This is a genomic window from Roseateles aquae (assembly GCF_032337115.1).
GTDB classification, from domain to species: Bacteria; Pseudomonadota; Gammaproteobacteria; order Burkholderiales; family Burkholderiaceae_C; genus Roseateles_C; species Roseateles_C aquae.
The window spans coordinates 1-56118 of the sequence record NZ_JAVXZY010000009.1 but is presented as its reverse complement, the minus strand read 5'-3'; the positions used below and the strand labels follow the sequence as shown (position 1 = coordinate 56118).

General features: G+C 66.2%; 50 protein-coding genes and 1 tRNA gene (1 of these 51 only partly in view). 23 read left to right on the top strand and 28 right to left on the bottom strand.

Annotated features, from left to right (window positions below; translation table 11 throughout):
- The 6 genes from RQP53_RS19240 to RQP53_RS19215 all read right to left on the bottom strand — a co-directional run.
- Window positions 1–151, bottom strand: partial view of a tryptophan halogenase family protein gene (locus tag RQP53_RS19240; protein ID WP_315652311.1) — the start only. It extends 1370 nt beyond the left edge of the window; the window shows 151 of its 1521 coding nt (coding positions 1–151); it begins with the start codon at window positions 149–151; its stop codon lies beyond the left edge, outside the window.
- Complete coding sequence (locus RQP53_RS19235; protein ID WP_315652310.1) at window positions 148–1737, bottom strand: ATP-binding protein; 1590 nt, start codon at window positions 1735–1737, stop codon at window positions 148–150. The genes RQP53_RS19240 and RQP53_RS19235 overlap by 4 nt, the downstream gene beginning before the upstream one ends.
- Window positions 1727–2443 (bottom strand): response regulator, encoded by a 717-nt coding sequence (locus RQP53_RS19230; protein WP_315652309.1) that lies wholly within the window; start codon window positions 2441–2443, stop codon window positions 1727–1729. The genes RQP53_RS19235 and RQP53_RS19230 overlap by 11 nt, the downstream gene beginning before the upstream one ends.
- A complete protein-coding gene (locus RQP53_RS19225) occupies window positions 2440–3765 on the bottom strand; it encodes an ABC transporter substrate-binding protein (RefSeq protein ID WP_315652308.1) in 1326 nt (441 codons plus the stop codon). Before RQP53_RS19225 ends, RQP53_RS19230 begins: the two co-directional genes overlap by 4 nt.
- 649 nt (window positions 3766–4414) lie before the next feature.
- Entirely contained in the window at window positions 4415–4780 is a 366-nt protein-coding gene (locus RQP53_RS19220; protein WP_315652307.1) for a VanZ family protein, read from the bottom strand.
- Window positions 4781–4787: 7 nt separating this feature from the next.
- A complete protein-coding gene (locus tag RQP53_RS19215; RefSeq protein WP_315652453.1) occupies window positions 4788–6002 on the bottom strand; it encodes a S1C family serine protease in 1215 nt (404 codons plus the stop codon).
- A gap of 38 nt (window positions 6003–6040) precedes the next feature.
- Between RQP53_RS19215 and RQP53_RS19210 the strand changes: the two genes are divergently transcribed.
- Complete coding sequence (locus tag RQP53_RS19210) at window positions 6041–6793, top strand: Nif3-like dinuclear metal center hexameric protein (protein ID WP_315652306.1); 753 nt, start codon at window positions 6041–6043, stop codon at window positions 6791–6793.
- Window positions 6794–6809: 16 nt separating this feature from the next.
- Window positions 6810–7832 carry a 4-hydroxythreonine-4-phosphate dehydrogenase PdxA gene (gene pdxA / locus RQP53_RS19205; protein ID WP_315652305.1) on the top strand — a complete coding sequence of 341 codons (1023 nt, stop codon included), beginning with the start codon at window positions 6810–6812 and terminating at the stop codon, window positions 7830–7832.
- A gap of 13 nt (window positions 7833–7845) precedes the next feature.
- On the opposite strand, the gene RQP53_RS19200 is transcribed toward pdxA, so the two are convergent.
- The gene (locus RQP53_RS19200) at window positions 7846–10296 is read right to left on the bottom strand and encodes a DUF1631 family protein (protein WP_315652304.1); all 2451 of its coding nucleotides are present in this window, start codon (window positions 10294–10296) and stop codon (window positions 7846–7848) included.
- A gap of 134 nt (window positions 10297–10430) precedes the next feature.
- Window positions 10431–10871, bottom strand: coding sequence for a large conductance mechanosensitive channel protein MscL (gene mscL / locus RQP53_RS19195; protein ID WP_315652303.1), 441 nt, complete (start codon window positions 10869–10871; stop codon window positions 10431–10433).
- 235 nt (window positions 10872–11106) lie between these two features.
- On the opposite strand from mscL, the gene petA reads away from it, so the two are divergent.
- The 6 genes from petA to RQP53_RS19165 all read left to right on the top strand — a co-directional run bounded on the left by petA (window position 11107) and on the right by RQP53_RS19165 (window position 15432).
- A complete protein-coding gene (gene petA, locus RQP53_RS19190) occupies window positions 11107–11703 on the top strand; it encodes a ubiquinol-cytochrome c reductase iron-sulfur subunit (RefSeq protein ID WP_315652302.1) in 597 nt (198 codons plus the stop codon).
- 31 nt (window positions 11704–11734) lie between these two features.
- Complete coding sequence (locus RQP53_RS19185) at window positions 11735–13144, top strand: cytochrome b (protein ID WP_315652301.1); 1410 nt, start codon at window positions 11735–11737, stop codon at window positions 13142–13144.
- A gap of 25 nt (window positions 13145–13169) precedes the next feature.
- Complete coding sequence (locus RQP53_RS19180) at window positions 13170–13940, top strand: cytochrome c1 (RefSeq protein ID WP_315652300.1); 771 nt, start codon at window positions 13170–13172, stop codon at window positions 13938–13940.
- Between the two features lie 154 nt (window positions 13941–14094).
- A complete protein-coding gene (locus RQP53_RS19175) occupies window positions 14095–14712 on the top strand; it encodes a glutathione S-transferase N-terminal domain-containing protein (RefSeq protein WP_315652299.1) in 618 nt (205 codons plus the stop codon).
- A 13-nt stretch (window positions 14713–14725) separates the two neighbouring features.
- Window positions 14726–15265, top strand: a complete 540-nt coding sequence (locus RQP53_RS19170; protein ID WP_315652298.1) for a ClpXP protease specificity-enhancing factor — start codon at window positions 14726–14728, stop codon at window positions 15263–15265.
- A gap of 91 nt (window positions 15266–15356) precedes the next feature.
- A tRNA-Thr gene (locus RQP53_RS19165) sits at window positions 15357–15432 on the top strand.
- 97 nt (window positions 15433–15529) lie between these two features.
- On the opposite strand, the gene RQP53_RS19160 is transcribed toward RQP53_RS19165, so the two are convergent.
- Window positions 15530–15853: a hypothetical protein gene (locus RQP53_RS19160; RefSeq protein WP_315652297.1), complete on the bottom strand. Its 324-nt coding sequence runs from the start codon at window positions 15851–15853 to the stop codon at window positions 15530–15532.
- Window positions 15854–16203: 350 nt separating this feature from the next.
- Here RQP53_RS19160 and secA point away from each other — a divergent pair, with 350 nt between their 5' ends.
- The 4 genes from secA (at window position 16204) to argJ (ending at window position 21944) form a co-directional block, all read left to right on the top strand.
- Window positions 16204–18939: a preprotein translocase subunit SecA gene (gene secA / locus RQP53_RS19155; RefSeq protein ID WP_315652296.1), complete on the top strand. Its 2736-nt coding sequence runs from the start codon at window positions 16204–16206 to the stop codon at window positions 18937–18939.
- Window positions 18940–19190: 251 nt separating this feature from the next.
- Window positions 19191–19682, top strand: a complete 492-nt coding sequence (locus tag RQP53_RS19150; protein ID WP_315652295.1) for an FxDxF family PEP-CTERM protein — start codon at window positions 19191–19193, stop codon at window positions 19680–19682.
- Window positions 19683–19840: 158 nt separating this feature from the next.
- Complete coding sequence (locus RQP53_RS19145; protein ID WP_315652294.1) at window positions 19841–20512, top strand: PEP-CTERM sorting domain-containing protein; 672 nt, start codon at window positions 19841–19843, stop codon at window positions 20510–20512.
- 190 nt (window positions 20513–20702) lie between these two features.
- Window positions 20703–21944, top strand: coding sequence for a bifunctional glutamate N-acetyltransferase/amino-acid acetyltransferase ArgJ (gene argJ, locus RQP53_RS19140; RefSeq protein ID WP_315652293.1), 1242 nt, complete (start codon window positions 20703–20705; stop codon window positions 21942–21944).
- Between the two features lie 48 nt (window positions 21945–21992).
- Here the strand turns inward: argJ and RQP53_RS19135 are convergent, their stop codons facing one another.
- On the bottom strand, window positions 21993–23639 hold the full coding sequence (locus RQP53_RS19135) for a hypothetical protein (RefSeq protein WP_315652292.1): 1647 nt from the start codon (window positions 23637–23639) through the stop codon (window positions 21993–21995).
- 297 nt (window positions 23640–23936) lie between these two features.
- Between RQP53_RS19135 and RQP53_RS19130 the strand changes: the two genes are divergently transcribed.
- Window positions 23937–25175, top strand: coding sequence for a class I SAM-dependent methyltransferase (locus RQP53_RS19130; RefSeq protein WP_315652291.1), 1239 nt, complete (start codon window positions 23937–23939; stop codon window positions 25173–25175).
- 22 nt (window positions 25176–25197) lie between these two features.
- On the opposite strand, the gene RQP53_RS19125 is transcribed toward RQP53_RS19130, so the two are convergent.
- The 10 genes from RQP53_RS19125 to RQP53_RS19080 form a co-directional block, all read right to left on the bottom strand.
- Complete coding sequence (locus RQP53_RS19125) at window positions 25198–26898, bottom strand: MFS transporter (RefSeq protein ID WP_315652290.1); 1701 nt, start codon at window positions 26896–26898, stop codon at window positions 25198–25200.
- Window positions 26899–27585: 687 nt separating this feature from the next.
- Window positions 27586–28128 (bottom strand): YcnI family copper-binding membrane protein, encoded by a 543-nt coding sequence (locus tag RQP53_RS19120; protein ID WP_315652289.1) that lies wholly within the window; start codon window positions 28126–28128, stop codon window positions 27586–27588.
- A gap of 23 nt (window positions 28129–28151) precedes the next feature.
- Complete coding sequence (locus RQP53_RS19115) at window positions 28152–30527, bottom strand: TonB-dependent receptor (protein WP_315652288.1); 2376 nt, start codon at window positions 30525–30527, stop codon at window positions 28152–28154.
- 126 nt (window positions 30528–30653) lie between these two features.
- Window positions 30654–31052 carry a DUF2946 family protein gene (locus RQP53_RS19110; protein WP_315652287.1) on the bottom strand — a complete coding sequence of 133 codons (399 nt, stop codon included), beginning with the start codon at window positions 31050–31052 and terminating at the stop codon, window positions 30654–30656.
- Between the two features lie 34 nt (window positions 31053–31086).
- Complete coding sequence (locus RQP53_RS19105; protein WP_315652286.1) at window positions 31087–31539, bottom strand: copper chaperone PCu(A)C; 453 nt, start codon at window positions 31537–31539, stop codon at window positions 31087–31089.
- Between the two features lie 81 nt (window positions 31540–31620).
- Window positions 31621–32436, bottom strand: a complete 816-nt coding sequence (locus RQP53_RS19100; RefSeq protein WP_315652285.1) for a substrate-binding periplasmic protein — start codon at window positions 32434–32436, stop codon at window positions 31621–31623.
- 110 nt (window positions 32437–32546) lie between these two features.
- The gene (locus tag RQP53_RS19095) at window positions 32547–33791 is read right to left on the bottom strand and encodes a M20 family metallopeptidase (RefSeq protein WP_315652284.1); all 1245 of its coding nucleotides are present in this window, start codon (window positions 33789–33791) and stop codon (window positions 32547–32549) included.
- Window positions 33788–35581, bottom strand: coding sequence for a 2-oxo-4-hydroxy-4-carboxy-5-ureidoimidazoline decarboxylase (gene uraD, locus RQP53_RS19090; protein WP_315652283.1), 1794 nt, complete (start codon window positions 35579–35581; stop codon window positions 33788–33790). The genes RQP53_RS19095 and uraD overlap by 4 nt, the downstream gene beginning before the upstream one ends.
- Complete coding sequence (gene puuE, locus RQP53_RS19085; RefSeq protein ID WP_315652282.1) at window positions 35572–36519, bottom strand: allantoinase PuuE; 948 nt, start codon at window positions 36517–36519, stop codon at window positions 35572–35574. Before puuE ends, uraD begins: the two co-directional genes overlap by 10 nt.
- Window positions 36516–37193, bottom strand: coding sequence for a GntR family transcriptional regulator (locus RQP53_RS19080; RefSeq protein ID WP_315652281.1), 678 nt, complete (start codon window positions 37191–37193; stop codon window positions 36516–36518). Before RQP53_RS19080 ends, puuE begins: the two co-directional genes overlap by 4 nt.
- A gap of 50 nt (window positions 37194–37243) precedes the next feature.
- Here RQP53_RS19080 and uraH point away from each other — a divergent pair, with 50 nt between their 5' ends.
- The 4 genes from uraH to RQP53_RS19060 all read left to right on the top strand — a co-directional run bounded on the left by uraH (window position 37244) and on the right by RQP53_RS19060 (window position 41368).
- Window positions 37244–37597: a hydroxyisourate hydrolase gene (gene uraH, locus RQP53_RS19075; protein ID WP_315652280.1), complete on the top strand. Its 354-nt coding sequence runs from the start codon at window positions 37244–37246 to the stop codon at window positions 37595–37597.
- Window positions 37597–38436 (top strand): xanthine dehydrogenase accessory protein XdhC, encoded by an 840-nt coding sequence (gene xdhC, locus RQP53_RS19070; RefSeq protein WP_315652279.1) that lies wholly within the window; start codon window positions 37597–37599, stop codon window positions 38434–38436. Before uraH ends, xdhC begins: the two co-directional genes overlap by 1 nt.
- Before the next feature lie 126 nt (window positions 38437–38562).
- Entirely contained in the window at window positions 38563–39975 is a 1413-nt protein-coding gene (locus RQP53_RS19065) for a sensor domain-containing diguanylate cyclase (RefSeq protein ID WP_315652278.1), read from the top strand.
- A 184-nt stretch (window positions 39976–40159) separates the two neighbouring features.
- Window positions 40160–41368 (top strand): urate hydroxylase PuuD, encoded by a 1209-nt coding sequence (locus RQP53_RS19060; RefSeq protein ID WP_315652277.1) that lies wholly within the window; start codon window positions 40160–40162, stop codon window positions 41366–41368.
- 10 nt (window positions 41369–41378) lie between these two features.
- On the opposite strand, the gene RQP53_RS19055 is transcribed toward RQP53_RS19060, so the two are convergent.
- Genes RQP53_RS19055 through RQP53_RS19045 form a run of 3 tightly spaced genes read right to left on the bottom strand, consistent with a single transcriptional unit; the run spans window position 41379 to window position 43714 of the window.
- Window positions 41379–41945, bottom strand: coding sequence for an SCO family protein (locus RQP53_RS19055; RefSeq protein WP_315652276.1), 567 nt, complete (start codon window positions 41943–41945; stop codon window positions 41379–41381).
- Window positions 41946–41952: 7 nt separating this feature from the next.
- The gene (locus RQP53_RS19050; protein ID WP_315652275.1) at window positions 41953–42360 is read right to left on the bottom strand and encodes a hypothetical protein; all 408 of its coding nucleotides are present in this window, start codon (window positions 42358–42360) and stop codon (window positions 41953–41955) included.
- Between the two features lie 10 nt (window positions 42361–42370).
- Entirely contained in the window at window positions 42371–43714 is a 1344-nt protein-coding gene (locus tag RQP53_RS19045) for a hypothetical protein (protein WP_315652274.1), read from the bottom strand.
- 322 nt (window positions 43715–44036) lie between these two features.
- Here RQP53_RS19045 and RQP53_RS19040 point away from each other — a divergent pair, with 322 nt between their 5' ends.
- Complete coding sequence (locus tag RQP53_RS19040; RefSeq protein WP_315652273.1) at window positions 44037–46043, top strand: methyl-accepting chemotaxis protein; 2007 nt, start codon at window positions 44037–44039, stop codon at window positions 46041–46043.
- A gap of 27 nt (window positions 46044–46070) precedes the next feature.
- Here RQP53_RS19040 and RQP53_RS19035 read toward each other — a convergent pair whose 3' ends face one another.
- Together RQP53_RS19035 and RQP53_RS19030 are read right to left on the bottom strand one after the other, a co-directional pair.
- Window positions 46071–46937 carry a dienelactone hydrolase family protein gene (locus RQP53_RS19035; protein WP_315652272.1) on the bottom strand — a complete coding sequence of 289 codons (867 nt, stop codon included), beginning with the start codon at window positions 46935–46937 and terminating at the stop codon, window positions 46071–46073.
- Window positions 46934–47395, bottom strand: coding sequence for a carboxymuconolactone decarboxylase family protein (locus RQP53_RS19030; RefSeq protein WP_315652271.1), 462 nt, complete (start codon window positions 47393–47395; stop codon window positions 46934–46936). The genes RQP53_RS19035 and RQP53_RS19030 overlap by 4 nt, the downstream gene beginning before the upstream one ends.
- Window positions 47396–47679: 284 nt before the next feature.
- Here RQP53_RS19030 and RQP53_RS19025 point away from each other — a divergent pair, with 284 nt between their 5' ends.
- From RQP53_RS19025 to RQP53_RS19010, 4 genes are all read left to right on the top strand, one after another.
- Window positions 47680–48258, top strand: coding sequence for a GbsR/MarR family transcriptional regulator (locus RQP53_RS19025; RefSeq protein WP_315652270.1), 579 nt, complete (start codon window positions 47680–47682; stop codon window positions 48256–48258).
- Window positions 48259–48261: 3 nt separating this feature from the next.
- Window positions 48262–49641: a cytochrome ubiquinol oxidase subunit I gene (locus RQP53_RS19020; protein WP_315652269.1), complete on the top strand. Its 1380-nt coding sequence runs from the start codon at window positions 48262–48264 to the stop codon at window positions 49639–49641.
- Entirely contained in the window at window positions 49638–50633 is a 996-nt protein-coding gene (locus RQP53_RS19015; protein ID WP_315652268.1) for a cytochrome d ubiquinol oxidase subunit II, read from the top strand. Before RQP53_RS19020 ends, RQP53_RS19015 begins: the two co-directional genes overlap by 4 nt.
- A gap of 142 nt (window positions 50634–50775) precedes the next feature.
- A complete protein-coding gene (locus RQP53_RS19010) occupies window positions 50776–51075 on the top strand; it encodes a hypothetical protein (RefSeq protein WP_315652267.1) in 300 nt (99 codons plus the stop codon).
- A 7-nt stretch (window positions 51076–51082) separates the two neighbouring features.
- Here RQP53_RS19010 and RQP53_RS19005 read toward each other — a convergent pair whose 3' ends face one another.
- Entirely contained in the window at window positions 51083–51607 is a 525-nt protein-coding gene (locus RQP53_RS19005; protein WP_315652266.1) for a GNAT family N-acetyltransferase, read from the bottom strand.
- A 301-nt stretch (window positions 51608–51908) separates the two neighbouring features.
- On the opposite strand from RQP53_RS19005, the gene RQP53_RS19000 reads away from it, so the two are divergent.
- Window positions 51909–52397, top strand: a complete 489-nt coding sequence (locus tag RQP53_RS19000; RefSeq protein ID WP_315652265.1) for an SET domain-containing protein — start codon at window positions 51909–51911, stop codon at window positions 52395–52397.
- A 40-nt stretch (window positions 52398–52437) separates the two neighbouring features.
- Here RQP53_RS19000 and RQP53_RS18995 read toward each other — a convergent pair whose 3' ends face one another.
- The gene (locus RQP53_RS18995) at window positions 52438–53133 is read right to left on the bottom strand and encodes a UPF0149 family protein (RefSeq protein WP_315652264.1); all 696 of its coding nucleotides are present in this window, start codon (window positions 53131–53133) and stop codon (window positions 52438–52440) included.
- A gap of 84 nt (window positions 53134–53217) precedes the next feature.
- Entirely contained in the window at window positions 53218–55845 is a 2628-nt protein-coding gene (gene alaS, locus RQP53_RS18990) for an alanine--tRNA ligase (protein WP_315652263.1), read from the bottom strand.
- Window positions 55846–56118: the final 273 nt, after the last annotated feature.

The following is a 56118-nucleotide window of genomic DNA, read 5'->3' as shown; positions in this document are numbered from 1 at the left end:
CCTCGCCGACCCCAATGATGCCGATCTCGCTGGACTCCAGCAGCGTGATGCGGCAGCCCTGCGGCCCCCAATGGCGGGCGAACAGGCAGGCGGCCATCCAGCCGGCCGTGCCGCCACCGACGATGGCGATATGGGCGGGCCTGGGCGTCATGCGGGCTTCCCCTGTTCGGTGGTGCTGGCGGCGGCGAGGTTCGCAGCGGCGATTGGCGCGGCCTGGGATTCGCCGGGCCGATGCGCCGGCAGCGCCAGCCGCACCTCGAAGCCGCCCTGCGGATGGTTGCGCAGGCGCAGCTGGCCGCCGTGGTCGGCCACGATGTCGCGCACGATGGACAGGCCCAGGCCGAGCCCGTCCTGGCGCAGCTTGGAGCCATGGTCCAGTCGCGTGTAGGGCTGGCCCAGGCGCGCCAGTTCCGACTCCGGCACGCCGGGCCCATGGTCGCGCACCGTCAGCAAGACCTGACCCGCTTCCGCGCTGCCGGCCGCGCCTTCGCTCATGCGCAGCTCGGCCTTGTGCTGGCCGCTGCCGGCGCCGTAGAAGATGGCGTTGTCCAGCAGATTGCCCAACGCGCGCTTGAGCGCCAGCGGCTTGCCGAACACCGTCAGCGGCAGGTCCTCCAGCTCGATCTGCTGGCCGGCCATGCGGGCGTCGCGGACCATTTTCTGCAGCACCAGGTCGATGCGCACCGGCACGCGGTTCTCGTGGATATCGGTGTCCTTGACGATCTGCAGCGCGGTCTTGACCATCATGTCCAGCTCGTCGAGATCCTCGTGGAACTCGTCCTGCACCGCCTCTTCATCGAGCAGCTCGCTGCGCAGGCGCAAGCGGGTGATCGGTGTGCGCAGATCGTGCGAGATCGAGGCGAACAAGCGCTCGCGATCGCTGAGGTAGCGGCGTATGCGCTCCTGCATCTCGTTGAAGGCCTTGATGGCGCTGCGCACCTCGGAAGTGCCGGTCACGCGCAAGGGCTGCGGCGTGGTGCGGTGGCCGACCAACGCAGCGGCCCGGCTGAGGCCGCGCAACGGCGCGGTCAGGGCCCGCGCGGCGGCCACGGTCAGCACCAGCACCAGGCACAGGGTCAGCAGCTGCGGGGTCAGGCGTTGCCAGGTGATGAAGTCCAGCTGTTCCAGAAAATAGGGGTCGGGCATGCTGCCGGTCATGTAGTGCCACTGGCCCGGCTCGGTCTGCACCTGCACGACCAGGAATGGCGCCGGCCGTTCGCTGGCCAGCAGCGAGGGGTCGACCCAGCTCTCCGGCAGGTCGGCCAGCAGGGCGCCCTCGGGCGAGGTGTGCAGGCCCACCGGCGAGGCCAGCACCACGCGGGTTTCGGCGCCGGGCGGCAGCTGCGCGGCCAGCTCTTTCTGCACGATGGCCTCGACGACGCGGGCCAGCGGCTGCTCGGGTAGGGGCTGGATCTCGACCGGCGCCTTGTTGATGAAGACCAGAAAGCGCGTGCCGCCCATATTGCGCAGCAGCTCGATGACGAAATGCTGGTTGGTCGGCGGCAGCTCGCGCAGCGCGCGCAGCGTGCCGAGCACGCCGGTGGCAACGTGGTGCGCCGCCGTCTCCGCCTGGCGTCGGGTGCGCAGTTCGGCCTGGTGGTACCAGAGCAGATTGACCAGCAGCTGGACAATCAGCAAGCCGGCCAGCATGGCCAGCGTGAAGCGGCCCTGCAGGCTGTCGAACCAGAAGGCCAGCGTGTGGCGCGGCCAGCTCGACGTTTCCGACTCAAAGGGCATGGGCGCTGCTGACCGTGGTGGCGAACACATAGCCGGAGCCGCGCACCGTCTTGATCAGCGCTGGCTGCTTGCCGTCGTCGTTGAGGCGCTGGCGCAGGCGGCTGACCTGCACGTCGAGCGAGCGATCCAGCGGGCCGAGATCGCGGCCGCGCGTCACCTCGGCCAGGCGGCTGCGATCCAGCACCTCGCCGGGGTGCTCGACCAGCAGCTTGAGCAGCTGGAAGTCCATGCCCGAGAGCGGCGAGCTCGCGCCTTCGGGATCGATCAGGCAGCGCTCCAGCACGTCCAGCGTGTAGCCGTTGAAGCGGAAGTAGCGCGGCGTCTGGCTGCGGTCCTGGCCGGATCGGCGATGGATGGCCTTGATGCGGGCCAGCAGCTCGCGGGGATTGAAGGGCTTGCCGATGTAGTCGTCGGCACCCAGCTCCAGGCCGACGATGCGATCGGTTTCCTCGGCACTGGCGGTCAGCATGATGACCGGCACCTCGGAGCGCCGCCGCACCGCCTGGCACAGCGCGAAGCCTTCGGTGTCGGGCAGCATGACGTCGAGGATGCACAGGCTGATCTCATCGCGGAAGCGCTCGAACTCGGCCATGAAACTGGCGCCGTCATGGGCCAGGCGAACCTCGTACTGGTTCTTTTCCAGATAGGTCTTGAGCAGGGTGCGGATCTTCTGGTCGTCGTCGACGATGAGGATGGTGCGGTTCATGGGGTGGCTTTCAGACTGCGCGGGCCGAGCGCGCGCAACAGCGCCTGCAGCCGCTTTTGCGCGGCGGCCGGCGTTTGATTGGGGTCGAGGGCGAAACGGTGCACCGTTTCGATGAAGGCGTTCTTGCCGACCTCATCGAAGGCCATCCGGTGTACCAGGCTGGGCACGCGCGGCGTGGCGGGATTGGCAAACAAGCGGTAGGAGCGCTGTGCGCAGATGTCCAGCTCGTCGACCGGCACGTCGCGGCGCACCGGCACCGAGCCCTTGATGCGGTTGTAGCTGATCTGCAGCGTGGCGCTGCCCAGCAGCTCGGCCATCTTTTCCTGCGCCGCTTGCCGGCTGTTGTCGCCGGCCAGCATGGCTAGGGTATCGATGCTGAACAGATGGGCCTGCGCGGTGCCGGGCACGGCCTTGCAGTCGAAATCGTTGCCGCCTTCCAGGCCCAGCATGCCAAGCTCGCCGCGCACCCAGTCGCCGCTGATCAGCATGGCGCTGCGGCCGGCGGCGAAATCGGCGACCAGATCGGTCCAGCGCCGCTCGCCCGGATTGGCCGGCGCGTTGCTGCCGCCGCCGCTGCTGGCACTGGCCGCCCAGTTGCGCCACTCGCGCAGGCGGCGGAAGGCGCGCTCCAGCGCCGGGTCCTCGAAGGCCTGCAGATCGCGCTGCACCACCATGCGTTGGTACAGTGCCGGCCCGGCCTCGCCCAGCAGCAGCGCCTCGAACACGGTGGCGACCTGCCAGGGCTCATCGCTGAAGCCCACCGGCGTGATGCCGGCGGCGCGCAGGGCGGTGGCGGCGCGGGCCACGCCGGCCCAGTCGCTCGGCACCTCGAGCTTGAGCTGGCGGAACACCGCCAGATTGATGTAGAGGTTGTTGATGCGATGGATGCCCAGCGGCGCGGCAACGACGTGATCGCGTACATTGAGCTGGCTCATCACCTGCGGGAACAGCGTGCGCTGCCAGTCGCGTTTCTGTGCCACGCCGTCCAGGCGCAGCAAGAGGCCCAGCTCGGCCCATTCGCGCAAGGCCTGGCCATTGAGCTGGGCCACCTGCGGCGCCTGGCCGCGCAGGGTGCGTTCATTGAGCACCTTGATCGCGCCGCCGCCGCCGCCGCCGGCCACCGCGCCATCAACCCAGCGCAGCCCCTGCTCGGCCATCCGTGCCGCGACCAGATCGGCCGCCGCGCGCTCGCCGCTGCTGGTCCACCAGTGCAGCACATTCAGCTCCTGATTGGCCGGCGCAGCCACCACCGCCGAGGCCGGGGCGGCCGAGGCTGGCGCCGCCTGCTGCAGCAGGGCCAGAGAGGTGACGAGGGCAAGCATGCGCCGCATCTTGCCTTGCGCGGGCGCGGGCTGAGCCTTCTTAGTGTTGGACTTGGGTGAGCTTGTGTAAGACACGGCGGGCAGCGAGAAATCGCGTGTAACCATTGTCAAAGCCTGCTGGTTGCTTGGCGATTGGGGCTTGCGATGGCTTTGTCCGCTGATCGCCCGGGAAGCCCGCAGGCATCGGGGCTGTGGCCAACGTTAAATAAGGTAACACGATGCCTGTGCGCGACAGTCAGGCCTGCCAGCGGCATCGCTTTGTGCTTAGCCGCCTTGCTGCACGGCCGGCGCCGGCTCGGTGCTCTTGCGAGCCTGCTGATGTCGCATGGCGGGGTGGGGCGTGGCGCCGCGCTTTGCGTTACAAGGCGGCGTCAACTATGGTCGCGGCTGTTCGAAAAGCTGACTGAAAAGCAGGCTGATGACAGGGGTGATAACGCGAAAGAGAGATGGCGCTGGCGGCGCTCTCGATCGATGTTGTCGGCTTGACTGACCCAGATCAGAAACAAAGAGGGCGCGGGGCCGGCAGGCCTGACAGCGCTCCGCGGGCAGGGCTGGCCACCTGCCGATTCGCTCCTTGATCCCGCACGCCCATCGCAACCAATGCAATGACCGCCGATGCGGCTGCGGGCCTCGTTTGCGGCAGGGCCGCTCAATGCCTGATCTGGCCCCGGCGCGCCAGATAGCGCTCGCCCAGACCTGCCAGCGCCAGGCCGAGGGCGATGCCGCAGCCATCGGCAAAGAGATCGAGCCATTCGCCCGAGCGTCCCGGTATCTGCAACTGCAGCAACTCGACCAGGCCCCCATAGGCCAGCAGGCCCGCAGCGGTCTGCCAGCGCCGCGCCGGCCAACTGCATCGCGCCAGCAGATAGAGCACGGTGAAAGCGCTGCCGTGATTGGCCTTGTCCCAGCCCAAATCAATCTGTTGGGGCGGTTGCGGCGTCAGCGCCATACAGCTGACGAAACCCAGGGCGATAAGGAACAGCAGGCGCCAGTGGCGTGTCGATGGGCTGAACACTCGATCCTCAATCCGGATTGCTAACCGGGCGTGGCCGGCGGCCGACCTCCAACTCGATGTCCAAGCGCTGCTTGCCGCGCTGCACCGTCACCGCCGCGCGGGTCTGCGGCTTCAGTGCGGCGACGGCGGCCAGCAGCTGAACCGGGTTGTTGACCGCATGGCCGGCCACCGCGAGCATCACATCGCCAGCCTTGATGCCGCTGCTGGCGGCCGGGCCCTTCTGCACCACGCCGCTGATCAGCACGCCGCTGCGGTCGGCCAGCTTGAAGGCCTCGACGACCTCGGGGGTGATCTCGCGCGTCTGCACGCCGATCCAGCCGCGCGAGACTTGACCCTCGGCGACGATGGCCTCCAGCACCTGGCGCGCGGTGCTCACGGGAATGGCAAAGCCAATGCCCATGCTGCCGCCGCTGCGCGAGTAGATGGCCGTGTTGATGCCCAGCAGCTTGCCCTCGGCATCGACCAGCGCGCCGCCGGAGTTGCCCGGGTTGATGGCCGCGTCGGTCTGGATGAAATTCTCGAAGGTATTGATGCCCAGCTGGTTGCGGCCCAGCGCGCTGACGATGCCCGAGGTCACCGTCTGGCCGACGTTGAAGGGGTTGCCGATGGCCAGCACCGCATCGCCGACCTGCAGGCTTTCGGCTTCGCCGAGGCTGATCACCGGCAGCTCGGGCAGTTGAATGCGCAGCACGGCCAGATCGGTGTCGGGATCGGTGCCGATCAGCTCGGCGCGGGCCTCGCGGCCGTCGCTCAGCTGCACCTGGATGTCCGAGGCGCCTTCGACAACATGGTTGTTGGTCAGCAGATAGCCTTCAGCCGAGACGATCACGCCGGAGCCCAGGCCGACCTGGGGCCGGTTGTCACCGCGCGGGCGCTTGCCACCGTGGAAGCGATACCAGAGGTCTTCGTCTTCCTCATCGCCTTCGGCGCGAGCGCGCGGCTTGCGTGCGGCCTTGTTGGCACTGACGCTGACCACGGCCGGCGCGGCCCGATGGGCGGCCAGGCTGAAGCCGGGGCGCGCGCCTGGCGCGCTACGTTCCGCAGGGGAGGGCGGGGCCAGCAGGCCGGGGCTGGTCTGCAGCGTGGCGGTTGGGCGTGGGGGGGCGGTCGTGGCCGTGTTGGCGCCGACGGGCAGCCATTGCGGCTTCAATGTTTGCACCACAAACAGGCCGGCCAGTGCCACCGTCGTCGCCTGGGCGAAAATCAGCCAGACCTTCCTCAGATCAATTCCCAACACGACTCCCGCACATTTCTACATCTATGGCACAGCGTTCCGACATCACCCGCACCCTGACGCAATGGCTGGAGCCCGGGCGCTTCAAGGATTATGGGCCCAACGGTTTGCAGGTCGAGGGCCGCGCGGAGATCGGCCGCGTCGTCTGCGGGGTGACGGCCAGCCTGGCGCTGATCGAGGCCGCCATCGCCGCCAAGGCGGACATGATCCTGGTCCACCACGGCCTGTTCTGGCGCGGCCAGGACGGCTGTGTGACCGGCTGGATGAAGGCGCGCTTGGAGCGCCTGCTGGCGCACCAGATCAATCTCTATGCCTACCACCTGCCGCTGGACGCCCATGCCGAGCTGGGCAATAACGCGCAATGGGGGCGGCGCCTCGGTTGGCAGGCCGATGGACGTTTTGGCGATCAGGACCTTGGCTTCATCGGCGCACTGCCCGAGGGGCAGCAGCAGTTGGACAGCCTCAGCGCTGCGCTGGCCGGCCTGATGCAGCGCGCGCCGACGGTGCTGCCCGGCGATGGCCGGCCGCTGCGCCGCGTGGCCTGGTGCAGCGGTGGCGCCCAGGGCTATTTCGAGGCGGCGATTGCCGCTGGCGCCGATGTGTTCGTGACCGGCGAGATCTCCGAGCCGCAGGCGCATTACGCCGCCGAGACCGGCGTGGCCTTCATTGCCGCCGGCCACCACGCCAGCGAGCGCTATGGCGTGCAGGCGCTGGGCGAACGCCTGGCCGGCGAGCTGGGCCTGAACCAGCAGTTCATCGATATCGTCAACCCCGCTTGAGCAAGGCAGCCCAGCTATGAACGCTCCGCTCTTGCTGACCATGGGTGACGCCTGTGGCATCGGCCCCGAAATCAGCGTCCGCGCCTGGTTGGCAGAGGCCTCGGCGCAGGCACCGTTGTGCCTGGTTGGCGATGTGGCGGTGCTGCGCCGGGCGCTGCGCCAGTGCGCCATCGCCCTGCCGCTGGCGCGGCTGCAGTCGCTGGACGAATGGGCGTGCGTGCCGCCGGACTGCCTGCCGGTCTGGCAGCCAGCGGGTCTGCCCGCTGATCTGATCGAGGTGCCGCAGGGCCGGATCTCGGCGCTGGCCGGTGCCGCTGCGGTGCGCTGCATCGAGGCGGCCGTGGCAGCGGTGCAGGCGGGCCAGGCGGATGGCCTGGTGACCGCGCCGATTCACAAGGAGGCGCTGCATGCCGCCGGCGTCAGCCATCCGGGCCACACCGAACTGTTGCAGGCGCTGGCTGCGCAGGAGGGGTCGCTGCCGCCGGTGCGCATGATGCTGGCCAATGAGGAGTTGCGCACCGTGCTGGTGACCATTCACGTGTCGCTGCGCGAGGCGATCAGCCTGATCGGCCGCGAGCGGGTGCTGGAGACCATCACCATCACCGCGGCGGCGCTGCAGCGCTGTGGCATCGCCGCGCCGCGTATCGCCGTGGCCGGGCTCAATCCGCATGCCGGCGAGGGCGGCCTGTTTGGCGATGAGGAGCTGCTGCACATCGCGCCGGCCATCGCCGCGGCGCAGGCCCTAGGCCTGAACGTTAGCGGCCCCTATGCGCCGGACACCGTCTTCATGCGCGCTCGCAACGCGCCCGGGCATCCCGGCGAGTTTGACGCGGTGGTGGCCATGACCCATGACCATGCCCTGATCCCGGTGAAATACCTGGGCGTGGAGCAGGGCGTCAATGTCACGCTGGGCCTGCCCTTTGTGCGCACCAGCCCCGATCACGGCACGGCCTTTGACATTGCCGGCCAGGGGCGCGCCGATGTATCGAGCATGCGGGCGGCGATACGGATGGCATGGCAACTCAGCGGCGCGCGCTAAAGCGGCCGCGGGCTCAGTGTCGGGAGTTCAGCGCGGCCAGCTGCTTGCGGGCACGGGCGGTCGCGCGCTCGAGCAAGTAGGCGTTCTCGAAGGCGCGCAGCCGGCCGGCTTCGCAGAGCTTCTTCAGCATCCGCGCCGTCATCGTCACCGTTTGCTGGTGCTTCTGGCCCTGGGTGAAGATGAAGAAGCTGCGGCCGGCGCTGATATGGGCCAGGCGCACCTTCTGCCAGTCGTCACCGGTGTGCATCTGGTAGGCAAAGCCGAGTTGCAGATGCTCGATCAGCAGGGTGCCGCTGCTGGGTTCGGGCGCTTCTGATGCCGGCGGCAGGCCATCGATGCTGATGTCCACCGCCTCCAGCGGTGCGTCGGCCGAGAGATCGATGTCCAGCTCGCCGTTCCAGTCAACCGCGCTCTCGCTGACCAGGCCCAGGCTCTTGGCCTCGGCCGGGGTCAGGCCTTGCAGCGGCTCGACCACATCGGTCAGCTCGGGCAGGCTGGCCGGGTCCAGCATCGCGCTGGGCGGGGGCAGGTCTTGCTCGGACGGCGCCTCGCAGCCAAACACGCCGTCCAGCGACTTCGCCAGCAGGTTGTAGTCCAGCGGCGAGAGGCCCTGGCCCTTCAGCGAATCGGCATGGGCCGGCATCAGCTGGCTGAAGAACTGCTGCCGCGCGGATTCGGGCCAGGCAATCAGGTTCAGGCCTTCATTGAGGCTGCGCATCAGCTCGGGCAGGGCCGACAAAAAGGCCTGGCGCTGGGCGCCGGGTGCCTTGGGCTGAACGCTGAGCACCAGGTTGCGGGCACTCTGGCGGAACTTGGCTTCGCGCTGGCCGTCGGCATCTGGCAGGCGCGAGGCCAGCACGATGGCCTGGCTCCAGACCTGGGCGAGGAAATCGCGCAAAAAGCCGGGCATGGCGACATCGGCCAGTGCCTGACCCAGCTGCTGCGCGTAGCGCTGCTGCAGGCGCAGATCAATTTCCTTGCGCTCGACCAGGGCGGCGGCATCGCCATGGGCCTTCAGCGTTTGCGCCGTCTGGGCCTGGATGAAGGCTTCCAGCGCATCGAGCTTCTGTTCATAGGCCTCGATGCGGTCGAAATCGCCGTTGGCGAGGTCCTGCACCAGTTCGCGCACATGGCTCAGAAACTCGCGGCCGGGGTCTTCGCTGAAATCCTCATAGGCGCAGGCCAGCGAGGCCAGCCGGTTGATGAAGCGGCGCACCGGATGGCGCCGCGTCGAGAAGAAGCTCGGGTCGCCCAGCGCGGCGCGCAGCACCGGCAGCTGCAGCCGGGCCAGCAGGCGGGCCATCTGCGGCGGCACCTTGGGGTCGGCCAGGATCTGGTCGAACAGCCCGGCGACCACGTCGATGACCATATGGTCCAGCGTGCCGGTGGCGGCCTGGCGCAGTTCATCGCGGTGGGCGTGGATCAGATTGGGCGGCAGCATGCCCGGCGTCCAGCCGGCATCGCCAAGCGTCTCATCCCAGCCTGAATTGCCTGCGCCGCTCAGTGCACCGAAGCTGCTCGGTGCCGCGCCTGTATAGCCGGCGATTGGCGCTGGCGGCAGATGGGCCAGGCGGCGCAGCAGGTCCATCATCTTTGGGTCGACCACGCCCATGGCGGGCGCGCCATAGGCCATGGCGCCACCGGCGGCCCAGGCTGAAGTGGCGTAGGCGCCTGCCGGCGGATAGCCGTAGCCACCGAGCTCGCCGGGCCGGCTGTGGCCATCAAAGGCCTGTGGGCGCGAATGCATGTCGATGCCAGCGCCGCCGCCACCACCGATACCGGTCATGTTGGCAGCTCCGCCGACGCCACCACCGGCCGCAGCGGTCGCACGAACGCGCAGGTCCTGTGGCTTGAGGCCACGGCTGCGCAGCAGCTGGGCGATGTCGGCATAGGCCGCACGCATCTCGGTGGCCAGTGCGCGGGTCAGCTCGTCAATCAAGAGTTGGCGTAGCTGGCTGTCTTCGGTCAGGCCGTGAACGGCATCGAGCAGGGCTTGTGCGATCAGTTCCGGACGCAGCGGGTTGCGCGGCTCGGCGTCACCGGCAGTGACCAGGCTGGCGACAAAGGACTCGACCTCGCGCAGCTCCCACTCGCTTTGGTGGCCGATGGCCAGACCGATGCGGTCGGCGACCACCATGGCGTCGACCTGATCGTCGTCCATCAGCGAGAGCTCGCCCCAGTCCTTCTTGCCCCCGGCGGCGGCGACCGGCTTGGCCTGCGCCTGCAGTTCCCCGGCCATCTGGCTGCGCAGGCTTTTTTGCAGCGTCTGTGCGAACTGCGCCTGTTGCTGCCGGAATAGGAACTGGGCGGCCAGCAATTCGTCGCGGCGCTTGGCCTGGCCGGCCGACAGCGCGGCCAGACCCAGGCCTTCGGTCGTGCGCTCGCTGGCCTGCTCAGCCGCGGTGCGAACGCGCTGCAGGGCGGCTTCCAGATGGGGGTTGAGTCGGTTCTCGGGGGCGTTCATGAATGGGACGGTACGCTGTGGGACGCTTGCCACAGATCGCGGCCGTCAGTATGGCCTGATTTCAAATGGGCTCGCAGCGTCATGCTACGCAGCCTTGGCGGCCGCGTGCGCATTAGCTGACAGTTTGTTTCTCTTCAGCGTTTCAGGGCGTCGCGAATCTCACGCAAGAGCTGGATGTCTTCCGGTGTCGTCGGCGCTTCGACTGGGGCAGGTGCCGGCTCGGCGTCGCGCTTCAGGCGATTGATCTGCTTGACCATGATGAAGATGATGAAGGCCAGGATGACGAAGTTCAGCAGCACCGTCAGGAAGCTGCCGTAAGCGAACAGCGGTACGCCGGCCTTGCTCAGCGCTTCATAGGTCATCGGGCCTTTGTAATCGGCCGGCGGGCTGCTGAGCATGACGAAGTAGTTCGAGAAATCCAGGCCGCCGATCACCTTGCCGACGATGGGCATGATCAGGTCCTTGACGACGGAGTCGACGATCTTGCCAAAGGCGCCGCCGATGATCACGCCGACGGCCAGGTCGACCACATTGCCCTTGACGGCAAATTCCCTGAACTCACTGAAAAAACCCATTGTTTGCTCCGTTGGCTTGGCTCTAGATGCGCAGAATCCGTCTGCAGGCGGCTGGCCGGTATTGTCACCATTTGCGCGGCGTCCAAATCGGGCTAAACACGGGGGCAACAGGCCAGACCGCGTGCCAAGGACGCAGCGTTTTGGCATCGCCTGGGCAAATCAGCGCCGGAACAGGGCATGACCTCCGTTAGAATCCGCGGTTGCCCCCGATCAGAAGTCTCGTTTGAGGACCCTCATGAGTGACCAGCAAGTGGACCAAGGCAAGCGCACCTGGCTTATCGCCACTGGTGTCGCCGGCGCCGTTGGCGGCGCAGCGACCGCCGTGCCCTTCGTCAGTACTTTCTCGCCGTCCGAGCGCGCCAAGGCCGCCGGCGCAGCCGTGGAAGTCGATATCAGCGCGGTGAAGCCGGGCGAAAAATTGACCGTCGAATGGCGCGGCAAGCCGGTGTGGATCGTGCGTCGCACACCCGAGCAGCTTGAAGCGCTGAAGAAGAACGACCCGCAGCTGGCCGATCCCGCGTCGGCTCGCACCGCGTATCCGACCCCGGAGTACGCCAAGAACCCGGCCCGTTCGATCAAGCCGGAGTATCTGGTCGTCGTGGGCATCTGCTCGCACCTGGGCTGCTCGCCCAGCGACAAGTTCGTCGCCGGCCCGCAGCCTTCGCTGCCGGACGACTGGAGCGGCGGCTTCCTGTGCCCCTGCCATGGTTCGACCTTCGACCTGGCCGGCCGGGTGTTCAAGAACAAGCCGGCGCCCGACAACCTCGAGGTGCCGCCGCATATGTACCTGTCCGACACCAAGCTGCTGATTGGTGAAGACAAGAAGGCTTAAGGCCGCACAAGGCTAAAGGACAGAGGTCAATATGGCTGAATTCAAAGAAGCTCCTGCTGGCGCCTCCCTGGGCACCCAGCTGATGACGTGGGTGGACAACCGCTTCCCGGCGTCCAAGATGTACAAGGAGCATATGTCGGAGTACTACGCTCCGAAGAACTTCAACTGGTGGTACATCTTCGGCTCGCTGGCCCTGCTGGTGCTGGTGATCCAGATCGTCACCGGCATCTTCCTGGTGATGCACTACAAGCCGGATGCCGCCGTGGCCTTCGCCTCGGTTGAGTACATCATGCGTGATGTGCCCTGGGGCTGGCTGATCCGCTACATGCACTCGACCGGCGCTTCAGCGTTCTTCGTCGTCGTGTATCTGCACATGTTCCGCGGTCTGCTCTACGGCTCGTATCGAAAGCCGCGCGAACTGGTCTGGATCTTCGGTTGCGCGATCTTCCTGTGCCTGATGGCCGAAGCCTTCATGGGCTATCTGCTGCCATGGGGCCAGATGTCGTACTGGGGCGCCCAGGTGATCGTGAATCTGTTTGCCGCCGTGCCTTTCGTCGGCCCGGACCTGGCGCTGCTGATCCGTGGCGACTATGTCGTCGGCGACGCCACGCTGAACCGCTTCTTCAGCTTCCACGTCATTGCCGTGCCGCTGGTGCTGCTGGGCCTGGTGGTGGCGCACATCATCGCGCTGCACGAAGTCGGTTCGAACAACCCGGACGGTGTGGAAATCAAGGGTCCGAAGGCGCCCAAGGATGCCAATGGCCATCCGCTGGACGGCATTCCCTTCCATCCCTACTACTCGGTGCACGACATCTTCGGCGTCGGCATGTTCCTGATGGTGTTCACCGCCATCATCTTCTTCGCGCCGGAACTGGGTGGCTACTTCCTCGAGTACAACAACTTCATCCCGGCTGACCCGCTGAAGACGCCTGCGCACATCGCGCCGGTCTGGTACTTCACGCCGTTCTACTCGATGCTGCGCGCGACCACCGACGTGATGGTCAACGTGCTGTCGGTGATCGTCGGCCTGGGTGCGGTGCTGGCTGCGCTGAAGGGCAACTTCGCCGGCAAGGGCAAGATCGCGCTGCTGGTGATTGCTGCCGTGGCCATCTTCCTGCTCAAGACCTTCGACGCGAAGTTCTGGGGTGTGGTCGTGATGGGCGGTGCCGTGATCATCCTGTTCTTCCTGCCCTGGCTGGATCACAGCCCGGTCAAGTCGATTCGCTATCGCCCGGACTGGCACAAGTACCTCTACGGTGTCTTCGTCGTCTTCTTCCTGGTGCTGGGCTATCTGGGTATCCAGCCGCCCACCGATGCGGGCACGCTGGTGTCGCAGGTCGGTACGCTGTTCTACTTTGGCTTCTTCCTGCTGATGCCCTGGTGGAGCAAGCTGGGCACGCCCAAGGCTGTGCCTGACCGCGTGACCTTTCACCCTCACTGAGCCCACAGCACCGGAGTCGACCGATATGAAAAAACTCATCGCTACGCTGCTGCTCGGCTTGGGCCTGGCCTCGAACGCCATGGCCAATGCGGGCGGCATCGAATGGGACAAGTTCCCGAAGGAAAAGATGACGGACGTGGCGTCGCTGCAAAACGGCGCCAAGCTCTTCGTCAACTACTGCCTGAACTGCCATGCGGCAGCGTTCATGCGCTACAACCGGCTGCGCGACCTGGGCCTGACCGAACTGCAGATCAAGAACAATCTGATGTTCGCGTCGGAAAAGGTCGGCGACACGATGAAGGTGTCGCTGGAAGCCAAGCAAGCCAAGGATTTCTTTGGCGCCACGCCGCCGGACCTGACCGTGATCGCGCGCTCGCGTGCCGACGGTGCCAAGGGCTCGGGTGCAGACTATCTGTACACCTATATGCGGACCTTCTACCGCGACGAGACCAAGGCCACCGGCTGGAACAACCTGGCTTTCCCCAGCGTGGCCATGCCGCATGTGCTGTGGGAATTGCAGGGCCAGCGCGCCGCGACCTTCGCTGAAGTCGAGGATCCGCATGAGCACGGCAAGACCACCCATGTGTTCAAGGGCTTTGAGCAGCTGACCCCCGGCACGCTGAGCGCCCGCGAGTACGACAGCGCCGTCGGCGATCTGGTCGCCTATCTGCAGTGGATGGGCGAGCCGGCCCAGGCGCAACGCTTCCGCCTCGGCGTGATGGTGCTGCTGTTCCTGTCCGTGTTCACCGTCTTCGCCTGGCGTTTGAATGCCGCGTTCTGGAAGGACGTGAAGTAAACCTTGGGCCCGGTGAATCTCCGGGCCGAACACGCAGTGGGCGCCTCTGATGGCCCCCACTGCGTTTGCCTTTTGTGCGAGCTTTTGTGCGGTTGCCTCAGCGGCGGCCGCACGATGATTCGATCTTTGACCTGAACCTCAGGAGTCCGCCGCCATGATGGTGCTTTATTCTGGAACCACTTGCCCTTACTCGCACCGTTGCCGCTTCGTGCTGTTCGAGAAAGGCATGGACTTCGAAATTCGTGATGTCGATCTGTTCGCCAAGCCGGAAGACATCGCGCTGATGAATCCCTACAACGAGGTGCCCATCCTCGTCGAGCGCGATCTCATCCTGTACGAATCGCACATCATCAACGAGTACATCGACGAGCGCTTCCCGCATCCGCAGCTGATGCCCGGCGACCCGGTCGCTCGTGCCCGCGTGCGCCTGTTCCTGTTCAACTTCGAGAAGGAACTGTTCGCGCATGTGAACTTGCTGGAAGGTCGTGGTCAGGCCGTCAAGCCGACCGACAAGCAGCTGGAAAAGGCCCGCGCGCAAATCCGCGATCGCCTGACGCAGTTGGCGCCGATCTTCCTGAAGAACAAGTACATGCTGGGCGACGATTTCTCGATGCTGGACGTGGCCATTGCGCCGCTGCTCTGGCGTCTGGACTACTACGGCATCGACATGTCCAAGAACGCGCTGCCGCTGCTGAAGTACGCCGAGCGCATCTTCTCGCGCCCGGCCTATATCGAGGCGCTGACGCCATCCGAAAAGGTCATGCGCAAGTAACGGCGTCGACACCATGGATCAAGCTTCTGGTGGCGGCGATGCCGCCGGCACGCCCAGCACCTCGACGCGCCCCTATCTGATCAGGGCGCTGCACGAATGGTGTACCGACAACGGCTTCACGCCCTATATCGCGGTGCAGGTCGACCGCATGGTGCAGGTGCCGATGGAGTACGTCAGCAACAACGAGATCGTGCTCAACGTTGGCTTTGACGCGACCAGCGGACTGGAACTCGGCAACGACTTCATCCAGTTCAAGGCGCGTTTCGGCGGCGTGGCGCGCGAGATCGTCGTGCCGATCGACCATGTGGTGGCGATCTACGCGCGTGAGAACGGGCAGGGCATGGCCTTTCCAGCGCCCAATGCCGAGGCCGCTCCCGCAGCGCCGGCGCCTGCGCCGCGCGCTGCCACGCCGCTGCGCAGCCTGCGTCTGGCTGACACGGGTGGCGCCGAGGCCGAGGCTGACGAGAGCAAGACTGCATCTGAGGCCGAGCCGGACGGTGGTGGCGATGAGCCCAGTGGCGGTGGCCGACCGACGCTGAAGCGCATCAAGTAGGCTGCTCAAGAAAATTGCGCAATATCGCAGTGCTTGGCCAAAACGGCTGAAATCTGCGCATACAATGCGCGCTCTTCGCAGTAACGGCGAAGCCGGCTTAGCTCAGTTGGTAGAGCAACCGCCTTGTAAGCGGTAGGTCATCAGTTCGAATCCGATAGCCGGCACCAAAACATAAAAACGAGTCAGCGCAAGCTGGCTCGTTTTTTTTCGCCCCTGCGAACCGATCACTGGCCGCGTGCAGCGGTGAGTTGGCGGTGTTCTCGCTCAGCCCTGCTGGACCTTGATCCGTACACGGTGAGGGCTCAGCCCCCGTTCCATCATCAAGGCCTCCAGCCGAGGCTGCAGATGGCGCAGCTTGGCGGCGACAGCAGCATTGGCGGCCAGCAGGCTCCAGCCGTCTTCATCGATGGGGCCAGGCTTGACAAAGCGCACCAGTGCGCCTGGCAGCAGCGGCGCCACCAGCGCCATCCGGGCATTGGAGGCTGCCAGCAAGGCACCCAGCCGTGCCAGGCCCTCATGCCCGGCCAGGGCCTGTGCGATCGGCTGAGGATCGGGCACGTTGAGGCTGGAACGTTGAAAGCGGCGCATGGTCTCAGTGTAGTCCCCGAGCCCGGCCAGGCGAGCCCGCCATGCACGGGTGCTAAACTCCGCGGGTTTTTCTCGGGACTGTCCAGGGCCTCGCCAGGGACCGTCGGCTGCCGGCGCGAGCCGGTCGACCGGGCCGTCAATGATGGCGCAAGGGATGTGCATGGACCGCGGGCCCGAGGGGCTTGCATCCCGGCGCACCAGCCCCATGTGGAGAGGCCCGCAGAACCGCTCCAAACAAGACCAGACACTTGAGCACCGGGTGCTCAAGCCTGGGGTACTACGCGACGATCGTGCCCGTTGACCGGCCGCCGCGCAGACACCCCGCCACCACGCAAAGAATCAGACGCTGCATGTTGCCCAAGCTTCTCACCCAGATTTTCGGTAGCCGCAATGACCGGCTGCTCAAGCAATACCGCCGCGTCGTTGCGCAGATCAATGCGCTGGAGCCGCAGTTCGAGGCGCTGGACGACGCCGCGCTGAAGGCCAAGACCGAGGAATTCAAGCAGCGGGTTCAGTCCGGCACCTCGTTGGACGACCTGCTGCCCGAGGCCTTCGCCGTCTGTCGCGAGGCCGGCAAGCGGGCGCTGAAGATGCGCCACTTTGATGTGCAGCTGATCGGCGGCATGGTGCTCAACGCCGGCAAGGTGGCCGAAATGCGCACCGGCGAAGGCAAGACGCTGATGGCCACGCTGCCGGTCTACCTGAACGCGCTGAGCGGCAAGGGCGTGCACGTGGTGACGGTCAACGACTACCTGGCACGCCGCGACGCCGAGTGGATGGCCAAGCTGTACAACTTCCTTGGCCTGACTGTTGGTATCAACCTGCCGCAGATGACACGCGAGGAAAAGCAGGCCGCCTACAACGCCGATATCACCTACGGCACGAACAACGAGTACGGCTTCGACTATCTGCGCGACAACATGGTCCACGACACGCGCGATCGCGTGCAGCGCGCCCTGTCCTATGCCATCGTCGACGAGGTCGACTCCATCCTGATCGATGAGGCCCGTACACCGCTGATCATCTCCGGCCAGGCCGAAGACCAGACCGATGTCTATCTGGCCATCAATGCCGTTGCGCCGAAGCTGAAGAAGCAGATTGGCGAGCTCGACATCCGCACCGGCGAAGGCGTGATCGAGCCGGGCGACTTCACCGTCGATGAGAAGTCGCACCAGATCTACCTGACCGAAGACGGTCACGAGAACGCCGAGCGTCTGCTGGCTGAAGCCGGCCTGCTGCCGGAAGGCGCCAGCCTCTATGACGCCGCCAACATCACGCTGATGCACCATGTGTACGCCGCGCTGCGTGCCCACCACGTCTACCACCGCGACCAGCACTATGTGGTGCAGAACGGCGAAGTCGTCATCGTTGATGAATTCACCGGCCGCCTGATGACCGGCCGGCGCTGGAGCGATGGCCTGCACCAGGCCGTCGAGGCCAAGGAAGGCGTCAAGATCCAGAGCGAGAACCAGACGCTGGCTTCGATCACCTTCCAGAACTATTTCCGCATGTACGGCAAGCTGTCGGGCATGACCGGCACGGCCGATACCGAGGCCTACGAGTTCCAGGAAATCTACGGTCTGGAAACCGTCGTGATTCCGCCGAACCGGCCGACCGTGCGCAAGGACGAGCTCGACCTGGTCTACAAGACTTCGAAGGAAAAGTTCACCGCCGTCATCGAAGACATCCGCGACTGCCACAAGCGCGGCCAGCCGGTGCTGGTGGGGACCACCTCGATCGAGAACTCCGAGCTGATCTCGGCGCTGCTGACCCAGGCCAAGCTGCCGCACCAGGTGCTCAATGCCAAGCAGCACGCCAAGGAAGCCGAGATCGTTGCCCAGGCCGGCCGTCCCGGTGTGATCACCATCGCCACCAATATGGCCGGTCGTGGTACTGACATCGTGCTGGGCGGCAATGTCGAGAAGCAGATCCAGTTCATCGAGGCCGACGAGGCGATTGCAGCCGACGACAAGGCGCGTCGCATCCAGCAGCTGAAGGACGAATGGCAAGGCCTGCACGAGGCCGTCAAGGCCCAAGGCGGCCTGCGCATCATCGCCACCGAGCGTCACGAAAGCCGCCGTATCGACAACCAGCTGCGTGGCCGTTCGGGCCGCCAGGGCGATCCGGGCTCCTCGCGCTTCTACCTGTCGCTGGACGATCAGCTGATGCGCATCTTTGCCGGCGATCGCGTTCGCGCCATCATGGACCGTCTGAAGATGCCCGAAGGCGAGGCCATCGAGGCGGGCATCGTCACTCGTTCGATCGAAGGCGCGCAGCGCAAGGTCGAGGCGCGTAACTTCGATATCCGCAAGCAGCTGCTGGAGTACGACGATGTCTCCAACGACCAGCGCAAGGTGATCTACCAACAGCGCAACGACATTCTCGAGGCCGAGTCGCTGGTCGCCCAGATCGGCAATCTGCGCGCCTCGACGCTGACCGATGTGGTGCGCACCTTTGTGCCGGCCGGCAGCCTGGAAGAGCAGTGGGATCTGGCCCAGCTGGAGCGCGTGCTCAAGGACGAATGGCAGCTTGAGGTGCCGCTGCTGGCCGAGGTGGCCAAGAGCGACGCGATCACCGATGAGGACATCGTCGAGAAGGTCGTTGCCGCTGGCGATGCCGCCTTCCAGCGCAAGCTGGACCTGATCGGCGTCGAGCAGTTCACGCCCTTTATGCGCATGGTGTTGCTGCAGTCGATCGATCAGCACTGGCGCGAGCATCTGGCCGCCTTGGACTATCTGCGCCAGGGCATTCATCTGCGTGGTTATGCACAGAAGAACCCCAAGCAGGAATACAAGCGCGAGGCCTTCGATCTGTTCTCGCAGCTGCTCGATGTGGTCAAGATGGAAGTCACCCGCGTGCTGCTGAATGTGCGTATCCAGAGCCAGGAAGAGGCCTCGCAGGCCGCCGAGGCCATCGAGGAGCGGGTCGAGAAGGTCAGCAACGTCACCTACACCCATCCGAACGAGGATGGCTCGGTGTCCCAAGAGGTCGATCCGGCCACCATGCCTCTGCATGTCGGTCGCAATGACCCCTGCCCCTGCGGCAGCGGCAAGAAGTTCAAGGCCTGCCATGGCAAGCTGAGCTGAGCGTTCAGGCTCGCCTCTGAATCGAAAGGGTCGCTGCGGCGACCCTTTCGTTTTCTGGAGTCGCTTCTCTAACTTCTTGCCCTTCTACCCGCTCATTCACGGGGGAAACGTGAGTTTGTTGGCGTGTTCCTGCCTTGTTCCATGCGGATGAGGGGTGCGCGTTTACCCCTGCACCCCCTACATTGAAGCCCATCGCTGCAACGGATTCGCAGCGCAACGCTGCAAAGCAAAATCATCGACTGGGTAGGGACATGTTCTTCAAGTCTGCAATCGTTAGTTTGGTCCTCGCTGCTGCCACGCCAGTGATGGCCGCGCCGGTGTACACGCCGCTGGTTGTCACTGCTTCTGGTGTCGAGTTCTCGCTGAGCAATCTGCCCAAGGGCGCTTTCACCGGAAATTTCAGTTTCACGCTGAACAAGGCTGAGACCCTGCACGGCAATCTGAAGACCTACAGCAAGGTCGCCGACGACGTCGCCATCGGCAGCGCCGTGCTGAGCAATGGCACGCAGACCATCGACTTCAGCAAGATGAACGATGCTGCCGCCGGCACCGAACACTGGGCCTTCAAGCCGACCTACCTCAGCGCCGGTACCTGGTACCTGACCGTCACCGGTGTGGACCAATCGAAGAAGGCCTTCGGCAACCTGGATGGCACGCTGCAGGTGCCGGAACCCGCCTCGGTGGCATTGAGCCTGGCCGCGCTGGGTGCCATGGCCCTGGTGCGTCGCCGCAAGCAACGTTGAGCAAAGCGCGGTCGGCGTGCTGAAGTTCACACGCCGCCTGCCCGTCCCCCGCCGACGCGGGATGCCAGCGTAACGCGACCCACCTACAGTGCGACCATGCCCCGATCAATGGGGCGAGCGCAACAAGAACGAAGCAAGAAAACCCGAGGCCACACATCATGACCGCTAGCAAGAACACGCTGATCGCCGCCCTGGCCCTGTGGGCCACGGGCTCTGCCATGGCGCTGGGCACGGTGGAGATGCAGTTCTCCGCCGCGCAGCCCGGCCAGGTGGCCCTGTCCACCAGCGGCACCGACGACTACGACACCGGCGCACTGCAGTACACCACGCGCGGCGGCAAGAGCTTCCTGGCCTATTGCGTCGAACTGGCCCAAGACCACAGCGAAGCCGGTGACGGTTTCCAGACCTTCACCATCGGCAGCTTCAGCGGCCGTCAGGCGAGCGCGCTGCAAGGCCTGTTCTCCAGCAGCTATGCCTCGGTGACCACCACCACGCAGCAGGCCGCTTTCCAGACGGCGATCTGGGAGATCACGCATGAAACCAAATCTGCGGTCTTCAGCGTCACACCCGGCAATGGCGACTTCTCCTTTGAATCGCTGACCAATGGCAGCGCCAGCGACAACGCCGGTTTCGTCTCCTTGGTCAATGGCTATCTGAACAGCGCCGTGAACTACAAGGGCGCCGAGCTCTACACGATCAACAAGCTGAGCAGCGCCAATTTCCAGGATCTGGTCTCCGCGACGCCGGTGCCGGAGCCGACCAGCTACGCGCTGATGCTGGCCGGTTTGGCCGTCGTTGGATTCCTGTCCAAGCGCCGTCAGAGCCGCTGAAGCCATACCAGGCCAGCCGCAGAAGCTGGCCGTAGAGAACTCCACAAGAGGTTGGGGAAGGGCGATGCCGCGAGGTGTCGCCCTTTTTTTTTTGTGGGCGCGGCGGCTGTTGAGCGGCTGGCAAGGCCGCCTTAGCTTGCCCCACCTACATACAATTCGCGGCATTGCCATCTCCTGAAGTCTGCCCGCCATGCCCGTCAATCTGAGCGCCCCCGATCCCGCATCCCTTCATCCCGTGGCCGGTGTGCGCCTGGGCGTCACCATGGCCGGCGTGCGCAAGGCCAACCGCCGCGACCTGAGCGTGATTGCGCTGGACGAGGGCAGTTCGGTGGCCGGCGTGTTCACCAAGAACCGCTTCTGCGCGGCGCCGGTGCAGGTCTGCCGTGAGCATCTGTCCGCGGTGCACGATCAGCACAGCGGCATCCGCGCCATCCTGGTCAACACCGGCAATGCCAATGCCGGCACGGGTGAAGACGGCCTGGCGCGCGCGCGCCAGAGCTGCGCGGCGCTGGCCGAGCTGATGGGCGTGCAGCCCTCGCAAATCCTGCCCTTCAGCACCGGCGTGATCATGGAGACGCTGCCGGTCGATCGCATCATCGCCGGGCTGCCGGCGGCGCTGCAGGCGCTGCGCGCCGACGCCTGGGACGAAGCCGCTGCCGGCATCATGACCACCGATACCTTGCCCAAGGCCGCTTCGCGCCAGGTGCAGATCGGCGGCAAGACGGTCACCATCACCGGCATCTCCAAGGGCGCCGGCATGATCCGACCGAATATGGCCACGATGCTGGGCTATGTGGCGACCGACGCGAACATCGCACCGGAACTGCTGCAAAGCCTGGTGCGCGACGCGGCCGATGCGTCCTTCAATCGCATCACCATCGATGGCGATACCTCGACGAACGACTCCTTCGTGCTGATCGCCACGCACAAGGCCGGCCATGCGCGGATCGAGTCGCTGGCCTCGGCCGAGGGTCAGGTCTTGCGTGACGCGGTGATCGCCGTGTCGCAGCAGCTGGCCCAGGCCATCGTGCGAGACGGCGAGGGCGCGACCAAATTCATCAGCGTCGTCGTCGAGGGCGGGCGAGACGAAGCCGAATGCGCGTTGGCTGCCTACGCGATTGCCCATTCACCGCTGGTCAAGACCGCCTTCTTCGCCAGCGACCCGAACCTGGGCCGCATTCTGGCGGCGGTCGGCTACGCCGGCATTGCCGATCTGGATCAGACGCTGATCGACCTCTTTCTTGACGACGTTCATGTCGTTCGCCACGGTGGCCGCCACTCCGACTATCGCGAGGAGGATGGCCAGCGCGTGATGAAGCAGGCTGAAATCACCGTGCGCGTGAACCTGCATCGCGGCCTGGCCCAGACCACCGTCTGGACCTGCGATCTGAGCCACGACTACGTCAGCATCAACGCCGACTACCGCAGCTGAAGCGCCTGGGTTCTGGGCTGCGGGGCGCCCGACGCCCGGCAGTGAGGCTTAAAAGTCGACCGCCTTGGTGCGCAGGCCGCGAGCGATCAGCGTCGCGTTGATCAGCTGGGCCTCTTCACGGCTGGCAAAGGGCCAGACGGCGGCCCGCCAGCCTTCCGGCGTCTCGAACACCTGGGCTTGCAGGCTGCTGGAGTCGCGCAGGGTCGCGCCCACGGTGGTGCGCATGCGCAGCAGCAGCGATTCGGCCTCGGCGCGGCTGGGCACCGGCTGGGCCACCAGCGCGACCTGACGACCCTCATCGGCCGCGGCGGCCTTGCCGGCCGGCTTGCCTTCCAAGGCTTTGACGGCATCGCGTCGAGCGGGCTCGGTGGACTTCGTGCTGGCCCTCTCGCTGGCCTTTTCTGACGACTTCTCGTCGGTCGCGGCCGGCTTTCTCTCAGCGCCGCGCTCTGCACTTCTGGCGGATGGCTTGTCGACAGCCTTGGTCGCTGGCTTGTCAGTTGCGTTGTCTTCGCCCTTGCCGCTGCTCTTGCCGGCCGCCTCGGCCATCCGCGGCCGGCCAGGGCCCAGATGCGGACGGATATCGGGCGCATTCGGATCGTTGGGCGGCAGCGCCGAAGCGGGGACGCCGGGCTTGACCATGCTGGCCGCGGGCGCGGCGGCAACAGGCGGCGTCGCGGCGCTGGCGACGGGGGCAGGGGCGGGCGTCGCGGTGGCTGTGATGGGGACGGGGACGGCAACACTGGCGCCGTTGCTGGGCGCACTGGCCGCCTCAACAGCACTCGCTACCGCACTGGCCGGCTCAGGCGGGCTGCTGGCAGCCATGGGCGGTGCAGAGGCGGCGGGCAGGACAGCGCTGGCGGCTGCACTTGCTGCTGTAGCCACGGTAGGAGCCGTGGGCGTGGCAATTGGTGCGCGCCGCTGGCTTGGCTGGGTCAGCAGCACCGCGGCCACACCCAGGCCCAGCGCGACGGCAAAGGCGGCCATGCCCAGGCGCAGCGGATGCAGGCAGCGTGGGCCGATGAAATGAAGCTTCTGCCCGGCGCCTTCGGCCAGCAGCACACGGCTCTTGGCCGGGCCGGCCTCGATGGCGGCGCTGAGCAGGTAGACCTCGCAGGGCCAGGCGCCGGCCACGCTGCCGTCGCCGGCAGCCAGGCTGTCGTCAACCGCAATCTGGCGCTGCGGCAGCTTGCCCGAGCCGGGCTGCTGGCGGTAGCCATAGCGATCGGCAAAGCGGGCCACATCGCGCGCGCTCAGGCCAACCAGGAATTGCTCGCTGAAGGCCGGCCATTGGCTCTTGTTGGTCTTCTTGCCGCCTGGCAGCAGGGCGCGCAGGGCTGCCAGCAGCCTTTGCGGCAGCGACGGCCGTGCTTCGGTGAAATGAGCCGGATGGTCGGCATCGGCGGCCATGGCCTCGAAGGCGGCGGCAGCCTCACTATGGGCGGGGTCGTCGACCAGATCCACAGCCGGCTCGACGGGCGGCTCGACGGGCATCTCAGGCCGCCCGGCGCGCATATAGGGCAGCGCGATCACACCGATGGTGTGCACATCGGCCGGCTTGATGCGGCGCGCCAGCGGGTGTCGGTTGTGCCAGGCTGCCAGTTGCTGGGCGATGCGGTTCAGCAGCATGTGGTCGTGCGGCGTCACCTGGGCGGTGAGCAGCGGAGGGGCCGTGGCTGAATCGTCTGTCTGCATGGAGGCTTGGTTGCAAGGGCAGGGCGGGCAGCTGCGCTACAGATCCTGGCAGGACCGGCCCTGCGCCCGGGCCGCTATTGTGACGGTAACCTTGACGCCAGCTTTGACGCCAGCTTTGACGCCAGCTTTGACGCCAGCTTTGACGCCAGCTTTGACGCCAGCTTTGACGCCACCGGCGACGGCGCAGGTCTCGACGCTGCCCGCACTTTGCGCCAGCGCGCCGCGCGGCACTCGCGGGAGAAGCGGCCGGGAATGACGGAAAATCGAGCTTTGCCCCCGGGTCTTGCGGCCGCAGCTATGTTCACCTCCCTCATTGATGGTCCAACGGCGCCGGCCGACGCTCCTTCGCGCTTCATGCGCCTGCTGGCTCTGGCGCTGCAGGCCCAGACCCTGGTCAAGCTCAAGCTCGGCAAGCCGCTCGGCGACGACGACGGGCTGGACCATCTGCAGGTGCGCGAGATCCTGTTGCGCGGCGAGCGCCAGCTGAGCCTGCTGTGGCGCTACCGCACCAAGGATGTGACCAAGAACCACAGCCTGGACGAGGGCCTCGGCCTGCTGCAATCGCTGTTGGGCACGCGCTTTGCCCACGCCCACCTGATCACGCGCCATGAGGATGTGCAGCTGGCCTACAGCCGCAAGGGCCGGCCGACGCTGCGGGTTGGCAAGCTGGCCGCCCCTGTTGATGTGCCCGTGACCGGCGGCGCCGGCCATGACAAGGACAAGCAGCGCTACCTCGATCTGCAAAAGCCGTTCTGGCTTGATCTGGGACTGGCTCAGCAGGTTCGCGGCGAGCAGCAGCTGGTGCCGGCGATGGCGCGCAAATGGAAGCAGATCAACAAATTCATCGAGATCTTTGCCGCGGCGCTGAAGAGCTCCGGCCTGGACCAGCGCGACGCCGTCCATGTGGCCGACTTTGGCTCCGGCAAGGGCTATCTGACCTTTGCGATGCATGACTGGCTGCGCCAGCTGGGCAAGGACGCGCAGGTGACCGGCGTCGAGCTGCGCGAGGACATGGTGCGCCTCTGCGGCGATGCCGCGGCCCGTCACGGCCTCAATGGCGTGGCCGGGCTGCGTTTTGATCAAGGCGATGTGCGCTCCTACACGCCGGCGCGAATCGACGTGATGATCGCGCTGCATGCCTGCGACATCGCCACCGACTACGCCATCCATCTGGGGCTGCGCGCCGGGGCCCAGGTCATCATGTGCTCACCCTGCTGCCACAAGCAGCTGCGGCCGCAGATGAAGAGCCCGGCCTTGCTAAAGCCGCTTTTGCAGCATGGCATCCATCTGGGCCAGGAGGCCGAGATGGTGACCGATGGCCTGCGCGCGCTGCTGCTCGATGCCGAGGGCTACGACACCCAGGTGTTCGAGTTCGTCGCGCTGGAGCACACCAGCAAGAACAAGATGATTCTGGCCGTGCGCCGCAACACACCGGCCAGCGCCGAGCACCGGGCGGCCGTGCTGGCACAGATCGACGACATCAAGCGTTTCTACGGCATTCGCGAGCAGGCCTTGCAGAGCCTGCTGGCGGCCTGAGCGCCGGCCGGCACATCAGGACTCAGGCCTCGCGTTCGAGCACCTGCCAGGACAGGCGCGAGACCGCGATCAGCAGCAGGCCGCCCAGCAAGGGCACCAGCCACAGCAGCGCCTCCGCGGCATGCATCAGCGGCGGCAGGCTCGCCAGCCCGTCCATCCATTTGCGCAGGTAGATCAGCAACAGCAGCAGCGCCGTCGCCGGTACGAGGCTGGCGAGGCGGCCCGCTTCGCGGCCCAGCACCTCGCGCGCCGCCAGCAGGAACAGGCCCGAGCTGACGAAGACCAGGGTGAAGAAGGTCTGCATCAGCGACAGGCCCTCGCCGAAGCTGTCCTTGTAGGCCCAGCAGGGCAGCCAGGCCAGGCAGCACAGGCCCAGCACCAGGGCCGATTTGCGTGCCCGGCCCACCGTCTTGGCGTCGCTCATCGCATTGCCGCTGGGGGGCTTCATCTTGTGCAGCAGGGCCAGCGACAGGACGCCGGTGACCGCATCAATCAGCAGGGTCATCTGATAACCAAAGGCCTCGGCGACCACCCCTTGCCAGGTCGCCGCAATGGCGATGGCCAGATTGCCCATGGCCATATAGGCCGTGAACTGGGTCGCGGCGACACGCGGGTTGGTCACGTCCATGAACGCGGCGGCCCGCGTGCCGTACATCAGGCCATTGAACGCGCTGTAAGAAATCGTTGCCAGCCACAGCGCGGAGATCAACTCCGGGATGGGCGCACTTCCGGCCGGGCGGGGCATGTCGTAACCATGCTGACGCATCACCGCCCACAGATAGATGACGGGCACGCTCATCAGCGCGGTGTAGACGAACAGCGTCAGCCGGCGACCCAGCTTGTCGGAGAGGTAGCCGCCGATCACCATGCACAGGCCGGTCACCACCATGGTCCACAGATTCAGCCAGGCGACGGCGTCATCGTCCATGCCGAATTCGACAGCCAGGTTCGATTGCAGGGCCAGGCCCAGTGCCATCGCGCCGGCCGGCAGCAGCGCGAAGAACACACCGCTGAAGGCGCCTTCTGAACCAATGAAAGAGCGGAACGATTGCACCGCAAACTGGCGCATCTCGGCACCGGCGGCACGCAGGCCGCTGGCACGTACAGCCTCTTCCATCTGGCTGACCACGGCCTCCTTCATCGGCAGCACGACCAGCACCGTCACCGCCAGGATGGCGGCCGCCACCATCACGAAGCTGGGCTGGAAGCCGATCACGCTCATCAGGAACAGCACGCCGCTGCCACCGATGGCCTGCCCCAGACTGGCGCCGGCAAACATCAGCCCGTTGGCCAGGCCCCGTTCATCCTCGGCCAAGGTGTTGCAGGCCAGCGAGTCGATTGCCACATCCTGCATGCCGCCAAAGGTGTTGTGCACCAGCAGCATGGTGGTGAACAGGCCCAGCGCCGCCGGCAGCGGCACGGCCACCAGCGCCATCAGGCTGGCCGCCATCAGCACCTGGGTGGCGATGATCCAGGCGCGGCGATGGCCCCAGCGTTTGGAGCGGAACACGTCGATGAAGGGGCCGAAGGCCCATTTGAAGGCCCAGGGAATGTAGAAGGAGCCGACGAAGGCGCCGATCTCGGCCGGGCCCACGCCCATGCGGCGCAGCTGCGTGGCGACCGCTACCGTTGCGAAGCCCAGTGGAATGCCCTCGGTCACATACAGCAGGAAAAAGGCAGCCAGGCGCCCGTTCTTGCTTCCCAGCAGGTTTGGAAGTCTCATTCTTGCCGCGCCGTCGTGCAGCGCGCCCTCATCCGGTGAAGCGGCGGATTATCCCGGGGCCCAGGCTCGCGGCAATGCAGATCATCCCGCCCTGCCGGAAGCCACCGTGCCAAGAGTAGGTGCCAGACGATGTGGAGGCGCAAAAACCGACCACAGAGCCACGGAGCCACAGAGGAAACACAGAGCCAAAGCGCTTTGAATTCCTCCGTGACTCTGTGTCTCTGTGGTCGGGTTCCTGATGAGGGCCTGGCCTGTTTCATGGCACTTCGCGCCGTAACTTGCCAGGCGCGCAAAAAAGGCGGCCCCGGGTGGGGCCGCCGCAAGAGCGCGACAACATCGCCCATGGACAGGGCCGTCTCCGGCCTGTGGGGCTGCGATGTGAATGCGAAGCGCTGGGTGCGCATGGCGAGGCAAGCTGCCGGCTTGAGACCGGCGGCCCGCAGCCTGGGCGCTTGGGAATCAGCTTGACGACACGAGCCTGGGCGGGCCGAAGCTGCCGGCTTCGTCTTCACACGCAGGGCTGAGGAGCGGCGTGGCCAGCAGGGCTGGAGGCGGGCGGTGGGCAGCAGGGCGTTGCGTCATGGCTTGTATCTTCGCTGCTGCGCCGCGGGCAAAAGCGCCAAGAACCGGCGCCAAAGCTTGCCATCTGTTTGGCCTGCTTTTACCGCCAATTTCCAGTCGCGTGACTCAGTGTTGATGCTCGCCGGCCGCCTCGGGCTTCTTCAGCATCAAGAGCACCGCCGGCGCCTTCAGGCCCTTGGTCGAACTGCCGCTGGCGGGCTGCTCGGCCCAGAACCATTCGCCTTGCTGGCAGCTCTGGCGCACCTTGAACCACAGCGGGCCCGGCGTCTCCGGCAGGCTGCCGCGCAGCACGAACTCGTCATACCAGGCGTCCTGCAGGTAGCTGGCCTCGCTGCTGGCAGTCCACACCAGTTCGACGACGTCTTCGCTGATGGTCTTGCCGTGGCTCTCATACGGCGTGGTCAGCTTGTCCTTGCGGATGGCGAGCGTCCAGCCCGGCTTGGGCTGGGGCTTGGCGCCACGGAAGCCGGCCGGCAACTGCACGCTGATGCGGGTGGTGGCACTGCCGTCGCAGCCGTGGCCGACCTTGAACACGGCCTTGTAGGGGCTGCCGGCGATGGCCTCGCCCTGTTCCAGCGTGACGTGGGCCTGTGCATGGCCCAGCAGGGCTGCCAGGCCGAAGGTGAGGAGATGTTGGATGGGGGTCATGTCTTGCCTCCTGAGCAGCTGGTTCACAGATCGAAGCGCAGTTCGGCGTTGAAGCTGCGTTGCGGATAGGGGTGGAAGTTCCAGAACTGGTAGTTGTTCAGGTTGTCGATGCCGGCGGCGACGGTCCATTGCTTGGCGGCTTTCCAGACCACGCGCAGATCGGTGCTGAAGAACTTGGAGAAGCCCTGGTAGGCAAAGCCGTTGGGGTCGCTGTTGTTCAAGGTGCCCCATTGATTGCCCGAGTAGCGCAGGCCGTAGCTGGCGCTCAGGCTCGGGCTCAGCGCGTAGCTGAGCATGGCGCTGGCCCGCCATTTGGGCACGCGTGGCTGCTGCTTGCCGATGGTGTCGCCGGGCGTGCTCACGAAGCCGTCGTTGGCCAGGATCTTGGAGTCGGCATAGGTGAGGCTGCCTTGCAGATCCAGGCCCTTCAACAACACATCGCTGCTTTGATAGGCCAGCTCCAGGCCGATGGTGCGGATGCGGCCAATGTTTTGCGTGCTGCTGACGAACTTGCCCGGCGCCCATTCGGTTTGCTGCGAATAGAGCGCGTCACGGGTGTCCTCGTGGAACAGCGTGCTGCGCAGCTGCTGATCGCCCTGGCTCCAGATGGCGCTGGCTTCGCTGGTCCAGCCCTGTTCGGGCTTCAGGTTTGGGTTGGTGACCGGATCATTGGGCGTGTAGTTGCCGCTGCTGTTGCTGCCGCCCTGGAACAGCTCGCCCACGGTGGGCATGCGCACCGCGCGACCGGTGGCCAGCTTCAGCGACCAGTCGCTACTGAGCTCATAGCCCAAGGCGGCCTTGGGCGAGAGGTAGCGCTCGACACGATCCTGGTAGCCGAGCGTCTTCAGATCGGCCGTGGTCTTGGCGCCCTCGAACGCATGCCATTCCTCGGCGCGCAGGCCCAGCACGGCCTTGAGCTTGCCGTCGACCTGCCAGGCATCCTGGGCCCAGGCGCTGCGCAGCTGGGTCTTGCCGACGAAGGCCAGGAAGAGCTTGTTGCCCGCGGCCTCGGCGCTGTCGCTGAGCCAGTTGCCGTTGAGATCGGTCTGGCGCTGCTGCCAGCGGTAGCTTTCCTGTTGCAGGCCGCCTTCGATCACATGGGCGCTGCCCGCCGGGCGCCAGACGCCCTTGGCGGCCAAGGTGCGCCAGCCGGTGCCGGCCAGATCGCTCAGGCGGCCCGGGCCGCCGTCATCGGCGGCCGGCTTGGCCAGGCTCTTGGGCGCATTGGGTGCACGCGAGTCGTCCTGGCGGTAGTCGTACTGCGAGGCGGCCAGTTCGAAGTCGAAGGCGCCGCGGGTATTGCTCTTCAGCGTCAGGCCCTGCATCAGGTGCTCAAGCCTGTCGCGGTTCTGGTTGAAGTCGGTCGCGGCCAGCGTGTACTTTTTGCCGCCGATGGCGATGGCACCCGGGCCGTAGACCGTCTTGCCGCTGGCGTCGCGCAGCCAGCTCTCGCTCTGGCCCTCGCTGCGGTTCTGCCACAGCGAGGCCAGATAGCTCAGGCGCAGCTGCGGTGTGAGGTCCAGCGCCAGCTTCAGCTTGGCGTGGTCCTGCTTGCTGTGGTACTGCGTGCCAGCGCCGAGCATCTGCCAGGGCACATTGCTCTTGTCAGCGCCCAGCACATTGCCGCTGACGACGGTGTCGGCGCTGCCGGCGGCGCTGCTCGAGACCGGCTTGGTGATGAAGGTCAGCGGTTGACCATCGCTGTCCAGATGGTTGAGGTTCAGCCACCACGTGAAGTTGCCGTAGCGGTCGCCCAGTGAGGCACTGGCCTGACTGCCGCCATAGGTCTTCTTGCTGTTGTAGAGCGAGAAGGGCTGGCTGAAGACGCTCAGCTTGGCATGGGCCTCGAAGGCCTTGGGCATGCGGGTTTGGTAGTCCACCACGGCGCCGACCGAATTGCCGGCATAGGCGGGCGAGAAAGGGCCGTAGAGCACGTCGACGCGCTCGATCTCCTCGGGCGTCACCAGCGCCCAGCGCGGCGTGAAGGTGGCGCCGTTGCCGAGCAGATTGGACAGCGGGATGCCATCGGCGTAGACCAGCGAGCGGGCGCTGTTGCCGGTGCCGGAGGCGCGGGTCGAGAGCACGGCGTGGTTGTAGTCGCCGATATAGCGCTTGCGCACCAGCAGGCTGGGCAGGTATTTGAGGGCGTCTTCGGCGTCGGTGGCGTTGATCGTCTTGGCGATCTCGGCGGCGTTGAGGCCTTCGATGGTGGTGGGAATGGTGGTCGGCAGCGAGGTCGGTGCGCTGCCGTTGACGACGACGATGCCGAGGCGGCGCAGCGCATCGGGTTCGGTGCTGGCGAATTCCTGTGCCAGGGCGGGCACGGCCGCCAGCAGGGCGGCCATGGCAATAGCATGGCGGGACGCACGCGGGGCGGCGCCGGAGAGTGATTTCTTCATGATGATCTGAGGCGATGGCTGCCCGTGGCAGCCCAAAAAACCTGCTGTGCCGGCGCCCAGGCGCGGGGCAGCAGCGCACGGGCCGGGCGCTTGAACCAAGCGCAGACAGCCCGACGATTCAAGGCTTCAGATCAGGGATGGCGGGGCGCGGGACTGGCCGGGCAGCCAGACCGGGTTGGTGACCGCAGCGCTGAAAAAGCGCTCGGGCATGGCCTGGCTCGGTTCGAGGCGGGCCGGCAGCGCCAGGCCGGTGGCCGGCGGCGGGGCCAGGTCTTGCGCCTGCGCGGCGCAGCTGGGGCAATGTTCGAACAGGCCGTGGACGGACTCCTTGTCCTTGGCCGCGCGGGCCGCCAGGATGGACGCTTGCGCCCGCGGCGAGACGACGCTGGCGCGGCAGACCTGGCTCCAGGCCAGCGCGTCGCCGCGCGACCAGGCCAGCGCCTGCGAGACCGCCGGCGCCAGCGTCGCCAGCAGCAGGGCCGCGAGGACCAGCCAGCGTTGCAGGGCACAGGGGCGGGCGCGCATAGAAAAATCAGCTCAGCTCAGTGGGCGGACGGGCTCAGTGCACTGCCGGCATCGTGCCGAGCTGGCGAGCCGGCACCTGCAGCTCCAGGGTTTGGCGTTGGCGGGCGGCATCTTCAAACACCAGGCTCAGCGGCACCAGATCGCCGGCGGCGATGGGGCGCTTTAGATCCATCAGCATCAGGTGCAGGCCGCCGGGCTTGAGCTCGACGGGCTTGCCGGCCTGCAGCGCCAGCACGGGCAGGGCACGCATCTTCATCGTGCTGCCGTCCATCACCATCTCGTGCACCTCGGCGATGCCGGCCACCGGCGAGCTCAGCTCGACCAGTCGCGCGTCCTTGGCCGCGGTCAGCGTCAGGAAGACACCGGTGGCCTTTTGCTGCGCCACCGTGGCCCGCGCCCAGGCCTGGCTGGCTTGTACCTGGGCCTGAACCATGCCGCTGAACAGCAAAGCGGAGAACAGGGCAAGGCAGGGCAGGCGTTTGGACATGAAGGCTCTCGATCAGGGCGGCGGCCCAGTAGGAACAGGCGCGGATTGTAGGCGGGGCACCAGGGGCGGGCTTGACGATGCTCAAGCCTGCCGGGCTTCCTGGCGCTCGGCACCGGCCACCGGCAGGCCGTAGCGGCGCAGTGCCTCGCGCCAGGCGGGGTCGCTGCCCATTTGCGCGGCGGCGTCGAGCAGCCACTCGCGCAGGCCGTCGGGCAATAGCGGCGAGAGCATCAGATGGCGTTGATAGCGCATCCGTGGCTTCAGCGATACCTGCAACTGCTCGTCAAATTCGGGAAAGCGCTGGCGCCACCAGGGCAGGCCGCTGCGCGACAGGAAGATGGCATCCACCCGGCCGGCCAGCAGCATGCGCAGATTGGCTTCCTGGGTGAAGGAGTCAAAGCGGCGCAGCTCGCCACGCTCGGCCAGCGGGTCGGCGTCGGCGTAGACATGGCCGAACACACCGCCCAGCGTGCGGCCACGCAGCGAAGCCATGCCGTCGAACAGCAGCGGGTTGCGGCGCAGCGATAGCACCAGGTCTTCATCGTCCAGCACCGGGGCCGACCAGACGAAGAGCTTGCGATCGGGGTCTTTGAACCAGCTCGGCGCCACCCAGGGCACCAGGCCCGACCAGCCCGGAGCCTCGACCCGGGCGTTGACGCGGCGGCGCGGCAGCACTTCCAGCTCGCAGCTGTCCAGCGGGCTGTCGCTGCGCTGGCGCAGCCAGGCCTGCAGCTCGAAATTCAGCCCCTCGTGCGGGCCGGTGCTGAAAGGCGGGTAGTCGTAATAGCTGAGCAGGCTCAGCGAGCCGCGCGGCACGGGCCCGCGACCCTGGGCCAGACTCAGGGCCGGGCCCATCAGCAGGGCAGCAGCGATCAGGGCTTCACGACGGGTGGTCACGGCATCCTTGCGGCTCAGGCAAGCCCCAAGTGTGGCACGAAGCCGGGCCGCCAAAACCATCAATTGGGCGGTCTGTACCGCCTCAATCGCGCTTTCACTCGGGCCTTCTGTCAGGCTTTCAGCAGCTCGGCCAGCGTGCGCGCCACGACCTTGGTGGCGCGGCGCAGGTCGTCCAGCTGCAGATGCTCATCGGCGCGTTTGGCATTGGATTCCAGCACCGTGCGCGGCCCGGCGCCGTAAATCGCCGCGGGGATGCCGTAGGCGCCATAGAGCCGCACATCGGTGTACAGCGGCGTGCCCGAGGTCGGGATGGGCTCGCCAAAGACGGCCTCGCCATGCTTTTGCAAGGCGGCGACCAGTGCCGCATTGCCGGGCAGGGGCTGCAGGCTCTTGGCCAGCAGCAGGCGGCGGATTTCGATGCTGATGCCGGGCTGGGCGGCAGCCGTGCGCTCGATCAGGGCGCGGACCTCGGCCTCGACGGCGACCGGGTCTTCCTCGGGAATCATCCGGCGGTCCAGCTTGATCACGACCTTGCCGGGCACGACATTGGTATTGCTGCCCCCCTCGATGCGGCCGACGTTCAGATAGGGATGGCTGATGCCCGGCACCTGGCTGCAGATCTGGCGGTAGCGCTGGTTCTCGGCATAGAGCGCGTTGAGGATGGCGACCGCGCCTTGCAGCGCATCGACGCCGGTGTGCGGAATCGCGGCGTGGGCCTGCTTGCCATGCACCGTCACTTCCAGCTGCAGGCAGCCGTTGTGGGCGGTGACGACCTGATAGCTGAAGCCCGCGGCGATCAGCAGGTTCGGCCGCGTCAGGCCCTGGGCGAGCAGCCAGCCGGGGCCCAGCTCGCCGCCGAATTCCTCGTCGTAGGTGAAGTGCAGCTCGACGCTGCCTTTCAGCGGCAGACCGAGCGATTCCAGCGCTCGCAGCGCAAAGGTGTAGCTGGCGAAATCGCTCTTGCTGACGGCGGCGGCACGGCCGTAGAGCTTGCCGTCCACGAGCTCGCCGCTGTAGGGGCCATGGCGCCAGCCTTCGCCGGGCGGCACGACATCGCCATGCGCATTCAAGGCAATCACCGGCCCCTGCTCGGCGAAGCGGCGGCGCACGATCAGATTGGTGATGCTCTGCATGCCCTGGGCCTGGACCTGCGCCGCCGGCACCGGGTGCTGCTCGGCGGGCAGACCCATCTCGGCCAGCAGCCGGGCGGTCAGCTCGGCATGGGGCGCGTTGTTGCCGGGCGGGGTGTCGGTGGGCTGCTGCACCAGCGCCTGCAGAAAGCGCACTTCTTCGTCGAAATGGGCATCGACCCATTGATCCAGCCGTGCAAAGCTGTCCTTGCTGAGTTCGCTCATCTGAAGTCCTTGGCGAGTTGCTCGAGCAGCGCCTGGAAGGCCTGCACGCAGAGTTCGCTGTCGTCGTTGCTGATCGATTCCAGCGGGTTGTGGCTGATGCCGCCATTGCCGCCGCGCAGGAACAGCATGGCCTGCGGCAAGGCCTCGTGCAGCTTCATCGCATCGTGGCCGGCGCCGGAGGGCAGGCGGTGCAGCGGCAGGCCCAGGCTCAGCACGGCGGCTTCCCAGCGCGCTTGCCAGCGTGGGTCGCTGGGTGCGGCCGGGGCGGCCAAGGTGGGCGTCAGCTGCACATGCAAACCGCGGCGGGCGCAGATGTCGTCCAGCTTGGCCAGCACATCGTCAGTGAGTGCGTCGCGGGCGGCGTCGGTGGTGGCGCGCAGGTCCAGGCTGAAGCGGCAGCGGCCCGGCACGACGTTGATCGATCCGCCGGGCACTTCGAGCAGCCCGATTGTGCCGACCCCATCGGGCACGGCCGCGGCGCGCTGCTCCACATACAGCATCAGTTCGGCCACCGCCACCGCCGCATCGCGCCGGCGGCCCATCGGCGTGGTGCCGGCATGGCTGGCCTGCCCGATGACCTCGCCGGTGTAGCGCTTGCTGCCATTGATGGAGCTGACGACGCCCAGCGGCAGGTCCAGCGCATTGAGCACCGGGCCCTGCTCGATATGAACCTCGACGAAGCCCAGGTAGCGGGCCGGATCGCGTCGCAGCGCCGCGATGGCCGCCATATCGCCGGGCAGGCCGGCGGCCAGCATGGCCTCGCGCATGGCGATGCCTTGCTCGTCTCGCTGGGCCAGCCAGGCGGGGTCGAACTGACCGACCAGGGCGCCGGAGCCCAGAAAGGTCGCGGCATAGCGCTGGCCTTCTTCCTCGGCAAAGCCGATCACCTCGATGGCGAAGGGCAGGCGGCGGCCGGCGCGGTGCAGCTCGCGCACGCAGGCCATGGGCACCAGAATGCCCAGCCGGCCGTCGTACTTGCCGGCATTGCGCACGGTGTCGTAGTGGCTGCCGGTCAGCAGCCGCGGCGCGGCCGCGTCATTGCCGTGGTAGAGCCCGACGACATTGCCGACCGCATCGATCTGCACCTCGTCAAAGCCGCAGTCCTGCCGCATCCAGTCGCGCAGTTGTGCGGCCACGGCCTGGTGGGCCGCGCTGAGGTAGGTGACGGTCAGCTGGCCCTGCTCCTGGTAGCCAGGCTCGCTGTGCACGGCCAGTTGCTCGGCCCAGTCCCAGACCTGATTGCCCAAGTGCGGCGTGACGCCGAACTTGTCGTTCAAGCGGATTTCAGCGATGCGGTGGATATTGCGCAGGCACTCGGCCAGTTCCTCGTCCGGCTGCGACTCGAGCCGGCGCGCGAAGGTGGCGATGATGTGCTCGCGACTCAGGCCGAGGCCGCGGGGGCCGCGCACTGCCAGGATGAAAGGCCAGCCGAAGCGCTTGTTGTAGTCACGGTTGAGCTGCTGCAGCCGCTCGAATTCCTCGGGCGAGCAATCGGTCAGGCCGGCCTTGCTCTGCTCGTGGCTGGACTCGGCCGTCAGCGTCCTACTGACCATGGCCTTGCCGGCCAGCTCCGGGTGGGCGCGAATCAGGCCCAGCTGTTCCGCGCGCGTGGCGCCGCGAACGACGCCGGCCAGGGCCGCCTTCAGCTGTGCCAGGCTGGCAAAGCCGGTGGGCGGGCGCTGTGCGGCTGCCCGTTCAGCGATCCAGGGCGAGTGCTCATAGATGCCGTCGAGCAGGGCGACGAAGCCGGCCGTGTCTGCGGCATTGAGTTGATCCAGCGTCATTCCCATACAAAGGCGGTCTCGCTGTCAAAGGGGTGAACGGCGCGCCAGTGGCGGGCGATGTCGATGCGGCGGCAGATCCAGACCTGTTCGTGGCGCTGCACGTGGTCCAGAAAACGCTGCAGCGCACGCAGCCGGCCAGGCCGACCGAGCAGCCGGCAGTGCATGCCGATGCTCATCATCTTCGGGGCCTCGGCACCCTCGGCGTAGAGCACGTCGAAGCTGTCGCGCAGGTAGTTGAAGAACTCGTCGCCATGGCTGAAGCCCTGTGGCAGTGCAAAGCGCATGTCATTGCAGTCCAGCGTGTAGGGCACGACCAGCCGCGGCGCCAGGCTGCCATCGCTCTTTCGCACGTTCAGCCAGAAGGGCAGGTCGTCGCCGTAGTAATCGCTGTCGTACTCGAAGCCGCCATGGTCGGCCACCAGGCGGCGGGTGTTGGGGCTGTCGCGGCCGGTGTACCAGCCCAGGGCGCGGTGCCCGGTCAGCTGTTCGATGATGGCCATGGCTTCGTTCATGTGCTGACGCTCGGTATCGGCGTCCATGCCCTGATAGTGAATCCAGCGCCAGCCATGGCAGGCGATCTCGTGGCCGAGTTCGACGAAGGCTTGTGTCAGCTCAGGGTGGCGTTGCAAGGCCATCGAAACGCCGAATACCGTCAGCGGCAGCTGGCGCCGTTCGAACTCTCGCAGCAGGCGCCAGACGCCAACGCGTGAGCCGTATTCGTAGATGCCTTCCATGCTGAGATGGCGGGCCGCGTAGCTGGCCGGGTTGAACATCTCGGAGAGGAATTGCTCGCTGCCGGCATCGCCATGCAGCACCGAGTTCTCGCCGCCTTCCTCGTAGTTCAGCACGAACTGCACGGCGATGCGGGCCTGGCCCGGCCATTGCGCCTGCGGGGGAGTGCGGCCATAGCCGATCAGATCGCGGGGGTAGCGTGGGGTCGTCATGTCTTCAATACCGCCTTCAAATCCTGCACCCGCGGCTTGAGCCGCAGATTGGCTTCAACATTGCCCAGGTGGGCCTGCATCAGCTTGACCAGGCCGCGTGAGTCGCCGGCCTCCAGCGCATCGACGATGGCCTCGTGCTCGGCCTGCGACTCGGCCGCTGAATGCGAGCTCTGGTACATCAGCGCGATCAGCGAGCAGCGCGACAGCAGCTCGGTGAGCAGCTGGGCCAGCACCTCATTGCCCTGCATGCGTGCCAGCAGCACATGGAAGTCGGCCAGCAGCCGGGTGCGGCCGCTGACATCGGTGCGCGCGATCGCCGCGCGCTCCAGCTTCAGATGCGCGCGCAGCTGCTTGATCTGCGCCGCGCTGATGCTTTTGCTGAGGCTCACCAGCATCTGCGTTTCCAGCATCTGGCGCACCGCGAAGACCTGGCGCGCTTCCTCGACGCTGGGCTCGGCCACATAGGCGCCGCGCGCCGGCGTCAGCGTCACCAGCCGGTCGCGGCTGAGCTGGTTGAGCGCCTGGCGGACGAGGGTGCGCGACACGCCGTAGATCTCGGCCAGCTTTTGCTCCGCGAGCTTGGTGCCGGGCATCAGCCGCCGCTCGACGATGGCCTCGGTGATCGAGGCGGCGATGCGCTCGGTGCTGCTTTCTGGAGGGCTCAGGCTGCTCATGATGTGTGCAGAAGTGTATACACTTTGCGCATCACTGAATGGATTCCATCATGGGCAAACTCACCACCCACGTGCTCGACACCATGCACGGCTGCCCGGCGGCCGGCATGTCGGTCACGCTCTACCGGCTGGATGGCGGCGAACCGGTGCTGCTCAAGCGCCTGACGCTCAATGCCGACGGCCGCGCCGATGGGCCGCTGTTGGACGGCGAGGCCTTGCAGCGCGGGCGCTACCGGCTGGTATTTGGCGTCGAGGCCTATTTCCGCGGCCGCGGGGTCGAGCTGCCCGAGCCGGCGTTTCTGGGCGAGGTGCCGCTGGACTTCGGCATTGCCGACGCCGGCTCGCATTACCACGTGCCGCTGCTGGCCAGCCCGTGGAGTTACTCCACCTACCGCGGTAGCTGATGAGGCCCTGGCAAGAACTGGCCGCCACGCTGGCGCGAGAGCCGGCAGTGCTGGTCACCGTGGCGCAGGTGCAGGGCAGCGGGCCGCGCGAGGTCGGTGCCTGGATGGCGGTGACAGCGGCGGGCTTTGTAGGCACCATAGGCGGCGGGCATCTGGAGTTCGAAGGCCTGGCGCAGGCGCGAGCCTTGCTGGCACGTGCACGTTCGGGGGAGCTGCCGGCCGTGGCCGAGCATCGCTATGCCCTCGGGCCCAGCCTGGGGCAGTGCTGTGGCGGAGTCGTGCACCTGCGCTACGAGCTGCTGGGGCCGGCCGATATTGCCGGCCTGCGTCAGCGCCTGGGCGGCGAAGCCGGCTGGATGCCGGTGGCACTGTTCGGCGGCGGCCATGTCGGCCGTGCCATCGTCGAGGTGCTGGCACGGCTGCCGATGCGGGTGCACTGGATAGACAGCCGCGATGAGGTCTTCCCCACGCCTCTGCCCGACAACTGCCGCGCCGAGTATTCCGATCCGGTGCATGCCGCGGTGCAAGACCTGGCCCCCGAGGCCCATGTGCTGATCATGAGCTTCAGCCATGCCGAGGATTTGGACATCGTCGCCGCCTGCCTGCAGCGCCAGCGCGAGCGCGGCGATCTACCCTTTGTCGGCCTGATTGGCAGCAAGAGCAAATGGGCAAGCTTTCGGCAGCGGCTGATCGCGCGCGGCTTTGCCGAAGCTGAGCTGGCCCACATCACCACGCCCATCGGCGTAGCGGGCATTGCCGGCAAGCAGCCCGAGGTGATCGCGGTGGCGGTGGCGGCGCAGCTGCTGATGCGCAGCGCGCACGCGAGGGGCGGTGCCTGAGTTCGGCGGCGGCGCTGCGCTGGTGTTCGCCAGCTGGACTTGCCGTTGGCGCGATACTGGGCACGCCGTCCGAGGGGCCACGTTCTGGTTAGGGCTCGTGGCGGCATCAGAATGAGCCAACTGCCCATGAATGAGAGTCCACGCCAGGCTTTTGGCCCGACGACGCGCCCGCCGGCGCTGGCCCTGCTCGGCCTGACTCTGCTGTACTACTTGCTGGCGCGCTTCGGCATGGCCTTGTTTGCGCTGCAGCCGGCCAATATCACGCTGATCTGGCTGCCTTCGGGTCTGGGCTTGATCGTCTGCCTGTGGGCCGGGTGGCGCGCCGTGCCCTTGCTGATGATGGCCAGTTTTGCGGCCAACTATCCGGGCATGGCCGACGGCGCCCAGCGTCTGCCCTGGCTGCACACCGGTGTCGTCGCCATGGCCGATGGACTTGGTGTGGCCTTGGCGGCCCAGATGGCGCGACGCCGCCTGCCGCAGGGCTTGCAGCGCACCGGTGATCTGCTCACGCTGGGCCTCTGGGTCTGCCTATTGCCCACGGCGCTGAGCAGCCTGGTTCTGGCCAGCAATCTGGTCTGGGGCGGCTATATCGCGGCCGAGCAGCTCGGCCATATGGTGATGATGCTGGTGCTGGCCGACAGCCTGGGCATGGTGCTCGTCTATCAGCTCTACGAGGGCTGGCAACCCGGCGGCGAGCGCAATCTGCGCAGTCCCTGGTTCTGGGGCGGCGCGGCGGGGCTGGTGCTGCTGCTGGCCATCAGTGCCGGTGCGCTCAAGGGCATGCTGTTCTTTGTGCTGCCGCTGTTAGTGGTGCTGAGCTTCAAGCTCAGCCTTTCCGGCGTCACCTTGCTGAGCACTTTGGTCCTGGTGGCTGGCATCGTGGCCACGGCGCAAGGCCTGGGTCCGTTTGCCACGGGGCGCCCGGAGGAGGCGCAGCTGGAGCTGATGGCCTTTACCTTTTCCAGTGCACTGACGGTGCTTGGCGTGGCGCTGCAGAACCGTCAGCTGCACCGCAGCCAGCGCTTCGGCGAGCAGTGGCGGGCAGAGGCTGAGCATGACCCCTTGACCGGATTGATGAACCGGCGCGCTTTCCAGCCGCGCCTCCTGCTTGAGCATCAGCGCGCGCAGCGCAGCGGCCGGCCGTACAGCCTGGCCATGCTGGATCTGGACCACTTCAAGCAGATCAATGACCGCCACGGCCATGCTTTTGGAGACGATGTGCTGGTGGCGGTGGCCAGCTTGATGCGCCAATGCAGCCGGGCGATCGATGCCGTGGCCCGTCTGGGCGGCGAGGAGTTCGTCATCCTGCTGCCAGACACCTCGCCAGAGGAGGCATTCAAGGCGATGGAGCGACTGCGGGTGGCCTTGGCCAGCCAGCGCCTGCTGGCGCCCGGTGGCGTCGCGGTGCAGGTGACCGCCAGCCTGGGGCTGGCAGGCTGGCGGGGCGGCGCCGATGGCGCCAATGACGTCTTGCAGCGTGCCGACCGCGCGCTCTATGCGGCCAAGGCGGCCGGGCGCAACCGAATCGTTGTCGACTGAATGAAGTGTTGATCTGTTGGCGCTGCCAACGCCGTCGACCACGTCCAGAAACTGTATACACTTTGGCCGCAGTCGCAGCGGCACCGGCTTCTAGCCCATGAGGCTTTGTCGGAGGACGCGACCCAACGCAGCCCACAGCGCCCGCCTGTGGTGGGCCGCACGGAAACAGGAAGCGAGGGTTCGCTTGGAAGCCTATCTGCTCGACTGGGCCAATCTGCTGCTGCGCTGGCTGCATGTGGTGACCGTGGTCGCCTGGATTGGCGCCTCGGTCTATTTCGTCTGGCTGGACAACCATCTGCTCAAGCCGACCGATCCGGGCCTGAAGGCCAAGGGCGTCGATGGCGAGCTGTGGGCCGTGCATGGTGGCGGCTTCTACAACCCGCAGAAGTACATGGTGGCGCCGGCCAATCTGCCGCAGCAGCTGCACTGGTTCTACTGGGAAAGCTACTGGACCTGGATGAGCGGCTTTGCGCTGTTCACGCTGCTGTATCTCTTCAACGCCGAGAGCTTTCTGATCGATCGCCAGCTGCATGACTGGAGCAGCGGTGCTGCCGTGGCAGCTGCACTGGGCTTTCTGGTGGCAGGCTGGCTGGTCTATGACCAGATCTGCCGGCGCTTTGGCCAGCGCCATCTCGACGGGCGGGTGCAGATCGGCAACGATGGGCTGGTGCTGGGGCTGATTGCGGTGTTCGTTGTCATCGCCGCCTGGGCCGCCTGCCAGTTGTTTGCCGGTCGCGCGGCCTTCCTGATCGTGGGCGCTATGCTGGCCACGATGATGACGGCCAATGTCTTCTTCTGGATCATCCCTGGCCAGAAGCAGGTGATTGCCGATATGCGCGCCGGTCGGCCGGTTGACCCGCTGTTTGGCCAGCGCGGCAAGCAGCGCAGCGTGCACAACACCTATTTCACTTTGCCGGTGCTGATTGCGATGCTGAGCAACCACTACGGCATGCTGTACCGGCAGCCGCAGAACTGGCTGGTGCTGGTGGCGCTGATGCTGGTCGGCGTGCTGGTGCGGACTTATTTCGTCAAGCGCCACAAGGGTGTCAATGCCTGGCCCTTGGTGCTGGGCGCGCTGGCTTTGTTGGCCGGGCTTATCGTCTGGATGGCACCACGATCCCACGGTTCGCCGAGTGCCGCACCGCGCGCTGCCGCGGCGCCAACGCTGGCCGAGGTGCAAGCTGTGGTCGAGCTGCGCTGCCTGGCTTGCCACAGCGGCGAGGCGGCGCAGAAAGGCATGCGGCTGGACAGCGCCGAAGCGTTGCAGGTCAATGCGCGGGCCGTCTATCAGCAGGCGGTGCTGCAAAAGACGATGCCGCTGAACAACGCCACGCAGATCACCGAGGCCGAGCGCGAACTGCTGGGCCGCTGGGTGCAGTCACTGCGGCACTGAACGCACTGCCTCAATCGGCCAGGAAGCTGGCGGCCGAGATGTCGAAGGCGTCCATCGCGCGCAAGACCTGACCCCGCGCATCCAGCCGCAGGATGCGAAAGTCGTGCATCACGCGGCCGTCATACAGCCACCAGCGTATGCCCAGGGTCTTGGCGACGAGGTCGGTGTCGGCGCGTTTGCCGGTGAGGAAATGCCAGTTGTCCCGCTTCATGCCGCGCATCTCGCGGTATTCGCGCCACAGGGCCGGCGTGTCGTGCTCGGGGTCGATGCTGATGACGAAGAAGCTCAGCTTCTGCCCGCGGCGCTCGGCCTCGGCCTGAATCTCGACCAGCTTGCGCCAGTTGACGGTGCAGACGAAACGGCACTCGCTGTACTCCATCGCCACAACGGCCGGCTGGCCGGCGAAATTGGCCAGCGTGTGTGCGCGCTCGTGCTCATCAACGAAGCGGCCGGGCAGCTGCCAGAGCGTTGTGCCGCCTCCTGCAAGGCCAGTACCGCCGCCGCCCGCCGCCACTGCCGCCGGCAGGGCCAGCAGCAGGGCAGACAGAAAAGCGGCGCTGACAAGGCGTCGAGCCATCGCTGCCTCAGTACTTCTGCAGCACCTTGACGTCGGCCGAGGCCTTGGACACATAGCCGACGGCGCCTGGCGTGGACTTGACCGCGGCGATCACCTCCAGATCGCTGGCGCGTACCGGTGGTGGGTTGATGCCTTCGCGAAAGCCTTTCTTGGCCCAGATCGATGCGTACTTCGCAGCGTCGACCTTGATCACCTTGGCGAGGAAGTCGGCTTGCGCGGCGCTGTTGTCCATCGGGCTGAGCTTGGTGCCAGCGGCGGTTTGCTTGTCGCCAACGAAAACTTCGCGGATTTCGTCGGCGCTGAGCGTGACGTTGGCATTGGCGATCACGAACACATCGCCGGCCTGAGCGCCCAGCGGTAGCAACAAGGCGATGGCGAGGGCGGCAGCGCTGAGCAAAGGAGTGGTTTTGTGCACGGTCGGCTCCTTAGAAACGGATCGCGTACTGCGCACGCAGCGAGTTGATCGTGCCCAGCGGATTGGCCACGTCGCGGTTGTTGTCCAGCTGCAGCTTGAGGGCCGAGCGCGGATCCAGGTCATAGCGCAGGCCGATGCTGGTCTGGCGGTAGGAGCTGCCGCTTTCCTGCAGGGCGAAGTAGGGGTCGGCGCCGTCCAGTGAGGCTTTCTCGAAACGCACAAAGCCGGTCAGGCGGTCGGCCAGCGTGTAGCCGGCCTGCAAATAGGCGGCCCAGGAGCGATGGCTGCTGCCGCCGTTGGCGAGATCGCGGTTGCTGAAGCGGTAGTACTCGCCGATCAGCTCAAAGTTGTCGCCCTCCCAGAAGCCATAGCCGCCGAGGAACTGTGTGCGTGCCTTGCCTTGCACGCTGCCGTCGGCGTTTTCGCCGGACACCGTTTGGCGAAGCCCATGCACACCCAGGGTCAGGCCCGGCACAGCCTTGAGGCTCAGGCCGACATTGAAGCCCAGCAAAGGGTTGCTGTTGTCATCGCCGCTGGCATTGAAGTCCAGCACGCCACTGCTGATGCGGTTGCCATTGCCGGTGTAGAGGTCGTAGCTGACCCGGCCCAGATCGGTCGCGACCCGCCCATTGGCCCAGGCGCCAACCGTGTGGGCCGGCAGGATACCGCCCTGGTCTTCAAAGGCGATGAAGCGCGGGCGGGTGATCGAGGTCTGGATCTGTGCACCGTGGTGGAAGGCGGTGTTCCAGTAGCCGTAGGGGGTGTGGAAGCGGCCGGCCCAGAGCACGAAGTCGTCGCTGAAGGCGTAGCCGATCTGCAGGCGCTCGGCGTCGGTGGCCAGCGAGCCGCCCTCGCCATACTCGAAGGCGAGCTCGATCAGGCTGCGCACATTGCTGCCGAACTGCGGGGTCAGGTAGATGTCCATCACGCCGAGCTTGCTGCCGCTGCGCAGACCGTCGCTGCGCTTGTTGTGATGGACATAGCCAACGTCCAGGAAGCCATGCAGGGGCACGCCGGTGTCGGTGCCCTTGTTGGCGCTGGCGGTGGCGGCGGCCAGGTCGCGCACGCCTTGCTCCAGCGTTTCGATGCGCGCTTGGGCCACAGGGTCGGGCTGTGCAACCGGCGTCTTGGCGGGCTGTGGTGGCGCCACCGCTACCGCCTTGGGTTGCTTCTCCAACTCGGCCAGGCGCTGGCTCAGTTGCTCGATCACGGCCAGGCTCTTTTCCAGCTTGGCTTCCAGCGCCTTGATGCGCTCCGCCTCCTTGCTTTCCTTGGCGGCGGCCTCAGCCGGCACGGTGAAGGCGCTTGCCAGGGCAAGGGCCAGGGCGCTGACGCGCAGTCGAGAGAGGTTCATGCGTGCTCCATGGTTGACGAGTGGCGCATCTGAAGCGGCCATGGGAGGCGCTTGCAGCTGGCGTCCTTCAGCGGATACAGCCTGTAGGGCCGACCTTGGCGAGATGAATCCTAGGCAAGGCGAGCGCCAGCGGAAAGGCAATTTTGCGCCGCCTGGCGCAAATTATTCAAACGATTGCACTTGACAGAATCGGCCCGTATTGCGGCTAATCGAGGAACCGGGAATTTGTGCCAAGACCGATCTTTCTGTGAACTTCATGGTGCATTGGCTGGTGTATCTTGAACTTCATCAGCTAATCACCGCAATTTTTTAGGAGCGCTCGATGCCGAAGAAGACGCGCAGTCCAGGCGCGAGCCGTCAGGGCTTCAAACGGTTGTTTTCGCCAGCGCTGAGCTTGATGTTGCGCTGTCGCTTTTCAGTCAAGGCCAACATCATCAGTGCGGCCTTTCTGATTCCCATCGTGGTCTTGCTGAACTCCTTTTGGCAGACCAAGCGCGAGCTGATCGAGACCACCCGGGTCGAGCGCCTCGGCGCCGAGTACGCGGCCAAGTTGCTGCCCGTGCTGCGCCTGGCGCAGGCCAATCGGGATGCGGCCTTGCGTCAGAGCGCCAAGATGCCAGTCGATGGCGCAAGCAGCCCGGCAGCGCTGAACGAAGCCATCAAGGCCTTGAAGCGCATTGATGCCGAGCATGGCGCGCGGTTTGAAACGGCCGGGGCGCTTGGCCAGGCTGAACAGGCCAAGGGCAGCCTGCCGTCGGGCAACGAAAGCCTGTTCAAGCTCTACGCCGCCCATGCCAAGCATGTGGCGGCCTGGGTGCAGCTGCTCGGCAACGTGGCCGATGCCAGCGGGCTGGTGCTCGACCCCGATCTGGACAGCTACTTCACCATGGATGCGTCGCTGCTCGTCCTGCCCGATTTGATTGAGAACATCAGCAAGATGGGCAGCCTTTCGGCCGCCAGCTCGGCGGCAGGGCAGGGGGCTGAGATCGCTGCGCAGGAGCTGGCGCGCATGGATGCATTGATCGAGCATTTCGAAGGCAAGCTGATCGACGACGCCGCCAAGGTTGCCAAGGCCAGGCCCGATTTGGCCGCCGGCTTGGCACTCGGCGAGCTTCCTCAACTGCTTGCAAAGTTCCGTGATTTGGCCACCGACTCGCCAGGGTCAGGAGGCATTGAGCAGGCGCAGAAAGTCGCCAGCAGCGCCGATGCCTTGCTTGCACGGCTGTGGTCTGTGCAGGGCAGCTACTGCAAGCTGCTGGCCACGATGCTGGAATCCCGCGAGGCCGCTTTGCACGGCCGGCTGATGGGGACCTTGACCTTGGTCTCCGCGTTCATCTTGCTGGCGGCCTACTTGTTCTATGCCTTCTCACTCGCGATGAACTCGGGCATGCGCGCGGTGACGCGCAAGGTCGTAGCCGTTGCCGATGGCGATCTCTCCACGGTGGTGAAGGTGCGGGGCAGCGACGAGCTCAGCCAGGTCTTGCTGCATTTGCGCGAGATGCAGCAGCGCCTGTCTGGCACGCTGGGCAAGGTGCAACGCTCGGCCGATCAGGTGGCGTCGGCCAGCCAGCAGCTGACCATGGGCACCTCCGACCTCGCCAATCGCACCGAGCAAACCTCGGCACAGCTGCAAAAGACGGCCAGCTCGATGGAACAGATGCAGGCCACGGTGTCCAGCACCGCCTCGACGACCCGCGAAGCGGCCGCCCTGGCGGAGCGCAATGCCACGGTGGCCTCGCGCGGCGGTGAGGTGATCGGCGAGGTGGTGACGACGATGCAGCGCATCCAAGCCTCCGCCAACACCATCAACGACATCATCGGCCTGATCGACTCGATTGCTTTCCAGACCAATATCCTGGCCCTGAATGCCGCAGTTGAAGCGGCGCGAGCCGGTGAGCAGGGCAAGGGCTTTGCGGTGGTGGCCTCCGAGGTGCGCAACCTGGCTCAGCGTTCGGCCAATGCGGCCAAGGAAATCAAGAGCCTGATCGGCGTCAGCGTCGAGCAGACCGAATCCGGCGTGCGGGTCGTGCGGCAGGCCGGCGCAACGATGGAAGAGATCGTCTCGGCCGCAGGGCGTATCAATCAGCTGCTGGCCGATATTGCCCGGGCCACCGCCGAGCAATCCACCGGCATCAGCATGGTGACCGAAGCGGTTGGGCAGCTCGACCAGATGACGCAGCAAAACGCGGCCCTGGTGGAAGAGACGCTGGCCGCCTCCAACACGATGATGGAGCAGGCGGCCGGCTTGGCCACCGAGGTGGGCAGCTTCAAACTTCCCGGCGAAGAGCAGCAGCGCCCGCTTGGTAGCGCGCCGATCGACTTCTTTTGAGGCGCCTGGCCAGCGCGAGGTAGCGCCTCAGTCCAGCTGCGTGTGCAGGAAGTTCAACAGCCGCTTTCTTGACTGCTCCGCGGCCTGCGGCTGACCACCCACATGCACCCCGGCACCGGGATGGGCGCCGTTGGGGACATCCTTGCGCAGCTTCACGGGCGGCGGGCCGTCAAAGCCGTGATAGGCGCCGGCGTAGCTCTCCCACTCCGGTTTGGGATCTGCGCTTGCCGCAGCCAAGGCCTTGCAGTCGGCGGCGGGCGTCCAGTCGTCGTCTTCGCCCAGCAGCATCAGCAGTGCGGCGCTGGGGCGGTAGTGGCGCGCGAGCTCGGCAGCACAGCCGGGGTAGAAGGCGACCAGAGCGCGCGGCCTCGGGCCCTGTCTCACCGCAGCGACGTTCAGATCGCTGGCCGCCAGCACCGTGCTGCCGCCGTTGGACCAGCCGATCAGCGCCAGGCGGCTGGCATCGACCTCGGGCCTGGTCGCCAGCCATTGCAGCGCACCCAGGGCATCGAGCCGGCGATTGGCCATGGTGATGGCGCGAGTGCCGATCCTTTGGGTGCAGATCGACTTTTCGCCGCGAGCGCCGAACGAGTCGAGCACCAGCACGTGCCAGCCCTGCGCATTCAGCAAGCCCGCCATCTCGGTCATCCGCGCTGACAGCCGGCCCGAGCCCTGATAGGCGCCGCCACAACCATGCAGCAGCACGAGGGCGGGGCGGCGCGTTGCCGTGGCGTCTGCAGCGAACCAATGGGCACGCAGGGCGAGGGCATGCCCTGCACGCTGCTCCAGACTGGGCACGGTCAGTTCGAGTTCGCTGGCTTGGGCGTGGACAGGGAGCGCGAAACCCAACGCGAACCCAAGCGACAGCAGCGCAAGGCGTAGCCTTGGGCTCATGGGCTGCTTGGCAGCGGGGGCAGGAAGCGCAGCGCACCGGCGATGCGGTTCCAGGCATTGATATTGGCGATGGCTGCGGTCAGATAGCTCAGCTGGGCCTTGCCGAACTCGGCCAAAGCGGTCTCGTAAAGCGGGTCTTCGATGCCCGCGGCCGGCGTACACAGCGCTTCGGTCCAGGCCAGGGCGGCCTGTTCACGCGGGCTGAATACCGGCGCTTCGCGCCAGACCGGCAGGAGGTCGAGCTTGCTCTGCGGCATCTTCAGCTGTCGGGCCACGTTCAGGTGGAACTGCAGGCAAAAGGCGCAGCCATTGAGCTGCGACGCGCGCAGCTTGATCAACTCCAGCAGGTCCTTCTCCAGCCCCGAGTCGTTGATCGCCTTGCCCAGCGCCAGCAAGGCTTCTGAAACACCGGGGGTGAGGGCGGCGAACTCGGGGCGATCGATGCGGGTCTGACTCATGACGGTTGCAGCTTCTGTTTGGGAGCAAGACCGCCAGTGTGCCGTGCGCCAGTCAGGCATCCGTGTCTGCAGTGTTTTCATTGTGCGAAGCCTGACTCGGCCGTTGCAGAGGGCTGCGGCACTGCCCGGCCACCGGGCGCGCAGCGCCCTTGCCGGCATCCTGGAATTGATATTTGTCTTGCTGAAAGTTCAGAAAATACTGAAAATTCAGAAAACATTGAGCCAGCGCAAGCGCCGAATGTCTCGAACTTGCGCTGGCACAAGTCCCGATAAGGAGTTTCGGCATGAACAGCATGAGCCCGCTGGTACGCAGCTTTGTGGCCCATTTCGGCGAAATGGGCAGCCGCTGGGGCATCAACCGCACGGTGGGGCAGATTTATGCGCTGATCTATGTGTCGCCGCGCGCCTTGAACGCCGACGAGATGGCCGAGGCGCTCGAGTTCAGCCGCTCCAACCTGAGCATGGGGCTGAAGGAGTTGCAGGCCTGGCGCCTGGTGCGGCTCAAGCATCTGCCTGGCGATCGGCGCGAGTATTTTGAGGCGCCGTCGGATGCCTGGGAGATCTTTCGCACGCTGGCTGAGGAACGGCGCCGGCGCGAAATCGAGCCGACGCTGTCGATGCTGCGCAATGCGCTGCTCGAGCAGCCCAGCAGCGAGGAGGACCGCATTGCCCAGGAGCGCATGCGCGGCATGCACGACCTGATCGAGCTGATGAGCAACTGGTTCGACGATGTGCAGCGGATGGATTCGCAGACGCTGGCCCAGCTGATGAAGATGGGCTCCAAGGTGCAGAAGCTGCTGGAGTTCACCGGCCGGCTGAAGCTGGGCAGTGGTCGCAGCGAGCGCAACGGCGAGGAAGGCTGAGCCATGGGTACCGCTCTCGACGCCCTGGTGCTGGCGCGCATGCAGTTCGCCGCCAACATCAGCTTTCACATCCTCTTCCCCAGCATCAATATCGCGCTGGGCTGGTTGCTGCTCTTGCTGCGCTGGCGCTGGCTGCGCAGCGGCGACGCGCTCTGGCTGGGGGCCTACCGCTTCTGGACCAAGGTGTTTGCGCTGAGCTTTGCGCTGGGCGTGGTCAGCGGCATCACGATGAGCATGCAGTTCGGCACCAACTGGCCGGGCTTCATGGAACGAGCCGGCAATATCGCCGGCCCGCTGCTGGGCTATGAGGTGCTGACGGCGTTTTTCCTGGAAGCCAGCTTTCTGGGTGTGATGCTGTTCGGCCATGGCCGCGTCAGCGAGCGGGTTCATTTCATCGCCACCGCCCTGGTCGCCTTCGGCACGACGCTGAGCGCCTTCTGGATCCTGAGCCTGAACTCCTGGATGCAGACGCCGCAGGGCTACGAGATCATCAATGGCGAGTTCCATGCCAAGGACTGGCTGGCCATTGTCTTCAACCCGTCCTTCCCCTACCGTCTCGCCCATGTGTTGCTGGCCTCTGCCTTGACGGTGGCCTTTCTGGTTGCCGGCTTGAGCGCCTGGCAGCTGCTCAAGGGCAATGCGCAGCCACACAGCGCGCCGCTGCTGCGCCTGGCGCTGATCGCTGCCGCGGTGCTGGTGCCGGTGCAGATTGCCGTCGGCGACCAGCATGGGCTGAACACCTTGGCCCATCAGCCGCAGAAGGTGGCGGCGATGGAGGGTGTCTGGCAGAGCGAGCGTGGCGCGCCGCTGCTGCTGTTTGCCTGGCCGAACGAACGCGAGCGCCGCAATGACTTTGAACTGGCGGTGCCCAAGCTGGCCAGCCTGATTCTGACTCACGATCCCGAGGGCGAAATCCGCGGCCTGGACGAGTTCCGCGGTGCCCATCCGCCGGTGGCGCCGGTGTTCTTTGCCTTTCGCGTCATGGTCGGTACCGGCCTGCTGATGCTGGCCTTCAGCTGGGGCGGGCTGCTGTACTTACGCCGGCTGCGGCGGCAAGGCCAGGGGCCGGCGGCACTGCCGCGCTGGCTGCTGCAGGGCCTGGCCTGGATGAGCTTCTCCGGCTGGCTGGCCACGCTGGCCGGCTGGTATGTGACCGAGATTGGCCGCCAGCCCTTCCTGGTCTACGGCCTGCTGCGCACCGCTGATCTGGCCTCCAGCACCCCGGCCCCGACGATTGCGCTGAGTCTGGCCGGCTATCTGGCGCTCTACCTGGGCCTGATCGTCGCCTACATCTCGGTCATCAAGTACATGGCCGGCAAGCCGCTGCCGGAGCATCCCGCTGAGCTGAAAACGCTGCCCGTTGGCGCCAGGAGTGCCGCATGAATGCCGCCACCGCTTTCCCCCTGATCTTCATGGGCCTGATGGGCCTGGCCCTGCTGCTTTACGTCGTGCTGGACGGCTACGACCTGGGTGTCGGGCTCTTGATGGCCGGTGCGCCAGCCGCGCAGCAGGACCGCATGGTCGCCTCGATCGGCCCTTTCTGGGACGCCAACGAGACCTGGCTGGTGCTGGGCGTGGGCATTCTGCTGATCGCCTTCCCCAAGGCCCATGGCGTGATCCTGCAGGGTCTCTACCTCCCGGTGGTGCTGATGCTGCTCGGGCTGACGCTGCGCGGCGTCGCCTTTGATTTCCGCAGCAAGGCCGACTCGCAGTGGCAGCCGCTGTGGAACCGCCTGTTCAGCGCGGGCTCACTGCTCGCCGCGCTGGCCCAGGGCTGGATGCTCGGGCGCTATGTCAGCGGTCTGCAGAGTGGCGGCTGGCACGATTTGTTCGCCGCCGGCATCGCGCTGGCGTTGACGGCGGCCTATGCGCTGCTCGGCGCCTGCTGGCTGATCATGAAGACCGAGGGCGAGTTGCAGCGGCGCAGTGTCCGGCGTGCCCAGCAGGTCTGGCCGTTGGTGGTGCTCGGCCTGGCGGCGATCTCGGTCGCCACGCCCTTGCTCAGCGCTACCGTGGCTGAGCGCTGGTTCGCATTGCCGCAGCTGATCGCGCTGCTGCCAATTCCGCTGATCTCGGTGCTGGCCTTGTTGGCGCTGCGGGCCTTGCTGAACTCCAGCCGCATTCTCGGCAAGCTGTGCTGGTTGCCTTTTGCGCTGATGGTGCTGGTGATGTTGATGGGGTTCATCGGCCTGGCCTACAGCCTCTATCCCTTTGTGCTGATCGACCGCATCACGGTCTGGCAGGCGGCCGCGGCGACCGAGTCGCTGGGCGTGATCCTGATCGGTTGTTCGCTGACCGTACCGATGATCCTGGCCTACACCCTCTTTGCCTACCGCGTCTTCTGGGGCAAGGCCGCGGCGCTGAGTTACGCCTGAAGGCCAAAAACCGCCCCCACTCGTCGCAGCCAAGCGCAGGTCGCACCGACTCAGGTGCAATTCGTCGCCTCAGGCTGGCGCCGGCCAGCGTGACTTCCGATACTGCCGCGCAGGAGATAACGGGAAGGGAATAGGTGAACATATGTCGCACAAAAGCCACAGATCGCGCCCCATCACCGCCATGGCCTTTGGCCTGGCCCTGATCTTCGCGCCCATGGTGCCCGCGCAAGCCAGCGAGGTGGTCAAGCTGGCGCGGCTGGTGCTGACCGGCAAGCGCACCAGCGAACCGGCGCAAGCGCCGCAGCCCAAGCCGGGCCCGGGTAACCACGACAGCGCCGAGCGCGGCCCGCGCAGCCTGCATCTGTCGGACGCTGGCAAGTTCGAAATCAGCGCTGAAGGGGAGCTGAGCTTGCACAGCCGCGCCCTGTTGCCACGCAGCTGAGGCTGCTTCAGTCTTGCAAGGCAGGCGGTCGCGGATGAAGCCGCGCCATGCCGAACGAATCGACATACTGCCCGGCGCGCAAGGCGTGCCGGCGCATCCGGCCTTCGATCTCAAAGCCAAAGCGCTGGTACAGGCGCACGGCGCGGTCGTTGTCGCAGTAGACCTCCAATTCCAGCCGCAGCACCTGCGCCCAGTTGTCGGCGTAGTCGATCAACGCGCCCAGCAGGGCCGAACCCAGGCCATGACCTTGAGCCTCCGGCGCCACTGAAATCCCCAAGCTCATCGCATGCCGTCGCCGCAGTGCCGCAGCGGCCGGATGCAGGCCGGCGCTGGCCATGACGCGCCCCTCGACCACGGCGACCAGATGCAGGTCCGGCTTGCCCGGCTGCAGCTGTTCACTGAGCCGCTGGCGCCACAGCTCTTCGCTGGGGTGGGGCATCTGCAGCAGATTGCCGTAGACCTCGGGCGAGGACATCAGGCGGACGAAGTCAGCGGCGTCGTCGGGTCGTGGGCGGCGTATCGTGAATTCCATCGGGGGCTCCTGTTGTGCTCGTTCAGTGATCGTTTCGGAAACAAAAAAGCCCGCTGGATGAGCGGGCTTGGGGCGTTGCATTGAACTGCGGTAGCGGTTTTGGCGGCTGACTCGCTCTTTCAGCCTGAACACGGGCGGCACATGACGGGCATGTGCAGCGCTTGTAGTTGCAGGGTTAGCGAGAGGCGGTTCATGCGGTCCAGTATGCGGGGCTGAGGTGATCGCCGTCAAGCCATGCAGATGGTCATGCTGGCAGTGGCAAATGGCCTAGATCTCAGCCCGCTGCGGCGACAATAGCGGCATGCCTCGCCTCACCGAACTTCCGTCCGACCAGCCCTCCCAATCAAGCCCAGCTGCCGTTCGACCCGCCAAGGGTGAGCCGCTGCCGGCAGAGCGCTTCGCCCTGCGCGTGGGGCCTTCAAAGATAGATGGCCTGGGTGTGTTCGCGGCGGAGACGATTCCGGCGCGACGCAAGATCGGCGAGATGCGCGGCGAGATCATCAGCGTGGCCGAGGCACGCCGGCGCATCAAGGGCAGGGCGCGTATCCATATCGTCGAGCTGAGCACGCGTACAGCCGTTGATGCAACGAATTCCAGCTGCGCGTTGCGCCACGTCAATCACTCCTGCAGCCCGAATACGGTGCTGCGCATCCGCCAGGGACGTGCCGAGTTCTATGCGCTGCGCGATATCGAAGCAGGCGAAGAGATCGCCGCGCATTACGGCGAGAGCCATCACGAGGGGCGGCTGCGCTGCGGCTGCGGTGCGCCGAACTGCAGCGGCCGCTTGTGATGGGTAGAGAGGCGCCGTCAATGCGGCGCCGATCACTCACTCAGTCGTTCAGCGGGCCGCTCGACTGCAGCCAGAACAGGCGCAGATCCTGGGCGGCGTAGAGGGCATCGTCGAGCAGCACATCCTGGTCAACCTCATCGTCGGGCTCGTAGGCTTCGGCGATATAGGCCTCACGCTGCTCGCCCTCGGGCATGGCCACGGCGGCAATCGCCATCAGCAGCGCGTCCAGCATCTGGCCGGATTCGCTGTCGGCCTCATGGGCGTACCACTCGGTCTCCATATCGTCGACGGCCTGCATAAAGCCCTCGGCCCACATCACCCCGGGGGCAGGCAGCTCCTCCAGCTGCTCGGCCGTGAGCACGCCCTGCGAGAGCAGCGAGGCTTTGGTGGCCTCGTCGAACTCGGTGATCATCGGCGTCAGCCGCATCTCGTCCGGGTTGGCGGACAGCGCCTCGGGCTCCAGCGCGTCGGCGATCTCGTTCCAGCGCTCGTGCAGCACGGTCATGAACTCGTCCAGCACTTCTTGCTCTTCGAGTGCGGCCGGCCAGTCTTCGCCGAACAGCGCATCCATGGCCTGCACCGGCGCAGCGAGCACCGGGCCGCAGACCAGCGCGGTGAGGTAGCCGTCCAGCGTGTCGATGGGAATCGCTTCCTCGTCTTCCTCGGCGGCCGCCGCGAGGATGTTCAGCAAGGCGGCCAGGCGCTCTGCGTTGTCGTGATCGATCTCTTGGCTCATGGACGGTGTTCCTTGCTTGCTTGAAAAGAACAAGGGCCCCCGCATGGTCAGCGGGAGCCCTTGCGTGTTGGATTGTCTAACGGATCAGAGCTTCTCTGCTACCCAGGCTTGCACGCCGGCCAGGGCCTGGGGCAGGGCGCTGGCGTTGGTGCCGCCGGCCATGGCCATGTCGGGCTTGCCGCCGCCCTTGCCGCCGACCTGCTGAGCGACGAAGTTGACCAGATCGCCGGCCTTGATCTTGGCCGTGCTGTCGGCGGTAACGCCGGCCGCCAGCTGGACCTTGTCGCCATCGACGGCAGCCAGCACGATGGCGGCGGTCTTGAGCTTGTCCTTCAGCTTGTCCATGGTCTCGCGCAGGGTCTTGGCATCGGCGCCGACCAGCGTGGCGGCGAGCACCTTGATGCCCTTGACGTCGACGGCCTGGGCCAGCAGCTCATCGCCCTGGGCCGAGGCCAGCTTGCTCTTGGCGGCGCTGAGTTCCTTCTCCAGCGCACGAACCTGATCAAGCACAGCGTGAACGCGTGTTTCCAGCTCGGCGGGGGCGGCCTTCAGTGTGCCGGCGACCGCCTGCACGGTGGACTCCAGCGATTGCAGATAGGCCAGCGCGTTGTCACCGGTCACCGCCTCGATGCGGCGCACACCGGCGGCGACACCGCCTTCGGCAAGCACCTTGAACAGGCCGATGTCACCGGTGGCTTTCACATGGGTGCCACCACAGAGTTCCTTGGAGCTGCCGATCGACAGCACGCGCACCGTGTCGCCGTACTTCTCGCCGAACAGCATCATCGCGCCGCTCTTTTGTGCATCGTCCAGCGCCATCACCTCGGCCTTGGCCGCGGCATTGGCCAGGATCTCTGCGTTGACGATGGCCTCGACGCGCTTGATCTCGTCGGCTGTCAGCGGCGCGGTGTGGGCAAAGTCGAAGCGAGTGCGTTCGGCATTCACCAGCGAGCCCTTTTGCTGCACATGGGCGCCCAGCACCTCGCGCAAGGCCTTGTGCATCAGGTGGGTGGCGCTGTGATTGCGCACCGTCTTGGCACGCGCCTCGGCATTGACGCGGGCGACGAATTGATCGCCGGCCTTGATCGCGCCTTCCAACACGCGGCCGTGGTGGCCGAACACATCGGCCTGGATCTTCAGCGTGTCTTCGACGGAGAAACGGCTGCTGTTGTTGCGCAGCTCGCCGCTATCGCCGACCTGGCCGCCGCTTTCGGCGTAGAAGGGCGTGTGGTCCAGCACGACGACGGCATCGTCCCCGGCCTTGGCCTCGGCCACCAGCGCGCCATCAACGTAGACGGCGGTGACGGTGCTGGTCTCGCAGACCAGATGTTCATAACCGTGGAAGGCGGTGGGCTGGCCCTTGTACTCGAGACCCTGGGCCATCTTGAACTTGCCGGCCGCGCGGGCTTGTTCGCGCTGGCGATTCATCGCTGCCTCGAAGCCGGCCTGGTCGACGGTGACGCCGCGTTCGCGGCAGACGTCGCCGGTCAGGTCGACCGGGAAACCGTAGGTGTCGTGCAGCTTGAAGGCGGTCTCGCCATCGACCTGCTTTGCACCGCCGGCCAGCGCGGCTTCGAGGATTTCCATGCCGTTGGCAATGGTCTGGAAGAAGCGCTCTTCCTCCTGGCGCAGCACCTCGGTCACGCGGGCCTGGGCCTGGCGCAGTTCCGGATAGGCCTCGCCCATCTGGTTCACCAGCTCGGCGACGATCTTGTGGAAGAAGGGCGTGCGGGCGCCCAGCTTGTAGCCGTGGCGGATGGCGCGGCGGGCGATGCGGCGCAGCACATAGCCGCGGCCCTCGTTGCCGGGAATGACGCCATCGACGATGGTGAAGGAGCAGGCGCGGATGTGGTCGGCAATGACCTTCAGCGAGGCGCTGTCCTTGCCACAGTCACCGCCGCCTGCCACGTCAACCGCGGCCTTGGCGGCGGCCAGCAGCGCCACGAAGGTGTCGATCTCGTAATTCGAGTGCACATGCTGCAGCACCGCGGCCAGTCGCTCCAGGCCCATGCCGGTATCGACCGAGGGCTTGGGCAGGCGATGCATCACGCCGTCTTCGGTGCGGTTGAACTGCATGAAGACGTTGTTCCAGATCTCGATGTAGCGGTCGCCGTCTTCCTCGGGGCTGCCCGGAGGGCCGCCGGCGATCTCGGGGCCATGGTCGTAGAAGATTTCCGTGCAGGGGCCGCAAGGTCCAGTATCGCCCATCATCCAGAAGTTGTCGGACATGTAGCGGCCGCCCTTGTTGTCGCCGATGCGCACGATGCGCTCGGCGGGCACGCCCACCACCTTGTTCCAGATCTCATAGGCCTCGTCGTCCTCGGCGTAGACGGTGACCCACAGCTTCTCGGCCGGCAGCATGAAGTGCTTGGTCAGCAGTTCCCAGGCGTAGGAAATCGCGTCGTGCTTGAAGTAGTCCCCGAAGCTGAAGTTGCCCAGCATTTCGAAGAAGGTGTGGTGGCGCGCGGTGTAGCCGACGTTGTCCAGGTCGTTGTGCTTGCCGCCGGCGCGGATGCACTTCTGGCTGGTGGTGGCGCGGGTGTAGGCGCGCTTGTCAAAGCCCAGGAACACGTCCTTGAACTGGTTCATGCCCGCGTTGGTGAACAGCAGCGTCGGGTCGTCACCGGGCACGACCGGGCTGGACGCCACGATCTGGTGACCCTTGGATTCGAAGAACTTCAGAAATGTCTGGCGAATCTCAGCTGCTTTCATTCCGGGCGCTTTCTCGTCGTACCTCAGCAGGACTGGGGTAAATACTTGATTTTTGGGAGCTTTTGATTATAGGGGCGAGGTCGCGGCCGGGCCGGTGCGGCTTGGGAAGGTCTGCATAAGTCGGCGTGGGCCGTGGCAAGCACCAGCCATGGCCTGCCTAGGCGCGAGCCGCAGCTCAGGCTGGTGGCCTGCGCAAGGCTCGCAACACCGGCAGGGCGTGGCTGGTGCTTGCCCTGCGGGTTGAGAGAAAAGGGGCCCCCACGGGCGTTGCGC

What these genes read in the sequence shown, in the direction of transcription:
- RQP53_RS19235 (WP_315652310.1), bottom strand. Translation starts at nt 1,737, where the DNA reads ATGCCCTTTGAGTCGGAAACGTCGAGCTGGCCGCGCCACACGCTGGCC.
- RQP53_RS19230 (WP_315652309.1), bottom strand. Translation starts at nt 2,443, where the DNA reads ATGAACCGCACCATCCTCATCGTCGACGACGACCAGAAGATCCGCACC.
- RQP53_RS19225 (WP_315652308.1), bottom strand. Translation starts at nt 3,765, where the DNA reads ATGCTTGCCCTCGTCACCTCTCTGGCCCTGCTGCAGCAGGCGGCGCCA.
- RQP53_RS19210 (WP_315652306.1), top strand. Translation starts at nt 6,041, where the DNA reads ATGGCACAGCGTTCCGACATCACCCGCACCCTGACGCAATGGCTGGAG.
- pdxA (WP_315652305.1), top strand. Translation starts at nt 6,810, where the DNA reads ATGAACGCTCCGCTCTTGCTGACCATGGGTGACGCCTGTGGCATCGGC.
- RQP53_RS19200 (WP_315652304.1), bottom strand. Translation starts at nt 10,296, where the DNA reads ATGAACGCCCCCGAGAACCGACTCAACCCCCATCTGGAAGCCGCCCTG.
- mscL (WP_315652303.1), bottom strand. Translation starts at nt 10,871, where the DNA reads ATGGGTTTTTTCAGTGAGTTCAGGGAATTTGCCGTCAAGGGCAATGTG.
- petA (WP_315652302.1), top strand. Translation starts at nt 11,107, where the DNA reads ATGAGTGACCAGCAAGTGGACCAAGGCAAGCGCACCTGGCTTATCGCC.
- RQP53_RS19185 (WP_315652301.1), top strand. Translation starts at nt 11,735, where the DNA reads ATGGCTGAATTCAAAGAAGCTCCTGCTGGCGCCTCCCTGGGCACCCAG.
- RQP53_RS19180 (WP_315652300.1), top strand. Translation starts at nt 13,170, where the DNA reads ATGAAAAAACTCATCGCTACGCTGCTGCTCGGCTTGGGCCTGGCCTCG.
- RQP53_RS19175 (WP_315652299.1), top strand. Translation starts at nt 14,095, where the DNA reads ATGATGGTGCTTTATTCTGGAACCACTTGCCCTTACTCGCACCGTTGC.
- RQP53_RS19170 (WP_315652298.1), top strand. Translation starts at nt 14,726, where the DNA reads ATGGATCAAGCTTCTGGTGGCGGCGATGCCGCCGGCACGCCCAGCACC.
- RQP53_RS19160 (WP_315652297.1), bottom strand. Translation starts at nt 15,853, where the DNA reads ATGCGCCGCTTTCAACGTTCCAGCCTCAACGTGCCCGATCCTCAGCCG.
- secA (WP_315652296.1), top strand. Translation starts at nt 16,204, where the DNA reads ATGTTGCCCAAGCTTCTCACCCAGATTTTCGGTAGCCGCAATGACCGG.
- RQP53_RS19150 (WP_315652295.1), top strand. Translation starts at nt 19,191, where the DNA reads ATGTTCTTCAAGTCTGCAATCGTTAGTTTGGTCCTCGCTGCTGCCACG.
- RQP53_RS19145 (WP_315652294.1), top strand. Translation starts at nt 19,841, where the DNA reads ATGACCGCTAGCAAGAACACGCTGATCGCCGCCCTGGCCCTGTGGGCC.
- argJ (WP_315652293.1), top strand. Translation starts at nt 20,703, where the DNA reads ATGCCCGTCAATCTGAGCGCCCCCGATCCCGCATCCCTTCATCCCGTG.
- RQP53_RS19135 (WP_315652292.1), bottom strand. Translation starts at nt 23,639, where the DNA reads ATGCAGACAGACGATTCAGCCACGGCCCCTCCGCTGCTCACCGCCCAG.
- RQP53_RS19130 (WP_315652291.1), top strand. Translation starts at nt 23,937, where the DNA reads ATGTTCACCTCCCTCATTGATGGTCCAACGGCGCCGGCCGACGCTCCT.
- RQP53_RS19125 (WP_315652290.1), bottom strand. Translation starts at nt 26,898, where the DNA reads ATGAGACTTCCAAACCTGCTGGGAAGCAAGAACGGGCGCCTGGCTGCC.
- RQP53_RS19120 (WP_315652289.1), bottom strand. Translation starts at nt 28,128, where the DNA reads ATGACCCCCATCCAACATCTCCTCACCTTCGGCCTGGCAGCCCTGCTG.
- RQP53_RS19115 (WP_315652288.1), bottom strand. Translation starts at nt 30,527, where the DNA reads ATGAAGAAATCACTCTCCGGCGCCGCCCCGCGTGCGTCCCGCCATGCT.
- RQP53_RS19110 (WP_315652287.1), bottom strand. Translation starts at nt 31,052, where the DNA reads ATGCGCGCCCGCCCCTGTGCCCTGCAACGCTGGCTGGTCCTCGCGGCC.
- RQP53_RS19105 (WP_315652286.1), bottom strand. Translation starts at nt 31,539, where the DNA reads ATGTCCAAACGCCTGCCCTGCCTTGCCCTGTTCTCCGCTTTGCTGTTC.
- RQP53_RS19095 (WP_315652284.1), bottom strand. Translation starts at nt 33,791, where the DNA reads ATGAGCGAACTCAGCAAGGACAGCTTTGCACGGCTGGATCAATGGGTC.
- uraD (WP_315652283.1), bottom strand. Translation starts at nt 35,581, where the DNA reads ATGGGAATGACGCTGGATCAACTCAATGCCGCAGACACGGCCGGCTTC.
- puuE (WP_315652282.1), bottom strand. Translation starts at nt 36,519, where the DNA reads ATGACGACCCCACGCTACCCCCGCGATCTGATCGGCTATGGCCGCACT.
- RQP53_RS19080 (WP_315652281.1), bottom strand. Translation starts at nt 37,193, where the DNA reads ATGAGCAGCCTGAGCCCTCCAGAAAGCAGCACCGAGCGCATCGCCGCC.
- uraH (WP_315652280.1), top strand. Translation starts at nt 37,244, where the DNA reads ATGGGCAAACTCACCACCCACGTGCTCGACACCATGCACGGCTGCCCG.
- xdhC (WP_315652279.1), top strand. Translation starts at nt 37,597, where the DNA reads ATGAGGCCCTGGCAAGAACTGGCCGCCACGCTGGCGCGAGAGCCGGCA.
- RQP53_RS19065 (WP_315652278.1), top strand. Translation starts at nt 38,563, where the DNA reads ATGAATGAGAGTCCACGCCAGGCTTTTGGCCCGACGACGCGCCCGCCG.
- RQP53_RS19055 (WP_315652276.1), bottom strand. Translation starts at nt 41,945, where the DNA reads ATGGCTCGACGCCTTGTCAGCGCCGCTTTTCTGTCTGCCCTGCTGCTG.
- RQP53_RS19045 (WP_315652274.1), bottom strand. Translation starts at nt 43,714, where the DNA reads ATGAACCTCTCTCGACTGCGCGTCAGCGCCCTGGCCCTTGCCCTGGCA.
- RQP53_RS19040 (WP_315652273.1), top strand. Translation starts at nt 44,037, where the DNA reads ATGCCGAAGAAGACGCGCAGTCCAGGCGCGAGCCGTCAGGGCTTCAAA.
- RQP53_RS19035 (WP_315652272.1), bottom strand. Translation starts at nt 46,937, where the DNA reads ATGAGCCCAAGGCTACGCCTTGCGCTGCTGTCGCTTGGGTTCGCGTTG.
- RQP53_RS19030 (WP_315652271.1), bottom strand. Translation starts at nt 47,395, where the DNA reads ATGAGTCAGACCCGCATCGATCGCCCCGAGTTCGCCGCCCTCACCCCC.
- RQP53_RS19025 (WP_315652270.1), top strand. Translation starts at nt 47,680, where the DNA reads ATGAACAGCATGAGCCCGCTGGTACGCAGCTTTGTGGCCCATTTCGGC.
- RQP53_RS19020 (WP_315652269.1), top strand. Translation starts at nt 48,262, where the DNA reads ATGGGTACCGCTCTCGACGCCCTGGTGCTGGCGCGCATGCAGTTCGCC.
- RQP53_RS19015 (WP_315652268.1), top strand. Translation starts at nt 49,638, where the DNA reads ATGAATGCCGCCACCGCTTTCCCCCTGATCTTCATGGGCCTGATGGGC.
- RQP53_RS19010 (WP_315652267.1), top strand. Translation starts at nt 50,776, where the DNA reads ATGTCGCACAAAAGCCACAGATCGCGCCCCATCACCGCCATGGCCTTT.
- RQP53_RS19005 (WP_315652266.1), bottom strand. Translation starts at nt 51,607, where the DNA reads ATGGAATTCACGATACGCCGCCCACGACCCGACGACGCCGCTGACTTC.
- RQP53_RS19000 (WP_315652265.1), top strand. Translation starts at nt 51,909, where the DNA reads ATGCCTCGCCTCACCGAACTTCCGTCCGACCAGCCCTCCCAATCAAGC.
- RQP53_RS18995 (WP_315652264.1), bottom strand. Translation starts at nt 53,133, where the DNA reads ATGAGCCAAGAGATCGATCACGACAACGCAGAGCGCCTGGCCGCCTTG.
- alaS (WP_315652263.1), bottom strand. Translation starts at nt 55,845, where the DNA reads ATGAAAGCAGCTGAGATTCGCCAGACATTTCTGAAGTTCTTCGAATCC.